42 protein-coding genes are annotated in these 45215 nt (G+C 74.1%); 27 read left to right on the forward strand and 15 right to left on the reverse strand.

Going from position 1 to position 45215, the window contains the following annotated elements; all coding sequences use genetic code 11:
* Positions 1-142 precede the first annotated feature (142 nt).
* A complete protein-coding gene (locus tag AC07AL_RS32540) occupies positions 143-814 on the reverse strand; it encodes a Tat pathway signal sequence domain protein (protein ID WP_363584783.1) in 672 nt (223 codons plus the stop codon).
* Positions 815-1201: 387 nt separating this feature from the next.
* On the opposite strand from AC07AL_RS32540, the gene AC07AL_RS32545 reads away from it, so the two are divergent.
* The 3 genes from AC07AL_RS32545 to AC07AL_RS32555 all read left to right on the forward strand — a co-directional run bounded on the left by AC07AL_RS32545 (position 1202) and on the right by AC07AL_RS32555 (position 3286).
* Positions 1202-1954, forward strand: a complete 753-nt coding sequence (locus tag AC07AL_RS32545; RefSeq protein ID WP_363584785.1) for a TetR/AcrR family transcriptional regulator — start codon at positions 1202-1204, stop codon at positions 1952-1954.
* Between the two features lie 142 nt (positions 1955-2096).
* Positions 2097-2753 carry a DUF6230 family protein gene (locus AC07AL_RS32550; protein WP_363584787.1) on the forward strand — a complete coding sequence of 219 codons (657 nt, stop codon included), beginning with the start codon at positions 2097-2099 and terminating at the stop codon, positions 2751-2753.
* Between the two features lie 2 nt (positions 2754-2755).
* On the forward strand, positions 2756-3286 hold the full coding sequence (locus AC07AL_RS32555) for a DUF6114 domain-containing protein (protein ID WP_244293257.1): 531 nt from the start codon (positions 2756-2758) through the stop codon (positions 3284-3286).
* A gap of 97 nt (positions 3287-3383) precedes the next feature.
* Here AC07AL_RS32555 and AC07AL_RS32560 read toward each other — a convergent pair whose 3' ends face one another.
* Positions 3384-4478, reverse strand: a complete 1095-nt coding sequence (locus AC07AL_RS32560) for an NAD(P)-dependent alcohol dehydrogenase (RefSeq protein ID WP_478319176.1) — start codon at positions 4476-4478, stop codon at positions 3384-3386.
* 158 nt (positions 4479-4636) lie between these two features.
* Between AC07AL_RS32560 and AC07AL_RS32565 the strand changes: the two genes are divergently transcribed.
* Positions 4637-5524, forward strand: a complete 888-nt coding sequence (locus AC07AL_RS32565) for a helix-turn-helix domain-containing protein (RefSeq protein WP_363584791.1) — start codon at positions 4637-4639, stop codon at positions 5522-5524.
* 178 nt (positions 5525-5702) lie between these two features.
* On the forward strand, positions 5703-6944 hold the full coding sequence (locus tag AC07AL_RS32570) for a globin domain-containing protein (protein ID WP_400843402.1): 1242 nt from the start codon (positions 5703-5705) through the stop codon (positions 6942-6944).
* A 60-nt stretch (positions 6945-7004) separates the two neighbouring features.
* On the opposite strand, the gene AC07AL_RS32575 is transcribed toward AC07AL_RS32570, so the two are convergent.
* Positions 7005-8411 carry a selenium-binding protein SBP56-related protein gene (locus AC07AL_RS32575; RefSeq protein WP_363584795.1) on the reverse strand — a complete coding sequence of 469 codons (1407 nt, stop codon included), beginning with the start codon at positions 8409-8411 and terminating at the stop codon, positions 7005-7007.
* 247 nt (positions 8412-8658) lie between these two features.
* On the opposite strand from AC07AL_RS32575, the gene AC07AL_RS32580 reads away from it, so the two are divergent.
* The 6 genes from AC07AL_RS32580 to AC07AL_RS32605 all read left to right on the forward strand — a co-directional run bounded on the left by AC07AL_RS32580 (position 8659) and on the right by AC07AL_RS32605 (position 14085).
* The gene (locus tag AC07AL_RS32580; RefSeq protein ID WP_478319177.1) at positions 8659-9660 is read left to right on the forward strand and encodes an alpha/beta hydrolase; all 1002 of its coding nucleotides are present in this window, start codon (positions 8659-8661) and stop codon (positions 9658-9660) included.
* An 83-nt stretch (positions 9661-9743) separates the two neighbouring features.
* Positions 9744-10538: a spermidine synthase gene (locus AC07AL_RS32585; protein WP_478319201.1), complete on the forward strand. Its 795-nt coding sequence runs from the start codon at positions 9744-9746 to the stop codon at positions 10536-10538.
* A gap of 155 nt (positions 10539-10693) precedes the next feature.
* Entirely contained in the window at positions 10694-11506 is an 813-nt protein-coding gene (locus AC07AL_RS32590) for a class I SAM-dependent methyltransferase (protein WP_363584799.1), read from the forward strand.
* 202 nt (positions 11507-11708) lie between these two features.
* Positions 11709-12374 carry a DedA family protein gene (locus tag AC07AL_RS32595; RefSeq protein ID WP_363584801.1) on the forward strand — a complete coding sequence of 222 codons (666 nt, stop codon included), beginning with the start codon at positions 11709-11711 and terminating at the stop codon, positions 12372-12374.
* Between the two features lie 108 nt (positions 12375-12482).
* A complete protein-coding gene (locus AC07AL_RS32600) occupies positions 12483-13151 on the forward strand; it encodes an O-methyltransferase (RefSeq protein WP_363629861.1) in 669 nt (222 codons plus the stop codon).
* Between the two features lie 34 nt (positions 13152-13185).
* Positions 13186-14085 carry a Gfo/Idh/MocA family protein gene (locus AC07AL_RS32605; RefSeq protein WP_363629863.1) on the forward strand — a complete coding sequence of 300 codons (900 nt, stop codon included), beginning with the start codon at positions 13186-13188 and terminating at the stop codon, positions 14083-14085.
* A gap of 16 nt (positions 14086-14101) precedes the next feature.
* Here the strand turns inward: AC07AL_RS32605 and AC07AL_RS32610 are convergent, their stop codons facing one another.
* Positions 14102-15211: a hypothetical protein gene (locus AC07AL_RS32610; RefSeq protein WP_363629865.1), complete on the reverse strand. Its 1110-nt coding sequence runs from the start codon at positions 15209-15211 to the stop codon at positions 14102-14104.
* 286 nt (positions 15212-15497) lie between these two features.
* Here AC07AL_RS32610 and AC07AL_RS32615 point away from each other — a divergent pair, with 286 nt between their 5' ends.
* The 3 genes from AC07AL_RS32615 (at position 15498) to AC07AL_RS32625 (ending at position 19165) form a co-directional block, all read left to right on the forward strand.
* Complete coding sequence (locus AC07AL_RS32615; protein ID WP_478319179.1) at positions 15498-16526, forward strand: phosphotransferase family protein; 1029 nt, start codon at positions 15498-15500, stop codon at positions 16524-16526.
* Between the two features lie 3 nt (positions 16527-16529).
* The gene (locus AC07AL_RS32620; protein ID WP_363584811.1) at positions 16530-17741 is read left to right on the forward strand and encodes an acyl-CoA dehydrogenase family protein; all 1212 of its coding nucleotides are present in this window, start codon (positions 16530-16532) and stop codon (positions 17739-17741) included.
* A 137-nt stretch (positions 17742-17878) separates the two neighbouring features.
* Positions 17879-19165, forward strand: a complete 1287-nt coding sequence (locus tag AC07AL_RS32625; protein ID WP_478319182.1) for an alpha/beta hydrolase family protein — start codon at positions 17879-17881, stop codon at positions 19163-19165.
* 46 nt (positions 19166-19211) lie between these two features.
* Here the strand turns inward: AC07AL_RS32625 and AC07AL_RS32630 are convergent, their stop codons facing one another.
* The 3 genes from AC07AL_RS32630 to AC07AL_RS32640 form a co-directional block, all read right to left on the reverse strand.
* Entirely contained in the window at positions 19212-20183 is a 972-nt protein-coding gene (locus AC07AL_RS32630) for an NADPH:quinone oxidoreductase family protein (protein ID WP_478319183.1), read from the reverse strand.
* Entirely contained in the window at positions 20180-20938 is a 759-nt protein-coding gene (locus tag AC07AL_RS32635; protein ID WP_363629903.1) for an SDR family oxidoreductase, read from the reverse strand. The genes AC07AL_RS32630 and AC07AL_RS32635 overlap by 4 nt, the downstream gene beginning before the upstream one ends.
* A 95-nt stretch (positions 20939-21033) precedes the next feature.
* Entirely contained in the window at positions 21034-21792 is a 759-nt protein-coding gene (locus AC07AL_RS32640) for an SDR family oxidoreductase (RefSeq protein WP_363625491.1), read from the reverse strand.
* A 207-nt stretch (positions 21793-21999) separates the two neighbouring features.
* On the opposite strand from AC07AL_RS32640, the gene AC07AL_RS32645 reads away from it, so the two are divergent.
* The 5 genes from AC07AL_RS32645 to AC07AL_RS32665 all read left to right on the forward strand — a co-directional run bounded on the left by AC07AL_RS32645 (position 22000) and on the right by AC07AL_RS32665 (position 28453).
* Positions 22000-22629 carry a TetR/AcrR family transcriptional regulator gene (locus AC07AL_RS32645; RefSeq protein ID WP_478319185.1) on the forward strand — a complete coding sequence of 210 codons (630 nt, stop codon included), beginning with the start codon at positions 22000-22002 and terminating at the stop codon, positions 22627-22629.
* Positions 22630-22727: 98 nt separating this feature from the next.
* Positions 22728-23357 (forward strand): maleylpyruvate isomerase N-terminal domain-containing protein, encoded by a 630-nt coding sequence (locus AC07AL_RS32650; protein WP_363584821.1) that lies wholly within the window; start codon positions 22728-22730, stop codon positions 23355-23357.
* Positions 23358-23590: 233 nt separating this feature from the next.
* The gene (locus AC07AL_RS32655) at positions 23591-24181 is read left to right on the forward strand and encodes a GNAT family N-acetyltransferase (protein ID WP_363584823.1); all 591 of its coding nucleotides are present in this window, start codon (positions 23591-23593) and stop codon (positions 24179-24181) included.
* A 199-nt stretch (positions 24182-24380) separates the two neighbouring features.
* Entirely contained in the window at positions 24381-26108 is a 1728-nt protein-coding gene (locus tag AC07AL_RS32660; RefSeq protein WP_363584825.1) for a glycosyltransferase family 2 protein, read from the forward strand.
* A 197-nt stretch (positions 26109-26305) separates the two neighbouring features.
* Complete coding sequence (locus AC07AL_RS32665; RefSeq protein WP_400802687.1) at positions 26306-28453, forward strand: acyltransferase family protein; 2148 nt, start codon at positions 26306-26308, stop codon at positions 28451-28453.
* A gap of 91 nt (positions 28454-28544) precedes the next feature.
* Here AC07AL_RS32665 and AC07AL_RS32670 read toward each other — a convergent pair whose 3' ends face one another.
* Positions 28545-29177, reverse strand: coding sequence for a hypothetical protein (locus AC07AL_RS32670; RefSeq protein ID WP_478319187.1), 633 nt, complete (start codon positions 29175-29177; stop codon positions 28545-28547).
* Between the two features lie 144 nt (positions 29178-29321).
* Here AC07AL_RS32670 and AC07AL_RS32675 point away from each other — a divergent pair, with 144 nt between their 5' ends.
* From AC07AL_RS32675 to AC07AL_RS32685, 3 genes are read left to right on the forward strand one after another with little or no spacing between them, the layout of a single operon-like run.
* Positions 29322-29552 (forward strand): hypothetical protein, encoded by a 231-nt coding sequence (locus tag AC07AL_RS32675; protein WP_363584831.1) that lies wholly within the window; start codon positions 29322-29324, stop codon positions 29550-29552.
* Between the two features lie 25 nt (positions 29553-29577).
* Positions 29578-30084 (forward strand): hypothetical protein, encoded by a 507-nt coding sequence (locus tag AC07AL_RS32680; RefSeq protein WP_363584832.1) that lies wholly within the window; start codon positions 29578-29580, stop codon positions 30082-30084.
* Positions 30081-30749, forward strand: coding sequence for a class I SAM-dependent methyltransferase (locus AC07AL_RS32685; protein WP_478319189.1), 669 nt, complete (start codon positions 30081-30083; stop codon positions 30747-30749). Before AC07AL_RS32680 ends, AC07AL_RS32685 begins: the two co-directional genes overlap by 4 nt.
* A gap of 43 nt (positions 30750-30792) precedes the next feature.
* On the opposite strand, the gene AC07AL_RS32690 is transcribed toward AC07AL_RS32685, so the two are convergent.
* Entirely contained in the window at positions 30793-31266 is a 474-nt protein-coding gene (locus AC07AL_RS32690) for a MarR family winged helix-turn-helix transcriptional regulator (RefSeq protein WP_363584836.1), read from the reverse strand.
* A gap of 57 nt (positions 31267-31323) precedes the next feature.
* Here AC07AL_RS32690 and AC07AL_RS32695 point away from each other — a divergent pair, with 57 nt between their 5' ends.
* The gene (locus AC07AL_RS32695) at positions 31324-32154 is read left to right on the forward strand and encodes an alpha/beta fold hydrolase (protein ID WP_400802679.1); all 831 of its coding nucleotides are present in this window, start codon (positions 31324-31326) and stop codon (positions 32152-32154) included.
* A gap of 139 nt (positions 32155-32293) precedes the next feature.
* Here AC07AL_RS32695 and AC07AL_RS32700 read toward each other — a convergent pair whose 3' ends face one another.
* The 4 genes from AC07AL_RS32700 to AC07AL_RS32715 form a co-directional block, all read right to left on the reverse strand.
* Complete coding sequence (locus AC07AL_RS32700; RefSeq protein WP_478319191.1) at positions 32294-33382, reverse strand: SDR family oxidoreductase; 1089 nt, start codon at positions 33380-33382, stop codon at positions 32294-32296.
* A 153-nt stretch (positions 33383-33535) separates the two neighbouring features.
* Positions 33536-34129 carry a TetR/AcrR family transcriptional regulator gene (locus AC07AL_RS32705; protein WP_478319193.1) on the reverse strand — a complete coding sequence of 198 codons (594 nt, stop codon included), beginning with the start codon at positions 34127-34129 and terminating at the stop codon, positions 33536-33538.
* 95 nt (positions 34130-34224) lie between these two features.
* Positions 34225-34893, reverse strand: coding sequence for a histidine phosphatase family protein (locus AC07AL_RS32710; RefSeq protein WP_363584844.1), 669 nt, complete (start codon positions 34891-34893; stop codon positions 34225-34227).
* A 104-nt stretch (positions 34894-34997) separates the two neighbouring features.
* Positions 34998-35930: an aldo/keto reductase gene (locus tag AC07AL_RS32715; RefSeq protein WP_363584846.1), complete on the reverse strand. Its 933-nt coding sequence runs from the start codon at positions 35928-35930 to the stop codon at positions 34998-35000.
* Between the two features lie 225 nt (positions 35931-36155).
* Here AC07AL_RS32715 and AC07AL_RS32720 point away from each other — a divergent pair, with 225 nt between their 5' ends.
* Both AC07AL_RS32720 and AC07AL_RS32725 read left to right on the forward strand, forming a co-directional pair.
* Complete coding sequence (locus tag AC07AL_RS32720) at positions 36156-36902, forward strand: rhomboid family intramembrane serine protease (RefSeq protein ID WP_363584848.1); 747 nt, start codon at positions 36156-36158, stop codon at positions 36900-36902.
* A 132-nt stretch (positions 36903-37034) separates the two neighbouring features.
* Complete coding sequence (locus AC07AL_RS32725; RefSeq protein WP_478319194.1) at positions 37035-38003, forward strand: D-2-hydroxyacid dehydrogenase family protein; 969 nt, start codon at positions 37035-37037, stop codon at positions 38001-38003.
* Positions 38004-38108: 105 nt separating this feature from the next.
* Here the strand turns inward: AC07AL_RS32725 and AC07AL_RS32730 are convergent, their stop codons facing one another.
* Entirely contained in the window at positions 38109-39704 is a 1596-nt protein-coding gene (locus AC07AL_RS32730) for an L-lactate permease (RefSeq protein WP_478319196.1), read from the reverse strand.
* Between the two features lie 234 nt (positions 39705-39938).
* Complete coding sequence (locus tag AC07AL_RS32735) at positions 39939-40685, reverse strand: IclR family transcriptional regulator (RefSeq protein ID WP_400329357.1); 747 nt, start codon at positions 40683-40685, stop codon at positions 39939-39941.
* A 98-nt stretch (positions 40686-40783) separates the two neighbouring features.
* Here AC07AL_RS32735 and AC07AL_RS32740 point away from each other — a divergent pair, with 98 nt between their 5' ends.
* Together AC07AL_RS32740 and AC07AL_RS32745 are read left to right on the forward strand one after the other, a co-directional pair.
* Positions 40784-41950, forward strand: coding sequence for a pyridoxal-phosphate-dependent aminotransferase family protein (locus AC07AL_RS32740; protein WP_478319198.1), 1167 nt, complete (start codon positions 40784-40786; stop codon positions 41948-41950).
* A 37-nt stretch (positions 41951-41987) separates the two neighbouring features.
* Positions 41988-45002, forward strand: a complete 3015-nt coding sequence (locus AC07AL_RS32745) for an FAD-binding and (Fe-S)-binding domain-containing protein (protein ID WP_478319199.1) — start codon at positions 41988-41990, stop codon at positions 45000-45002.
* Positions 45003-45215 lie beyond the last annotated feature (213 nt).

A 45215-nucleotide genomic window follows, 5' to 3' on the forward strand; every position in this document is an offset into this window, starting at 1 on the left:
CAACCACCTGGGCGGGTGGTATACCACCCCAGCCCACCGCCCCCCCCCCCCTCCCCCCGCCCCCCGCTCGTCTGTTCCCGCGGGTCGGCCGTCAGTTGACGACGTCTGACCGGACGTCAGTCGGCGAAGGCCCCTCGGGTCGTCAGTTGACGAAGATGAGCGGGCTGCCCGCCACCGAGGTGTCGGTGACCGGGCCGTAGGTGGCGCTGAAGTAGCCGGTCGAGAAGCACAGGCCCGAGCCGGAGACCAGGTTGAACGGCTGGGAGGTGAAGCCGATGGTGTTGCCGGTGTTCGAGGTGGTGCCGGAGATGCCGGTGGTGGTCTGGTAGACGCAGTTGACGCTGCCGAGGATGGTGCTGAGCACGACCGTGGTCTTCATCGCGCCGGCCGCGCCGGGGGTGAGGGCGACCGGGTTGCCGGGGCCGTCGCCGACGGTGTTGGTGAACGGCAGGTTGTTGACGGTGATGCTCTTGACGCCGGTGACGCCGAGGACGTTGGAGGAGCAGGAGCCGAAGGTCTGGGTGTTGAGCTGCTCGACCGCGCTGCCGGGGGCGGCCGGGTTGGCCGTCACGGTGGCGGAGAAGGCCGAGTTGGCACAGCTGATGCCGCTCGTTCCGCTGGCGCTGCTGTAGAAGGTGGCGGTGGTGCCCGAGACCAGACTGGCGGTGAGGACGTCGCCGACGGCGACGTCCGGGCCGCTGCTGCTGCCGGTGGTCAGCACCGCGGAGCCGTCGGCCTGGGCGGGTGCGACGGCGGCGCAGGTGAAGGCGAGGGCGGCGAGGGCCGCGGTACCGAGCGTGCGGCGAAAGCGCATGAGGGTGACCTCTCTCCGTGCGGAGACGGGTGGGGGTGGCCCGCGGTGCGGGTGTGGTGGCGTGCACGGCGGGGGAGGTGCGTGGGCATGGCGTGCCGGGGGCTTCGCGGGGCCGTGGTGCGGTGGGCCCGGCGCCACGGGCCCGCTCGTACGGCACAGCGGTGTGAAGGTGCGGACGTGCGCTGCGAGTGCAGGAGTGCACGTCGGCGGCTGCCACCGCCGCGGGCCTGCGTCCGCTCGTGGTCCCGTGGCCCGGGCTGCTCGCCCGGGGCCGCCGGAGCCCCTGGAGGTCGTCCGGTGGTGACAGGGTCGCCCACCGGTTGGAAACCTGTCAGTGTTGTAAACCCGATGTTGCGTCAATGTCAATACAGGTAACAGGAGTTGGTGATGGAACGGAAACACCTCCGAAGTGCCGACGTGATCCTGCTGCCGGGCGCGCGGGCCGGTCGTGACCCAGCCCGGTCCATCAAGCGCGGCCCGAGCCGGCTGCCCCCGGGCGTGGTGGCCGCGACCCAGCGCGAGCGGCTGCTCGACGGGCTGGTCCAGACGGTGGCCGCGCGCGGCTACCAGCACGCCACGGTCAGCGACATCTGCCGCGCGGCCGGGGTGACCAGGCCGGTCTTCTACGAGCTGTTCAGCGGCAAGGAGGACGCCTTCCTGGCCGCGCACCGGCACGGCACCGGGGTGGTTCTCCGACGGATGGCGGCGGCCTTCGCGGCGGAGTCCGACTGGTGCGCCGGGATCCGGCAGGCGCTCGGCGCGATGCTCCATCTGCTGGCGGGGACACCGGCTTTCGCGACCATGGCGGTGATCGAGATCGAGGCGGTCGGACCGGCCGGCCGCCGCGAGCGGGACCAACTCCTCACCCGGTTCCGGGCGTTCTTCGCCGAGGTGCCCCAACCGCTGGGCGGTGTGCGGGTTGTGGAGCTGGTGGATGCCGTGGTGGGCGGGGTCTACAGCGCGCTCTACCGGCGGATCGACTCCGGTCGGACGGTTCAACTTCCGGAACTCCTGCCGGTGTTGAGCATGTTCTGTCTCGCGCCCTTCCTCGGCCCGGCGCAGGCGGCCGTCCGGCTCGGGTTGCCGATCGGTGAAGATCCTTCGTGCACCCGTATTGACCCGGCCACTACCGGGCAGTAGCTTCCCAGTTACTCAAAGCGCGGCCTGACCGTGCCCGCCCCGCTGCCGAGGGGCGGGCGGCCCGGTCGGGCCGTGGAACGCTGTCCGCGCCAGGGCACCGTGCCAGTGCCTGCACATCCCACCCACCCAACAGGGAGCACACATGGCCATGTCCGAGGACGCCGCCGCCGCGGCCGAGACCCCGGAGACGCCGACCGGCACCAGGAGAGGGCGGGTACGGCTCAAGCGCAGCGCCTGGATGGCCGTTCCGGCCGTCGCGGCGGGCGCCGTCCTGATGGCCCTCACCGCCCAGGGCGTACTCGCCGCCCAGTTCTCCATCAGCGGCATGCCGTTCACGATCACCGCGGACAAGCTCGACGGCAAGGGCTTCGCCCAGTTCGGCAGCCTGGACTCGATGATCCCCGACAGCCCCAACCAGGGCTCCACCGGCGGTCAGGTGCTGGTCGCGGTCTCGGCGATCAAGAAGGCCGAGATCACCAACCTGTGCCAGAGCGTGGACCTCGGTGGCGTCAACCTGGTGATCCACGCCGGCGACGCCGGCACCCCCGTCTCCGCCACCGACCTCACCACCGACTCCGACATGCTGTCCGGTGACGCGGAGTTCACCAACATCGAGATCGGCGGCGACGCCAGCACCTACACCAAGGCCGGCAACGCGGGCAAGGGCAACCCGGGCGTCTTCGGGCAGCAGGCCGACACCGTCGTGCTGACGCACCTCAAGCAGCACAACTACGCGAGCACCGCCGTCGGGTTCAAACTGCCCAACCTGCGGCTGAGCTTCAGCTCCCAGGGCTGCTGACCATGACGGAGTCCGTACCGGAGCCGGCCGGTTCCGGCGAGGGCGTCGCGGAGGGGGCCGTGGGGACGGCTCCCGCCCCCGCTCCCGCCACCACCCGACCGGTCAAACGCGACTGGCGGGGCCAGCGGCCGTTCTGGGGCGGGCTGCTGGTGCTGTTCGGCGGCGCCGAGATCCTGTTCACCCTGCGTGCCCCGCTGCCCGTCGTCCTGCACATCGGGATGCAGGGGCTGGCGGGCTACCTGGTGCCGGCGGTGATGGTGCTGTGCGGCCTGCTGATCCTGTTCAACCCGGCCCAGCGGCTGTTCTACTCCGTCCTCGCCGTGCTCGCCGCGCTGGCGAGCTGGCTCACCTCCAACCTGGGCGGCTTCGTGATCGGGATGCTGCTCGGACTGGTGGGCGCCTGCCTCACCTTCGGCTGGCTGCCCGATCAGCCGCTGCGCCGGGGGCGGCAGCGGCGGGAGGACCGGCGCCAGGAACGCCGGTCGTCCCGAGCGGGCACGGCCGGGGCCGGGGCCGACCCGGCCGGGGTCTAGCCCGAGGCGCCCCGACGGCGCCCGCCCCCTGGTGATGGGAGAGCACCAGGGGGCGGGGCGTCGGGGCACGGGGGAGTGCGGGGTCGGGCCGTGACGGTCAGATCGTCGCGGCGTCGATCACGAAGCGGAACCGGACGTCGCCGGCCAGCACCCGCTGGTAGGCCTCGTTGACCTGCTCGGCGCGGATCAGCTCGATCTCCGCAGTGATGCCGTGCTCGCCGCAGAAGTCCAGCATCTCCTGGGTGGCCGGCAGCCCGCCGATCATCGAACCGGCCAGCGAACGGCGGCCGGAGAGCAGCGCGTGCGCGTTCACCGTGACCGGCTTCTCCGGCGCGCCGACCTGCACCATGGTGCCGTCGGTGCGCAGCAGGCCGAGGTAGGCGCTCAGGTCGAGGTCGGCGGAGACCGTGTTGACGATCAGGTCGAAGGTGCCCGCGAGCTCGGTGAAGGTGGCCGGGTCGGAGGTGGCCCGGTAGTGGTCGGCGCCGAGCTTCAGCCCGTCCTCGCGCTTGCGCAGCGACTGGCTGAGCACGGTGACCTCCGCGCCCATGGCGTGGGCGAGCTTCACGCCCATGTGGCCGAGCCCGCCGAGGCCCACGATCGCGACCTTCCTGCCCGGCCGGGCGCCCCAGTGCGCGAGCGGCGAGTACAGCGTGATGCCGGCGCACAGCAGCGGCGCGGCGGCGTCCAGCGGCAGGTTGTCGGGGATGCGCAGCGCGTACGCCTCGTCGACGACCAGCTTCGAGGAGTAGCCGCCGTAGGTCGGCAGGCCGTCGTGGCCGACGCTGTTGTAGGTGAAGACGGTGCCGCCCTGGCCGGTGCAGTACTGCTGGAGGCCGGCCCGGCAGTTGTCGCACTCCCGGCAGGAGTCGACGATGCAGCCGACTCCGACCCGGTCGCCGGCCTGCCAGCGGGTGACGCCCGGGCCGACCTCGGTGACCACGCCCGCGATCTCGTGGCCCGGGACCATCGGGAAGATGCCGGTGCCCCAGTCCTCGCCGACCTGGTGGATGTCGGAGTGGCAGATGCCGCAGAACTTGATGTCGATCACGATGTCGTGCTCGCCCACCGCCCTGCGGGTGACGGTGGTCTTCTCCAGCGGGGAGTCGGGCCGCGCCGCGGCGTAGGCGGCGACCGTGCGGGTGGTGCCCTCGGTGGTGCTCGTCGTCGTTGCGTTCGTCGAGTTCGTCATGCTTCCAGCCTGCGTCGGTGCGGCGCGACCAGCCAGACCAGAGCCTTTCGTACGTACGCCACGCCTAGGGACCCCGGACGTACGACCACGGAACGTACGCACGGCGGTATCACCCTTCCCCCCGCCCCCGCCGCCCGGATCCCCCGCATACTGCAGACATGGACCAGCGCACCGAACTCAGCGAGTTCCTCCGATCCCGCCGCGCCCGGCTGCGGCCCGAGGACGTGGGCCTGCCGGACAGCACCACCCGGCGGCGGGTGCCCGGCCTGCGCCGCGAGGAGCTGGCCCTGCTCGCCGGAGTCAGCACCGCCTACTACACCCGGCTCGAACAGGGCCACGGCGAGAGCGTCTCCGCCGCCGTCCTGGACGCCATCGCCCGCGTGCTGCGGCTCAGCCCCGCCGAGCGCGAGCACCTCGGCCGGCTCACCAGGCCCGCCCGCCGTCGCCCCGGCCGGGCCGCCGCCCGCCCGCAGCGGGTCCGGCCCGCGCTCCAGCAGCTCCTAGACGCGATGGACTGCGTGCCCGCGTACGTCCTCGGCAGGCGCCTGGACATCATCGGCTGGAACCGGCTCGGCACCGCCCTGCTCGGCGACTTCGCCGCGATGCCGCCCGAGCAGCGCAACATGGCCTGGCAGCTCTTCCTCGAACCGGCCTCCCGCGAGCTCTACGAGGACTGGGACGGCAAGGCCACCGACGTCGTCGGCATGCTGCGGCTGGACGCCGGACGGGATCCGGACGACCCCAGGCTCGCCTCGCTGATCGGCGAACTCTCCCTCAAGAGCGCCGACTTCCGCCGCCTCTGGGCCACCCACAGCATCCAGGACAAGGGCCACGGCACCAAGCGGCTGCACCACCCGGTGGTCGGCCGGCTCAACCTCCAGTACGAGACGCTGCGCCCGGCCGGGGACGTCGACCAGGTGCTCGTCACCTACCACGCCGAGCCCGGCTCCAGCTCCGCCGAATCCCTGCGCCTGCTGGCCAGTTGGGCGGCCACCGAGTTCCACCCCGAGCCCGCCGAGGCGACCCCGGCCGATCCCGCCCGGTAGCGACGCGGGGCCTCCCTGCCCGGCCTTCCCGTCGGGCCTCCCCGTCGGGCCCTCCCGCGAGGCCTCCCCGCCGGGCCCTCCCGCCGGGTCTTCCCGTCAAGGGGTCGATGGTCCCGGGTCCGATCGGGGCCATCGGCCCTTCTCGCCGGTAACCGGGCGGCGATTGACTGGACGGGTCATGGACACCACCACCAGCGGAAACACCACCAGCGGCACCACCGCCGAGTACGACCGGCTGATCGCCCGCCACCACGCGATGCGGCTACGCCGCCAACTCCTCACCCCGACCTCGCCGTTCGGTCCAGATCCGGCCGGCGTCGGCGTCGGCGCGTACGGCGGCGCCGCCGACCAACGGCTGATCCGGCGCGACCTCGGCCTGCTCGAACCGCTCTCCGAACTGATCGATCACCTCTACGCGGTGATGTTCCGCCGCCGCCCCTACCTGCGTCCGCTCTTCCCCGCCTCGATGGAGTTCCAGCAGGCCCACCTGGAGCGGATCCTCCGCCACCTGGTGGACCACCTCCACCACCCGGCCGAACTGGCCTCGACCCTGCGCCAACTCGGGCGCGACCACCGCAAACTGGGCGTCCGGCCGGTCCACTACGAGGCCTTCGAGGAGGCCCTGTGCGCGGCGATCCGGCACCGGGCGGCCGCCCGGTGGACCGAGGAGATGGAAGCGGCCTGGGTCCGGATGCTGCGCTTCGCCGTCGCGGCGATGACGGCCGGCGCCGACTCCGCGCTCACCGAACCCCCGTACTGGCACGCCGTGGTGACCGGCCACGAGCGCCGCCGCCCCGACCTCGCCGTCCTGCGCGTGCGCACCGGCGAGCCCTACCCGTACCGGGCCGGACAGTACGGCACGGTCGAGCACCCGACGCTCCCGCACACCTGGCGGCAGTACTCGATGGGCTGCGCGCCGCGCACCGACAACGAGTTGGAGTTCCACGTCCGGCGCACCGGGCCGGACGGGGTCAGCGCGGCCCTCGTCGAACGCACCGCCGTCGGCGACCGGCTGCGCCTCGGCCCGCCGCGCGGCGGGCTGCTGCCCGAGGACGACACCCGCGACCTGCTGCTGGTCGCCGGCGGCACCGGCCTGGCCCCGATGAAGGCCATCGTCGAGCAGCAGGCCGCCCGGCGCCCGCGCGGCCGCCGCGTCCACCTGTTCGTCGGTGCCCGGGACCGCGGCGACCTCTACGACTGGTCCGCGCTCTCCGAACTCGGCCTGCACAAGCCCTGGCTGGCGCTCACCCCGGTCACCGCAGGCCGGCTCGCCGACGCCGTCGCGGGCACCGGGGACTGGCGCGAGCACCTCGCCTGCGTCAGCGGCCCGGCCGGCATGGTCGCCTCCGTCCGCTCCGAACTGCTCGCCGCCGGGCTGCCCCTGGCCCAGGTCCGCTACGACCAGGCGCTCGCCCGCTAGCCGTACGGCCTACCGGTAGTGGTACGTCCTACCGGTAGGCCGTACGGGCCGCTGGACGTCCTACCGGTAGCAGTAGGAGTCCGAGGAGGCGTCGCCGCCCGCGAGGTGGGTCTGGTGCACCCGTAGACCCCGGAAGTCGGCGCCGTGCGGGAAGAAGCGCTCGTCGACGCTCAACCCGCCCGCCTCGGTGTCGGCGTCCAGCTTGACGATCCACGGCTCGATGCCGTCCGGGTAGAACTGGTCGTCCCAGGCGCCGTAGAGGGAGTTGGTGAGGTAGAGCCGGCGCCCGTCCCGGCTGATCTCGACCATCTGCGGGGCGCCGCTCAGTGGGCGTCCCGGCGCGGCCGGGTGCGGGGTGCGGGCGACGACCCCGCCCAGCCGCACCGAGTCGGCGAGTCTGGGGTGGAACGGATCCGACACGTCGTACTGGAACAGTTCGCCGGTGCCCCACGCGGACACGTACAGCCAGCGGTCGTCCACCGACAGGTTGATGTCCGTGATCAGTGGCGGCACCGCGCCGAACGGTTGCAGCGCGGGCGGCAGGTCCTCCGTCTTGGCGGGTTCGGCGGGGATCTCGATCACCTTGCGCGCGGTGAACGCCGGGCCCTCCCGGTACCAGAGCCAGACCGAGGCGGACAGGTCCTCGACGTTGGTCACCACCCCGGCGAAGCCCCACTCCGCCTGCGGATCGTGCGCCGGGCGCAGCTCCAGCACCATCTGGTACTGGTCGCCGAGGTCGACCCGTTGCAGGTGCCGCCCCGAGTCCAGCTCCCAGAAGTGCAGCGCGTGCCCGTACTTGCGGCCCAGCAGCAGCTCCGGGACGACCCCGCCCTCCACCATCCAGGGCGTGCCCCACTCGCTGGTCACCCCCACGTTCGTCCCCAGGTGCCACCAGACGTCGTACGCGAAGTGCTGCGGCCCGCGCTCCGTCTCCCAGGCGCGCAGCACCTCGAAGGTGGTGTGGTCCAGCAGCGCCACCCCGCCGGGCCCGTCGTTCCCGTCCCCGCTGCCCAGGCAGGACAGGAACACCCCGTCCGGCCCGCAGTGCAGGGTGTGCGGGCGCGAGTAGCCGGCCTTGGCGGCGAGTTCCGCCGCCTCGACGGTCTTGACGAGGCGCGGCCGGACGGGGTCGGGCCGGGTGTCCATCACGTGCAGCCGCGAGGAGCGCAGGCCCGGGAGGAGGAGGTAGCGCCGCTCGGGGTTCTCGTGGCAGGCGTGCGCCAGTGCGCTGGAGCAGGCGTTCCAGCCGAAGTGGTGCAACTCGTCGCCCAGTGTCGGAAGTTCGGCGAAGTTGAGGACCTTCCCGTAGCTCGCCGAGGCCGGATCGGTGTCCACGGTGAGCAGTGCGTCCGGCCGCTCCCCGGCCCGGTCGAACCCGGCGACGTACGCCAGCGTCTCCGGTGGCGCGGCGATCGCCTCGGCGGCCGAACGGTACAGCGACGGATCGGTGTGGCCGGCCTGCGGCATGTGTTCTCCTCAACTCGCCTGCGTGACAACCGGAGTTGGATCTGTCCGGGTAGCGTTCCACATGACCACCGGCGCACAGCAGGCGCACGGGGAGCGATCAGGAGGCGCGGACGGCCGGGTCACACCGGTGCCCGACAGACCGGTGCCCGACAGGCAGCCCCGGGCTACCGGCCGGTATTGTCGGGGTCCTGGATCAAGAACACCTGCGACGGACGGCAGGTCGAGGATGAGGACGGGTGCGGCGCAGATGGAGTTTCGGGAAGACATCCTGGGTGCCCCCTACGAGACGGCCGAGCTGACGCTGCGGCCGGACACCGAGGGGGAGGTCTGCGCGACGCTGGTGCGCCGTCTGGTGCCGGGGGCGGAGCGGGCCGTGCTGTACATCCACGGGTACAACGACTACTTCTTCCAGACCAACCTCGCCGACCACTTCGCCGCGCTCGGGTTCTCCTTCTACGCCCTGGACCTGCGCAAGTACGGCCGCTCCCTGCGCCCGCACCAGTCGCCGAACTTCGTGCGCGACCTCGCCGAGTACGACGAGGAGATCGACGAGGCGGTGCGGATCATCCGCGAGGTGGACGGGCACCGGAGGCTGCTGCTGAACGGGCACTCCACCGGCGGGCTGATCGGCGCGCTGTGGGCGGGGCGGCGCTCGGGGCGCGGCCTGGTGGAGGGGCTGTTCCTGAACAGCCCGTTCCTGTCGATGCCGGCCGCGCCCGCCGTGCGGACCGTCGGCGGCCCGGCCGTCACCGCGATCGGCCGACTGGCGCCCACCCGCGTGCTGCCGTCGACGCTCAACCCGCACTACACGCACAGCCTGCACAAGGACCACCGGGGTGAGTGGGACTTCGACCTCGCCCTCAAGCCCGCCGAGGGCTTCCCGCTGTACGCGGGCTGGCTGGCCGCCATCCACCAGGGCCACCGGCAGCTGCGGCACGGGCTCGGGATCGACGTGCCGGTGCTGCTGATGGCGTCGACCAAGTCGATCGCGACCACCAAGTGGCACAACGCCCTGCACCACGCGGACGCCGTGCTGCGCGCCGACGACATCGCCGGCCAGGGCCCGCGACTGGGCCGGCACGTCACCATCGTCCGGATCGAGGGCGGCATGCACGACCTGGTGCTCTCGGGCGAGGCCGCCCGCACCCAGGCCTTCGCCGAACTGGACCGCTGGCTCGCCGCCTACCTCGACGTCCGACTGGCGGACGTCCGGCCGGTGGACGCCCAGGCCGTGGGGGAGAGCGCGTGACGGACGAGCCGGTGACGGACGAGCCGGTGACAGACGAGCCGGTGCCGGTCGGGCGCCACACCGACCTCGGCTTCGCCAAGCTCATGCCGGACCTCGACCGGGACGGCGGCTGGCTGCTCACCCTGGACGGCACCCCGCAGTCCTACGTCGACCTCGCCGACCCGACCCACCTGGAGTTCGAGTACACCCGGCGGCTCGGCCACCTCGCCGACGCCCTCGCCCCCGCCGGGCAGCCGCTGGACGTGCTGCACCTCGGCGGCGGCGCGCTCACCCTGCCCCGCTACCTCGCCGCCACCCGCCCCGGCTCGCGCCAGCGGGTGGTCGAGGTGGACGGGCCGCTGCTCGACCTGGTCGCCGAGCACCTGCCCTGGCAGGGGCCCGGCGCGGACATCACCGCGACCGTCGGCGACGCCCGCGCCGCCCTCGCCGAGACCCCGCCCGGCAGCCGGGACCTGGTCATCGCGGACGTCTTCCACGGCTCGCGCACCCCCGCCCACCTCACCTCGGTGGAGTTCCTGCGGCTGGCCGCCGCCGCCCTGCGCCCCGGCGGCTGCTACGCCGCCAACCTGGCCGACGGCCCGCCGCTGGCCTTCGCCCGGGCCCAGGCCGCGACGGTCGGCGCGGTGTTCCCGTACACCTGCCTGGTCGCCGAGGCCCCGGTGCTGCGCGGCCGCCGGTACGGCAACATCCTGCTCGCCGGTTCGACGGCGCCGCTCCCGGTCGCCGAGCTCACCCGGCTGCTGGCCGGCGACATCTTCCCGGCCCGCCTCACCGACGGCGCCGACCTGGCCGCCCTGGTCGGCCGCACCGCCCCGGTCACGGACGCCGACGCCACCGACTCCCCGCCCCCGCCGGACGGCGCGTTCAGCATCGGCTGAGCGGCGCGGCGGCCCGAGCGTCCCCGCGTCCGGGGTGTCAGAATCGGCGGGTTCGGGCCGGAGCGTGGAGCACGTCGGAGCGTGGAGCACGCCGAGCGCGGAACACGTCCGGCGCGGAGCAGGTCCAGCGCGGAGCACATCCGAAGGAGTGAGCGATGAACGGCGGGGAGCGGCCGGAGTTGGCGGAGGTGCCGGAGACGGCGTTGTGGACGCTGTGGCACCGCGCGGTGGAGGCGCGTCGGCCGGACACGGTGCTGGAGGACCCGAAGGCGGTCGAGCTGGTCGATCGGATCGACTTCCCGTTCGCGGAGCGCTTCGGGGAGGGCGCGCTGGTCAGCCAGTTGCAGGCGCTGCGGGCGGCCTGCTTCGACCGTGAGGTGGCGGACTTCCTGACCCGCTGCCCGCGCGGCACCGTGGTCGGTCTCGGGGACGGCCTGGAGACCCAGGCGTGGCGGGTCGACAACGGCCGGGCGGACTGGCTGTCGGTGGACCTGCCGGAGACGGCCGCGCTGCGGGAGCGGCTGCTGCCGCCGGACGAGCGGCGCCGGATCCTCGCCTGCCCGGTCACCGACCCGGGCTGGATGGACGAGGTGGATCCGGCCCACGGGGTGATGATCTGCGCCGAGGGCCTGCTGATGTACCTGCGGCCGGAGGAGGTGCGGGCACTGATCGCGGCCTGCGCCGAGCGGTTCCCCGGCGGGTCGATGGTGCTGGACGCGGTGCCGCGCTGGTTCAGCGCCCGGACCGTCCAGGGCAAGCTGCGGACCCGGCACTACCAGGCCCCGCCGATGCCGTTCGGCATGGACGCGGACGAGCGCGGCAAGCTGGCCACCGCGCACCCGGCGGTGACCGACGTGCGCGAGGTGTACCCGGAGGGCGGGCGGGGCCTGCTCCGCGCCCTGCTGCCGCTCGTGCGCCGGGTGAACGCGCGGCCGTCCGTGGTCGCACTTCGCTTTGCCGGATCTTGAAGAACGGCTGGTCACGCGGGAACCATGGGGCACCACCGCACGTCGTAACCACGGGTGATCGGCCGGGGGGACAGGCCGCCCGGCACGTTAGGCTGCCCTTATGGGGAAGCGGCCGCGTTGCCGCCATCGGACAACTGCCGGAACCGGCGTGCGGCACCGCTGAGGGCCGCGCCGGCTCCGACCTGCCACGGAGGTACTGGCCTTGCACATCGACGCCTGGATCGAGAGCGTCCCACCGACCGCGGTGTACGCCCTGGTCGGCCTGATCATCGGGCTGGAGTCGCTGGGCATCCCACTGCCCGGCGAGATCGCGCTGGTCACGGCCACCCTGATGGCGGTCAAGGGTGTGGTGAGCCCGGAGTGGATCGCGGTGGTCGCGATCCTCGGGGCGATCATCGGCGACTCGATCGGCTACTCGATCGGCCGCAAGGGCGGCAAGCCGCTGTTCGAGAAGCTCGGACGGAAGTTCCCCAAGCACTTCGGGCCGTCCCACCTGGCGACCGCCGAGCGCTCCTTCCAGAAGTGGGGGATGTGGGCGGTCTTCTTCGGCCGCTTCATCGCCCTGCTGCGCATCTTCGCCGGGCCGCTCGCCGGCGCGCTGAAGATGCCGTACTGGAAGTTCCTGATCGCCAACGTGCTGGGCGGCATCGTCTGGGCCGGCGGCACGACACTGCTGGTCTACAAGGTCGGCAAGAGCATCGAGCCCTGGCTGTCCCGGTTCTCCTGGGCGGGCCTGGCCGCGGCGGTGCTGATCGGCGGCGCCTCGGCCTGGTTCATGAAGCGCCGGGCCGCCAAGACCCACGCCAAGATCGAGGCGGAGGAGGCGGCCGCCGCGGCGACCGCCGCCAAGGCGCCCGTCGCGGAGTGAGCGGAGTAAGCGGAGTGACGAGGCGTCTGCACTGAGCACGGCGGGGCTGTCGGGCCCCCGGAGTAGCATCGGCGGGTACCTGCCGATCATGCACAACTGGAGGGCCCGATGACCCAGTCGACGTGGGATGCCGTGGACGCGTACTTCTCCGAGCAGCTGGTGGGGCACGACCCGGCGCTGGACGCCGCGGCCGCCGCCGCCGACGCGGCCGGGCTGCCGAAGATCGCCGTCGCCCCCAACCAGGGCAAGCTGCTGCACCTGCTGGCGCTGACCCAGGGCGCGCGGCGGATCCTGGAGGTCGGCACGCTCGGCGGGTACAGCGCGATCTGGCTCGCCCGGGCGCTGCCCGCGGACGGCACCCTGATCACCCTGGAGATCGACCCGAAGCACGCCGAGGTCGCCCGGGGAAACATCGCGCGCGCAGGGCTGGAGAAGGTCGCCGAGGTGCGGCTCGGCCGGGCCGCCGACTCGCTGGCCGCGCTGGTGGAGCAGGGCGTGGAGCCCTTCGACCTGGTCTTCATCGACGCGGACAAGCCCAGCAACCCCGAGTACTTCCGGCGGGCGCTCCAGCTGACCAGGCCGGGCTCGCTGATCATCGTCGACAACGTGGTGCGCGGCGGCGCCGTCGCCGACGCGGACAGCACCGACCCGGCGGTGGTCGGCACCCGGGCCCTGCACGACCTGATCGCCGCCGAGCCGAGGGTCACCGCCACGTCGGTGCAGACGGTCGGCAGCAAGGGCTACGACGGCTTCACGCTGGCCCGCGTACAGGGCTGAACCTTTTCAAGTACCACGGAGGAACGGAGACATCGTGCGGATCGGACTGTTGGGCGCCGGCCCCTGGGCGGAGCGGGTGCACGCACCCGTCCTCGCCGAGCACCCCGGGCTGGAGTTCACCGGCGTCTGGGCCCGCCGGCCCGAGGCGGCCACGGCCCTCGGCGGGGCGTACGGCGTCCCCGGGTACGCGGACCTCGACCAGTTGCTCGCCGAGGTGGACGCGGTCTCGATCGCGCTGCCGCCGACCGTGCAGGCGGGCCTCGCGGTTCGGGCCGCCGAGGCGGGCTGCCACCTGCTGCTGGACAAGCCGATCGCGCTGACCGTGCCGGACGCGCAGGCCGTGGCCGAGGCCGTCCGGGCTCACGGGGTCGCCTCCGTGGTCTTCTTCACCGTCCGCTTCGGCGGGGAGCAGATCCCGTGGATCGAGCAGCAGGCGGCGCTGGGCGGCTGGTTCACCGGCCGCTCGGACTGGCTCGGCTCGGTGTTCGCCCCCGGCAGCACCAGCCCGTACGCGGCCTCGCCGTGGCGCGAGGAGAAGGGCGCGCTGTGGGACGTCGGCCCGCACGCGCTGTCGGTGCTGCTGCCGGTGCTCGGCGACGCGACGCAGGTCACGGCGGTGGCCGGCCCGTTGGACACCGTCCACCTGGTGCTGCGGCACGCCGACGGCGCCTCCAGCACCCTGGCGCTGAGCCTGACCGCGCCGGTCGGCGCCGGTGGCGCCGGCCTGGAACTGCGCGGCGAGCACGGCATCGCCCACCTGCCCGAGCGCGGCGAGGGCCCGGCCGCCGCCCTGCACCGCGCCCTGGACGCCCTCCAGGCCTCGGCCGCCACCGGCCAACCGCACCCCTGCGACGCGGAGTTCGGCCTGCGCGTGGTCGAAATCCTGGCCGGCGCCGACCACTCCCTGGCCACGGGCGCACCGGTCGCGGTCTGACGCCCGTCGACGGAGGTCAGACCGGCGGCAGGGTGGGGTTGGTCGGGCCCGGGCGGCGGTCGGTGGGGCGGGCCGGAGGGATGACGGGGGCGTGGAAGTCGCGCGGCCCGGTCCACAGGGCGGGGACGGCGTCGCCTCGGCGGGCGAGTTCGTAGGCCAGCGCCTCGTAGTTGACGCGCCAGCCGTGGAAGTGCTGCCAGGCCTCGTCGACCGGGCGCTCGCGGGGGAAACCGGCGGACGTGATCATGGCGACGGCGCCGATGTACTCGGTGTAGGTCAGGCGGATCGGGACGTCCGGGTCCGGGTCCGGGTCGAAGTCGATCCGCACGGAGCGGCCGATGTCGCGCAGCGCGGTGAAGCCCGCGCGCAGCACCAGGCGGGCCTCGGGCGGGGCCGAGCGCGGGCAGAGCGACAGGTGGAGGGCGGCCGCGTCCAGCACCGCGATCAGGCCGACCACCCAGCTGCGGTTCGGCTGCGGGGAGCGGAACGACAGCAGCACCGGGTAGTTGGAGTGGCTCTCGCCGATGTCGGCGGCCAGCCGCTCCCAGTCCCGGTAGAGCTGGGGGAGCGCGGTCTCGGTGTCGACGAGGGACTGCCGGGCCAGCAGCTCCGGGCCCCAGGCGGGCTCGCCGGCCCGGGACTGGAGCAGGGTCACCTCGGTCTCCCGCCGCTGGTAGGCGGCGTAGAGGGTGGGCAGGTAGGCGATCTGGAGGGCGATCACCAGCGGCCCGCTGGCGGCGGCCATGAAGTCGATCGCCGAGAGTTGCAGGCGCTCGCCGCTGGCGTAACCGAGGGTGAAGAGGCTGGACCCGGCCTCCCGGATGGCCACCGACCAGCTGAGCTCGGACGTGCCGTGCAGCAGCAGGGTGTAGGCGAGCAGCATGCCGCTGAGCCACACCCCGAGCATGCCGAGCAGGATCAGCGGTGCCAGCCAGGTCAGGGCCCGGTCCTGCGCGTAGTAGCCGCGGAACGGAGTCGCGTAGAGCCGGAGCACGGTCCGCAGCACCCGCCAGAGGCGCTGCACCAGCGCCGAGTACAGCCCGCGCGGGACGACCAGCGTGCGCAGGATGCTGCCGACGATGAGCAGGAGCAGCAGGGCGCCGGCCAGGGTGTGGATCATCCTCATGGCGCCATTGTGGCGGTCCGGCGGAGCAGTTGCGGCGCGGGGCGCTGGGTTATGGGGTGGCGGAGGCCAGGTGCCGCTGGAATGCCTCGGCGGCGATGGTGCAGAAGCGCCTGATCCGGTTCGAGGAGCCGGGCGCGCGGATGTGTTCGTGGCGCTCGTGGTCCCAGAGGCCCCAGGGCGCTTTCCAGGGCTCGTGGCGTGCGGGGCGGCATTGACAGCGAGTGGCGTCCGGCTGAATGCTAAGCAAGCGCTTAGTCAATGACGCCCCGCCCCGAGGAGCCGCCCGATGCCCGAGACCCCCGCCGAGCCGCCCGGGCTGGACCTCGCCCGCCTCCGCGCCCACCTGGACCGCGAGCTGCCCGGGCTTGTCCAGGGCCCGCTGCGGGCCGACCTCATCGAGGGGGGCCGCTCCAACCTCACCTACGTCCTCACCGACGGCACCGACCGCTGGGTGCTGCGCCGCCCGCCGCTCGGACACGTCCTGGCCACCGCGCACGACATGGGCCGCGAGTACCGCGTCATGACCGCGCTGCGCGACACCGACGTGCCCGTCCCGCGCACCCTGCTGCTCGATCCCGGCACGGAGGTGCTCGGCGCCCCCTGGTACCTGATGGAGTTCGTCCCCGGCCTCGCGCACCGGGCCCGTGCCCCGTTCGCCGCCCTCGGCGAGCAGCGGGTCCACGCCCTCGGCCGACGGCTGGTCGACACCCTCGCCGCCCTGCACCGGATCGACCCGGCCGACGTCGGCCTCGTGGACTTCGGCCGCCCCGACGGCTACCTGGAGCGCCAACTGAGGCGCTGGTCCACCCAGTTGGCGAACTCCCGCAGCCGCGAACTGCCCGACGTGGAGCGGTTGCACGCCCTGCTCGCCGAGCGGCGGCCGATCTCCCCGGCGCCCGCCCTGGTGCACGGCGACTACCGGCTGGACAACGTGCTGGTCGGCGACGGTGACGCGATCACCGCCGTGCTGGACTGGGAGATGTCCACCCTCGGCGACCCGCTCACCGATGTCGGCCTGCTGGTGATGTACACCGAGGTCGCCGGCGTCGGCGGCGGCATCATCCCCTCCGCCGCGACCGCCCCCGGCTTCCCAAAGCCGGACGAACTGGTCGCGTACTACGCAGAGTTGACCGGCCGCCAGGCCGCCGACCTGGACTGGTACGTCGCCTTCGCCTCCTTCAAGCTCGCCGTCGTCGCCGAGGGCATCCACTACCGCTACCAGCAGGGCCGCACCCTCGGCGCGGGCTTCGAGCGGGCCGGCGAGATGGCCCCGATCCTCGCCCGGTACGGCCTGAGCACCCTCAAGGAGCACTGACCGATGGACTTCGCCTACGACGCCCGCACCGACGAACTCCGCGAGCAGCTGCTGGCCTTCATGGACCAGCACGTGCACCCGGCGGAGGCGGCCCTCGCGCAGCAGCTCGCCGACCCGGCCCGCGAGGCCTGGAGCATCCCGCCCGTGGTCGCCGAACTCCAGGCCGAGGCGCGCAAACAGGGCCTGTGGAACCTCTTCCTCCCCGGGGAGGGCGGCGCCGGCCTGACCAACCTCCAGTACGCGCCGCTCGCCGAAATCACCGGCCGCAGCCCGCACTTGGCTCCGCCCGCGCTCAACTGCGCGGCCCCCGACACCGGCAACATGGAACTGCTCGCCCAGTTCGGCACCGCCGAGCAGCGCGAGCGCTGGCTTCGCCCGCTGCTGGACGCCGAGATCCGCTCCGCCTTCGCGATGACCGAGCCCGAGGTCGCCTCCTCGGACGCCACCAACATCGCCACCCGGATCGAGCGCGACGGCGACGAGTACGTCGTCAACGGCCGCAAGTGGTACATCACCGGGGCGATGAACCCGCAGTGCCGGATCCTCATCGTGATGGGCAAGACCGACCCGGCCGCCGAACCGCACCGCCGGCAGAGCATGGTGCTCGTCCCGCGCGACACCCCCGGCGTCACCGTCAGGCGCGGCATGACGGTCTTCGGCTACGACGACGCGGACCACGGCGGCCACGCCGAGGTGTTGTTCGAGGACGTCCGCGTCCCGGTCGGGAACCTGATCGGGGAGGAGGGTGCGGGCTTCGCCATCGCCCAGGCCCGGCTCGGACCCGGCCGGATCCACCACTGCATGCGCGCGATCGGCATCGCCGAGCGCGCCCTGGAGTTGATGTGCCGCCGGGTGAACGGGCGGGTCGCCTTCGGCCGGCCGCTCGCCGAGCAGGGCGTGGTGCAGGACTGGATCGCCGAATCCCGGGTCAGGATCGAGCAGTTGAGGTTGCTCGTACTCAAGACCGCCTGGCTGATGGACACCGTCGGCAACCGGGGCGCGCACACCGAGATCCAGGCGATCAAGATCGCCACCCCGCGCACCGTCGAGTGGATCCTCGACAAGGCCGTCCAGGCGCACGGCGCCGCGGGCGTCAGCCAGGACACCCCGCTCGCGCAGCTCTGGGCCGGCAACCGCACCCTGCGGCTGGCCGACGGCCCGGACGAGGTGCACAAGCGCTCGCTGGCCCGGCGGGAGCTGCGGCGGCACCCGTAGGGGTGTCATACCGGAGTACTCAGGGGCGGGTTGGCTCCTGGGTATGACGGCCGCGGCCCGCCCCCGCCCGTACTGTCCTGATCAGCAGGCCGGCAGATCAGCAGGCCGGCAGGTCGACGGGGACGAGGAGAGACATCATGGGCGGGCGGGGACGGGCCGCGGCGGCGGTACTGCTGGCGGCGACGGCGGTGCTCGGAGTGGTCGGCGCCCCCGGGGCGGTGGCGGCAGCACCGGCGCCCGGGGCGGACGGCGGCGAGCGGCAGGCCCGGGCCTGGCTGCCGGAGCCCACCGGGCCGTACCCGATCGGCACCACCGCGCTGCACCTGACCGACACCGGGCGGGAGGACCCCTGGAAGCCCGGGCAGCGCCGCGAGCTGATGATCAGCCTCTGGTACCCGACCGCCCGCCCGGCCACCGGCGCCGACCGCGCCCGGTACATGGCGCCCGCCGCCGGCGAACACTTCGGCACCGAGGGCAGCATCGGCCAGGCGAACTACGGCGCCACGCCCGGCCGCACCGACTGGGCGGGCATCCGCACCCACGCCCGGACCGACGCCCCCGCCCTGCCCGGCGGCCCGCGTCCGGTGGTGCTGTACTCGGCCGGCCTCGGCGACCCGCGCACCTGGGGCACCGGGCTGGTCGAGGACCTGGCCTCGCGCGGCTACGTCGTGGTCACGCTGGACCACACCTACGAGGCCTCCGAAGTCGCCTTCCCCGACGGGGAGCTGGCCACCTCCGTGTTCCCCGCGCTGGTCGGACAGCCCGGCCTGGACATCGGCGCGGTGCTGCGCGAGTCGATGCGGACCAGGGTCGACGACACCCGCTTCGTACTGGACGAACTCGGCGGCCTGCGCCTGGACCCACGGCTGCCGGCCGGTCTCGCCGCCTCGCTGGACCTCGACCGGATCGGCATGGTCGGCCACTCGGCGGGCGGCTTCACCGCCCTCCAGACCATGCACGACGACCCGCGCATCGCGGCCGGCGTCAACCTGGACGGCCAACTGCACTTCCCCGGCCCCGACGGTCACACCGGGGTGTACCTGCCCAGCGTCGCCCAGGACGGCCTGGACCGCCCGTTCCTGCTGATGGGCACCCGCAACGAGGACTCCGGGGACCACCACCGGCAGCCCGGCTGGGACGCCCTCTGGCAGCACAGCACCGGCTGGCACGCCGACGTCACGCTGAACGGCTCCCGGCACGGCTCCTACACCGACGCGCAGTCCCTGCTGCCCCAGCTCGCCCGGCAGGGCGCGATCACCCCGGAGCGGCTGAGCGCCGACGTCGGCGACATCCGCCCCGACCGGGCGGTGCTCGCCACCCGCTCCTACGTCGCGTCCTTCCTCGACCGCTGGCTGCGCGGACACGACGACCACCTGCTGGACGGGCCCTCGGCGCGCTTCCCGGAGATGGAGTACGCGCGGTAGGGCAACATCCGCCGACCACCGCACCGCGCTCCCGTCGAGCCTGCCGTCAGTCCCCGAGGACGGCGATCCGGCCGGTGCTGCGCCCGTCGGCGACGAGCTGGACGGCGTCGGCGGCCCCGGTGAGCGGCACCCGGGCGCTCACCAGGGGGCGGACCACCCCTTGGGCGGCGAGCCGGGTCAGTTCGTCGTGGGCGGCGCGGACGGCCTGCGGGTCGTGGGTGTTGTAGAGGCCCCAGTGCAGGCCGAGGATGGCGTAGTTCTTCACCAGCGCGTGGTTGAGCGCCGGTGCCGGGATCCGGCCGGCGGCGAAGCCGACCACCACGATCCGGCCCTCGAAGGCGACGCACTTGGCGGAGCCGGTGTAGGCGTCCCCGCCGACCGGGTCGAAGACCACGTCCGCGCCGCGCCCGCCGGTGAACTCCTTGACGGCGGCGACGAAGTCCCCGGCCGTCCGGTCCACCACCAGGTCGGCGCCGAGCGCCCGGGCCGCCTGCGCCTTGGCGGGGCCGCCGACCACGGCGACCACCCGGGCCCCGGCGGCCCGGCCCAGCTGGACCGCCGCGCTGCCCACGCCGCCCGCCGCCGCGTGCACCAGCAGCGTCTCGCCGGCCGCCAGCCGGGCCCGGCGGTGCAGGGCGAACCACGCGGTCTGGTAGCCGATGTGCAGCGCGGCCGCCTCGGCGTCGTCCAGCGCCCCGGGCGCGGGGAAGGCGGAGGCCGCGTCCAGCAGCGCGTACTCGGCGAAGGCGCCGTGCGGCAGCACCGGGTTGCCGATCAGCCGCTCGCCCCGCCGCGCGCCGTCCGCCACCTCGCCGCACAGCTCCACGCCGGGCGTGAACGGCAGCGGCGGGCGGACCTGGTACTGGCCGCGCACCATCAGCGCGTCCGGGAAGTTGACCGCCGCGGCCCGCACCCGGACCAGCAGCTGCCCCGGCCCGGCCACCGGCCGCGGCACATCCTCGGCCAGCCGCATCACCTCGCCCGGCTCGCCGAGCCGCTCCACCTGCCAGGCCCTCACAGCGCCTCGCTCCTCTCCAGCCCCTGCTGGAGCCGGTTCATCCCGTTGATCCAGCGGTCCGGTTCGGTGGCCCGGACCCGGTAGTACTCGGCGACCTCGGGGTGCGGCAGGATCAGGAAGCGGCCCTCGCGCAGCCCGGCCAGCGCCGCGTCGGCGACGTCCTCCGGGTCCAGCGCGGTGGGCGCGAGCAGTGCCTCGCCGACCGCACCGGTCGAGGCGAGCATGTCGGTGCGCACGCCCTGCGGGCAGAGCGCGTGCACCCGGACGCCGCGGTGGCGGTACGTCGCGGAGAGCCATTCGGCGAAGGCGAGCGCGCCGTGCTTCGTGACCGCGTACGGGGCCGATCCCAACATGGTGAGCAGCCCGGCGGCGGAGACCGTGGCGAGGAAGCGACCGCCGCCGCGCTCCAGCCAGCGGGGGAGCAGCAGGTCGGCGGCCCGGACGTGGGCGAGGACGTTGACCTCCCAGGCGCTCGCCCAGGCCGCGGCGGGCGCGTCGGCCCCGCCGACCGGGGCGACGCCCGCGTTGGCGCACCACACGTCGATCTCGCCGAGCGCGGCCCGGGCCTGCCCGACCAGGGCGGCCAGCCCCTCGGGGGAGGCGGCGTCCCCGGGGGCGGCGGTGCCGCCGCAGTCCCCGGCGACGGCGCGGGCGGCGCCGGCGTCCAGGTCGTTGACCACCACCCGGGCGCCGGCCGCGGCGAAGGCCCGGGCCAGGGCGGCGCCGATGCCGCGCCCGCCGCCGGTCACGACCACGCCCTGGCCGGCGAAGTCCGTCGCCGGAGCGTCCGTGTCCGCTGTGTCCGTTGCCGGGGCCTCCTGGCCCTCTGCCTCCGCGTCCGCCGCGCCGCTCACAGGCCGCCGCCGAGGGTGACGCCGCCGTCGACGACCAGGGTCTGGCCGGTGATCCAGGCGGCGTCCGCGGAGAGCAGGAAGGCGACCGCGCCCGCGACGTCCTCGGGCACGCCGAGCCGGCCGAGCGGGTAGGCGGCGGCGACCTGCTCCTCCCGGCCCTCGTACAGGGCCTCGGCGAACCTGGTCTTGACCACGGCGGGGGCGACGGCGTTGACCCGGATGCCCTGGCCGCCCAGCTCGGCGGCGAGTTCGGTGGTGAGCCGGATCAGTGCGGCCTTGCTGACCCCGTACATGCCGATCCCGAGCGAGGAGCGGATGCCCGCGACGGAGGCCACGTTGACCACCGAGCCGCCGTGCTCGCCCATCCAGGCGGCGTGCGCGCGGCGGGTCCAGGCCAGCGGGGCCAGCACGTTGACGGCGAGGATCTTGGCGGCGGCGGCCTCGTCGGTGTCGAGGACCGGGCCGTAGAGAGGGTTGATGCCGGTGTTGTTGACCAGGTGGTCGAGCCGGCCGAAGGCCTCCAGGGTGCGGGCGACGGCCTCCTCCTGGTGGACCGGGTCGTCGGTCTTCCCGGCGACGGCGATGGCGTTCTCCGGCCCGCCCAGGTCGTGGACGGCCTCGGCGAGCGGCTCGGGGTTGCGGGCGGTCAGGCAGACCTTGGCGCCGCGGGCGACCAGCTCGCGTGCGATGCCGAGGCCGATGCCCCGGCTCGATCCGGTGACGACGGCCACCCGGCCCTTGAAGGAGTGCGCCACGGAGGGTCCTGCCTTTCGCACGGAACGTTCGACGGGGGTGCCGGGTGGACGGAGACGCCGGTTCGGCGGGGGTGCCTGGTCGGCGGGTGTGCCGGCCCATCGGCTGACTAAGCGCTTGCTCAGCATGGTGTCGGTGCGGGAGCCTGTCAACAGTCCGTCGACCGGGCGGCGGGAATGTGTGTACGAGTTCTCTGGGAGGATGGCGCCATGACCAGCACGCCCATCGCCGACCTCTGGCGCACCCTGCCCGGCGGCGCCGACTCCCGCCCCGAGGCGGCGTACCGGCTGCTCCAGGCGGCCGTCGAATCCTTCGCGGAGCGCGGTTTCCACGCCACCACCACCCGGGACATCGCCACCGCCGCCGGGATGAGCCCGGCGGCGCTGTACATCCACTACCAGTCCAAGGCCGCGCTGCTGGCGGAGATCAGCCAGGCCGGGCACGCGGCCACGCTGGAGCTGGTCCGGGCGGCGGCGTCCGGCGAGGGCGGCCCGGTGGACCGGATGCGCCGGCTGGTCGAGCAGTTCACCGCCTGGCACGCCCGGGCCCGTACGGTCGGCCGGGTGGTCAACTACGAACTGCACGCGCTGCCCGAGGACGCCTACGCGGTGGTCGCGGCGCTGCGGCTGGACATCGAGCGCGAGGTCAGCGCGCTGATCGAGGCGGGCGTGAGGGCCGGTGTCTTCCAGGTGTCCGAGGTTCGGACGGCGGCCCGCGCGGTCACCTCGCTGGGCATCGACGTCTCCCGCTGGTTCACCGACCGCTCCACCGAGACGCCGGATGAACTCGGTGGTCGCTACGGCGAGTTGGTGCTGCGGATGCTCGGCGCCCGGATCTGATCCGCCGGGCCGACCGGCCAGTCCTCGACTTTCCGGACGTCCTCGGCCGGCGGCCGGTAGGATGACAACTCAGTTGCCATGTGTTCCGAGGAGGACCGATGACGCGTCAGACCGACGATGTTCCCGCCCTGCTGACCGAGGCCTGGGCCTCCTGGGCGGAACGCGGCGCGGCCCTGGACGAGGCGTCGTGGGGGCTCGCCACCCGGTTGCCCGGCTGGACCGTCCGGGATCTGTACGCGCACGTGGCGCCGGTGCCGGAGATGTTCGCCGGGCTGCGCGGGGCCCTGGTGGACGGCCCAGCCGAGGTGACCGCCGGGGTCGGCATCCTGCGGGCCTACAACCGGCCGGGCGGGATCGCGCACACCGCCGCCGAGCAGGTCGCCGAGACGGCGAAGCAGACCGCCGCGGCGGCCGAACCGGCCGAGCTGGTCGCCCGGTTCGGGGCCGAGGGCCCGGCGGCCCTGGCCGGCATCGCCGACCTGGCGCCCACCGCCGCGGTGGCCCACCCGCTGCTCGGCTCGGTGACGGTCGGCGCGCTCGGCGAGGTGGCGCTGATGGAGGCGACCGTCCACCTGCTCGACCTGATCGCGGCGATCGGCGGCCCGCCGCCGTCCGACGGCGCCCTGCACTTCACCCGCGCCCTGCTCGCTGAGGTCGCCGACCCGGTGGCCTTCATCGAGGCGGCGGCCGGTCGAGGCACCACGGCGGTCCTGCCCGTCATCCGCTGACGCCGGGGCGCGGCGCGTAGGCCGCGACGGCGGAGCTGTGCCCGGGGTGGACGGCGGCCGGGCCCGCGCCCCGCCGGCCGGGCCTGTGGGGGCCGTCGCCGCAGGTCCCGGGTCTCGGGGCCGGTTCGCGGGCTGTGGCACGATGCCCGCAGGCCGGTCACCAGGGACGGCCCGCGCCACGCCGCAGGCACGAGCGGCGGGCGGTTCCACCGCACGCAGAATGAGGACCCGCCATGTCCGAGACCATCCCCAGCCACGCCCGGCCCACCGGGCAGCCCGCCTTCCGCCCCGCCACCCTCGCCGACGTACCGGCGCTGGTCGAGCTGGTCGAGTCCGCCTACCGCGGCGACGCCAGCCGGGCCGGCTGGACCACCGAGGCGGACCTGCTGGAGGGCCAGCGCACCGACGCCGAGGGCGTCGCCGAGGTCATCGGCCGCTCCGACGGGGTGCTGCTGGTCGCCGAGCGGGACGGCCAGTTGGTCGCCTGCTGCCAGCTGGAGCACCGCGGGGACCGTGCGTACTTCGGCATGTTCTCGGTGCGCCCCGGGCTCCAGGGCGGCGGCCTCGGCCGGGCCGTGCTCGCCGAGGCCGAGCGGCTGGCCGGCGAGGAGTGGGGCGTGGGCGAGCTGGAGATGACCGTGATCGAGCAGCGCGCCGACCTGATCGCGTGGTACGAGCGGCGCGGCTTCCGCCGGACCGGGGTCTTCACCCCGTTCCCGTACGGCGACGAGCGTTTCGGTGTCCCGCTGCGCCCTGATCTGCGGTTCGAGAAGCTGACGAAGGAGCTGACGAAGGCGCTGAACGGGTCGCTGGAGGAGGCCTGACCGACGGGGTGCGGGCCGGCGGTGCTCGGGGTCGAATCCATGATCGCTTGACGGTTCGTCGGTACGTGATGCCATGTCAAGTCACTGACCAGGGGCGATGCGGAGATGTCATACCTCGTTCATGATTGGTCTAGGCCAATGTGAGAGGCTGAGGGCGAACGGCCACGTTCCGTCCCATGCCCAGGGGGGCCACTTCCGCATGCCCGTACTCCATGGCACCGCCATGCCCGCGCCCGAGGCCGGCCCGCGCCGGATCCCCGCGGACCCCGACCTCCGCCTGCCCAGCCCGCCCGACGACGAGGAGCTCTACTGGTACTTCGGCCCGCAGCGCCGCTGGGTGCTGCTCTGCGCCACCCTCTCCTACGCGGGAGCCACCGCCACCCTCGGCCTGTTCGCCCTCAGCCGGCCGCTGCTCTGGCCCTTCCTGGTGCTCACCGTGCTCAACGCGGCCACCTGGCTGCTCTCGCTCACCGACGGCCAGCGCGCCCGCCGCTACACCCGCGACTCGCACGACCTGCTGATGCGCGCCTGGCAGCCCGCCCGCCACCCGAGCGTCGACCTGCTGCTGCCGACCGCCGGCGAGCCGCTGGCCGTCCTGGAGAACGCCTACCGCCACACCGCCGCCGTCCAGTGGGCCGGCGCGCTGACCGTCATCGTCCTCGACGACGCCGCCCGCCCCGAGGTGCGCGAACTCGCCGAGTCCTACGGCTTCCAGTACCGGGCCCGCCCCGACCGCGGCCGGTTCAAGAAGGCCGGCAACCTCAACCACGGCCTGGCCGAGGGCAACGGCGAGATCGTCGCCGTCCTGGACGCCGACTTCTGCCCCCGCCCCGACTTCCTGCACCACCTGGTGCCCTACCTCGACAACCCCGAGGTCGGCATCGTGCAGAGCCCGCAGTGCTTCGACACGGACGCCGACATGTCCTGGCTCGAACGCGCCGCGGGAGCCACCCAGGAGATCTTCTACCGCTGGATCCAGCCCTCCCGGGACGCGCAGGACGGCACCGTCTGCTGCGGCACCAACGCCCTCTACCGCCGCGCCGCACTCATGCGCGTCGGCGGCTTCGCCGAGATCGACCACAGCGAGGACCTCTACACCGGCCTCTCGCTCGCCCGCGCCGGGTGGACCACCCGGTACGTGCCCGCCCTGGTCGCCAAGGGCATGTCGCCCACCGGCCTCCCGGCCTTCATCAGCCAGCAGTACCGCTGGTGCCTCGGCTCCCTGGCGCTCGTCCGCGACCCGGACTTCCGCCGCGGACCGCTCCCTCGCTCCGCCCGGCTCTGCTTCTGGAACGGCATCCTCGGCTACGTCACCAGCGCGGTGAACGTCTTCGCCGTCCCGCTGCCGGCCCTGATCATGCTGTTCTTCGCCCCCGGTGAGATCCAGCCGTGGCAGGTGCTGCCGTTCCTGCCGCCGATCTGGGTCTCGCTCGTCCTGCTGCCCGCGATGTCCCGCACCCGCTGGCGCTTCGAGGTCACCCGGGTCCAACTCCTCGGCGGACTCTGCCACGTGGTCGCCATCGCGCACGCGCTGCGCCGCCGCAGTGCCGACTGGGTGCCCACCGGCGCCGTGTCGGGCGGCAGTTCACTGGCCAAGGCGGTCGCCCGGATCGGCGTCGGCTGGCTGGGGTTCGTCGTCCTCGCGGGCATCGCCGGACTCGTGCGCGCGGCCGTGCTGTACGGCTGGCAGCCCTACTGGGCGCTCACCGCGCTGCTCGCGCTCACCGCGTACACCATGATCCCGCTGATCCGGTCCCTGTGGCCGCTCCTGCGCGGTGGCAACGGGGCCGCCGTCGGAGAGGTCGCCCCGCCCGTGCGGCGCCGGTCCGACCTGGGATTCGGCCACGCGGAGGCCGTCGCCGTCACCGCCGTGCTGCTGCTCTGCGGGCTGCTGGCCTCCGGCTGGGCCGATCCGCTGATCTTCTGACGATCCGTCAACTCCGCTCGTCGATTCCGCTCCATCAACTCCTGACGTCAAAGTCGATGTCTGACGACCCATCAACTTCGTTCGGATCCACCGCGTTTCCCAGTGCGTCGCCCCACCGGCGCGGATGCGCCGCCCGGCCGCCCCATCGGCCCGGCGGTCCCGACCACCCGCTGCCTGCCCCTGCGAGGAGCACCGCCGTGTCAACGGCCGTACCACCACCGTCGTCGTCCCCTTCCTCCCCTGCCGCCACCGCCTCGGCCGAGCTGCTGCCCGGCGTCGTCCGAATGGACCGGCAGGCCGCGCCCGAGCGGCGCCCCTCCGCAGAAGCCGTCGCACCGCCGCAGGCCCAGCGGCGCACCGGCTTCCGCCCCGACATCGAGGGCCTGCGCGGCGTCGCCGTCCTCTCCGTCCTCGCCTACCACGCCGCCGTTCCCGGCTTCGCCGGCGGCTACGTCGGCGTCGACGTCTTCTTCGTCATCTCCGGCTTCCTCATCACCGGACTGCTGCTCGGCCGCCCGATCGGCCTGTGGGACTTCGCCGCCCGCCGCGCCCGCCGCATCCTGCCCGCCGCCGCCACCGTCCTGGTCGCCACCGCCGTCGCCGGTGGCGCGCTGCTCGACCCGCTGCGCGGCACCGACCTCGCCCGCGACCTGATGGCCTCCGCCGGACAGTTCGTCAACTGGCGCTTCGTCGGCCAGCAGACCGACTACCTGGCCGCCGAACACGCCCCGAGCCCGCTCCAGCACTTCTGGTCGCTCGGCGTGGAGAACCAGTTCTACCTGCTGTGGGGCGTTCTGCTGCTCGGCCTCGCCCGCTTCCTGCACGGCCGCCGCCGCACCGTCGCGATCACCCTGGCCACCACGGCCATCGGCGCGGTCTCGTTGCTGCTGTGCGTCCGGTGGACGGCGACCTCGGCGCCGCTCGCCTACTTCTCCACCGGCAGCCGGCTCTGGGAGTTCGCGGCCGGCGCGTGCGCGGCGCTGCTCGCCGGCGCGCTGGCCGGCCGCACGCAGCGGCGCGGAACGGCCTGGTCGCTGCGACTGCTCGGCTGGGCCGGCGCCGCCGCCGTCCTCGCGTCGATCCTGCTCTACGACCGGAACACCCCCTTCCCCGGCACCGCCGCGCTGGTGCCCGTCCTCGGCGCCGCCGCCGTCCTGCTCGCCGGCCCCGCCCACCGCGCGCTCGGCGCCACCGACGCCGGGCGCCTCCTCGACAGCCGCCCGCTGCGCGCCGCCGGACGCCTGTCGTACGCCTGGTACCTCTGGCACTGGCCGGTGCTGACCATCGCCCAGGCCCGCTACGGCGCCCTGCCCTGGACCACCCTGGCCGCCCTCGCCGCAGCCAGCGCGCTGCCCGCCTGGCTCACCATGCGGCTCGTCGAACAGCCGCTGCGCTACGGCAGCAGCCCGGCGCCGCGCCGGGGCCTCGCGGTCGGCGCAAGTGCCCTCGTCATCCCGCTGATCGCCGCCCTCACCCTCGGCGGCGGCACGGTCCGCGCCCTCGGCGGCACCGCCGACACCCCCTCCGCCGCCCCGGCCGGGGCCCCGACCGGCCCCACCCTGCTCGCCCCCGGCGCGCGGGTGCTCGGCCTGACCCCCTCGCTGGCCCGCGCCCGGGAGGACTTCCCGCCCGGCAAGGGCTGCGAGATCCCGCTGAACGCCGACAGCAGCCCGCGCTGCCTGTTCGGCGCCGAGGACAGCCCCGACCGGATCGTGCTGCTCGGCGACTCGCACGCCGGCCAGTGGATATCCTCCGCACTCGCGATGGCCGAGCAGCGGCACTGGGCCCTGGAGGTCCTGGTCAAGCCCGGCTGCCCGCTCGCCACCCTCACCGTGCGCAACAACGTCCTCGGCCGCACCTTCGAGGAGTGCGACCGCTGGCGCGAGAACACCCTCACCCGGCTCACTTCCGGGCCCAGGCCGCGCCTCGTCCTGATGGCCGGCCTCAACCGCTACGGCAGCCAGGAGGAACGCACCCAGGGCTGGACCCGCACCCTGGACCGCCTCGCCGCCGTCGGCGCCCCGCTCGCCTACCTCGGCGACACCCCGATGCCCGGCAAGGACATCCCGACCTGCCTCGCCGCATCCGACGGCCGCTCGGACGCCTGCTTCTTCCCGCGCGACACCGCCTTCGAGCCGGACCCGATGCTCGACGGCGGCCTCGCCGCCCGCTACGGCGTCCGCACCCTGGACCTGGGCCCGCTGCTGTGCCCCGGCAGCGGACCGGACTGCCCGGCGGTGCTGGAAGGCGTGGTGCTGTACCGCGACACCGGCCACATCACCGACACCCTGGCCCGCGTCCTGGCGCCGCGCCTGGACAAGGGAATCCTGGAGGCGGCCGGGTAGCGCGGCTCCACCGCCTGGGGCGCCCCGCCGGATCGGTCCGGCGGGGCGCCCTCGTCGTGCGGGTGCGGGTGCGGCCGCCGCAGGCGTTTTTTCAGCCGTAGATGCTGTGGCAGAGGCGGGCCTGCTCCGAGCCCGCGGGCCAGCGGCCGACGCGTTCGGCCTGGTCGCAGATGCCGCCCGCGCCGAGGGTGGGCAGCGCCGTGCCGGGGGCCGGAGCCGCCGGGGTGGCGCCGGCGGGGGCGGTGCCGTGGGCCGACGGCGAGGGGTGCGCGGTGCGGCCGGGCTTCGGGTGCGCGGTCGCCGCGTGCTGAGCGTCGGCCGGCTCGTCCTCGTTCGGCGCGGCCGCCGCCGTGGCCGTGGCGGCCGTGGCCAGGGCCGGTCCGGCGCCCTGTGGCGTGGGCGGCGGCAGCGGGGACGGCGCGGGCGTGGTGGGGAGCGGGGAGAACGCGGGCGGGTCCGGCGCCGCGGGGTCGGACGCGGAGGGGGAGGCGTGCGGCAGGGCCACCACGTCCAGCTCGTCTCCCGACCCCGGCCCGCACATCGCCAGGACGGCGGCGAGGACGGCGACGGTCCCGACGGTCGCGGCGGCCCACACCTTCCGCGACCGCCGCGACGCCGGTGCGGGCGCCGGAACGGGGGCCGGCGCGAACCCGGTGGGTACCGGGGGTGGCTGCCACGCGTCCTGCGGCCACTGCCACTGTCCTCCGGTGGGCTGCCCAGTCATCTTGTCGTCCTTCCAGCGCCGAACCCCCCACCGAATCCCCCGTCATGCCTTCCCCGTGCTCAACGAGCGCGCCGACGCCGGGACATGACCCGGAAGAGGGGTCTGGAGGGGCGCCGATTGCCGCCGCGCCACATGCTGGGGGGCATGGAGACCAACAGCACGTCCAAGCACCTGGTCGAGGTGGCCGACTTCCGGACCGACAGCCGCTACCGCCTGGTCCACTTCGAGGGCCACGGCTGGGAGCCGCTCGCCCCCGAGGAGTTCGAGCCCCGGATCCGCCAGCTCTTCCCGGACCTCGACCCGCGAGATCCGGTCCGCGTCCACTGGGCGGATCGCCCCTGGGAGTGGCCCCTCTGGCACCCCGGCGAGGCGTGAGCCGCGCTTTCGTTACGCTGTCCGGGTGAGCGTGGATCATTTCTGGCGCCGCCTGCCCGGCCAGGAGGTCGACACCTGCTCGCCGGCGGAACTCGGCGAGCTCGTCCCCGACCGGCAGGACGTCCGCTACGACCAGCTGGCCTCCGCCGGGCTCCTCCTGGGCGTGCGGAGCACCGCCCGGCTGATGGAACTGGCCCTCACCGAGAACGGCCTGCACCCCGACCCGGCCGCCCGCCTGCCCGTGTACGGCGGCGAGCGCCGTGAACCCGACGCCGCGCAGACCGATCCGCTGGTGCTGAGCCCCGCGCAGGTCGCGGCCGCCTTCACCTTCCTGCGCGACTCGGCGCTCGGGGAACTCGTGCGCCAGCAGGACACCGTGCTGGCCCGGACGGTCGCGCGCCTCGGGTACCCGACGCCGTGGTCCGAGACCTGGGCGTCCCGGGTGGTCGCCGACCTGCGGGAGCTGCGGGACTTCTTCGCCCACGCGGCGGCGGCCGGTGACGCGGTGGTCGTCCGGGACCGGAAGGCATGATCGGGGTGGACGAGTTGGGCGGGGTGGAGGACGTGAAAGGGGTGGGCGGGGTGGAGGACGTGAAAGGGGTGGACGGGCTTTCGAGCACCGCCGGTTACGCCGAGGCGGCGGAGGAACTCGCCGTCCAGTACGAGAGCGTGACCTTCGCCGAGGTCCACGCGGACCTGCTGCACAGCTACCCGCCCCCGCCCGCCGCCGTCCTCGACGTGGGGGCCGGCACCGGGCGCGACGCGGCCGCCCTCGCCGCCCTCGGCCATCCGGTGGTGGCCGTCGAGCCGACCGCCGAACTCCGTTCCGTCGCCGAGCGGTTGCACGCGGGCTCCGGCGTGCGCTGGGTCGCCGACGCGCTGCCTGAGCTGCCGCGGCTGAGCGCCGGCGCCGAACGCTTCGACCTGGTCCTGCTGACCGCCGTCTGGATGCATCTCGCCCCCGCCGAGCGGCCGTTGGCGATGGCCGCCCTCGGTCGGCTGCTGGCCCCGGGCGGGCGCCTCGCCCTGACCCTGCGCCACGGCCCCGTCCCGCCGGGCCGCCGGATGTTCGACGTCCCGCCCGAGGAGACCGTCGCGCTCGCCGCCGCCCGGGGCCTGCGACTGCTCCACCGCGCCGAACGCGGCGACCTGCACGGCCGGTCCGGCGTCCGCTGGACGAGCCTGGTCTTCGGGTAGGCCGCTCTCCTGCGGTCCGGGCCGCGCCTACGCGGTACGGGGGTCAGTTCACGTCGACGTTGTCGAAGAGTTCGAGCATCTGCGTGAGGACGTGTACGCAGGCGGTCAGGTCGGCGTCGGTCAGCTCGCCGCCGACCTGGCGGAGCAGGGCGTGCTCGCGGGCGCTCGCGGCGGAGACGGCGGCCCTGCCGTGGTCGGTCAGCCGGATCAGCGAGGACCGCTGGTGGGCGGGGTTCGGGGTGATCTCGACCAGGTCCAGGGCTACCGCGTCGTTGACCATGCGTTGCACGAACTGCCTGCTCAGCGCTTGTGCGCGGCCCATCTGAGGGACGGTCATGGGCCCGTGCTCCGCGAGCAGGAGCAGCACGGCGCGCACGCCGACGGACAGCCCCTCGATGGGAGCCGCGAGTTCCACCTTGCGGAGCACCCGCCGGTACAGCGGGCCGACCAGGTCGAACACGTCCATGAGCCGGTGGGCGAGGACGTCGGGCGGGAGCGGGGCATCGGTATCGGTCACCCCGTCATCATGGCACCTGGGTTGCCAATCCTCGCGGGGGATGACAACTTGGTTGTCATGACTGACGCATCTGACGTGTTCTCGTTCGACGACGGCCGCAGCCACCTCGCCTACCGTGACATCGGGTCGGGCCGACCCCTGGTGCTGGTGCACGGCGGCCTGCTCGACCACCGCATGTGGAGCGACCAGATCGCCGCCTTCGCGGCCGACTACCGGGTGATCGCGCCGGACGCCCGCGGCCACGGCGGATCCTCCAACGCGACCGGCCCGTTCCGGCACACCGACGACCTCGCGGCCCTGCTGCGCCACCTCGGCACCGGCCCCGCGATCCTCGTCGGGCTGTCGATGGGCGGCGCCATCGCCGTCGACACCGCGCTCGAACACCCGGACGTGGTCGAGGCGTTGGTCGTCAGCGGCGTCGGCACCAGCGAACCCGAGTTCAAGGACCCGTGGCTCGGCGAGATCGAGGCCGAGGAGGCCCGCGCCATGGCCGCGGGCGACCTCGAAGGCTGGATCACGGCGTTCACCCGGCTCGCGGCCGGCCCGCACCGCACCCTCGACGACGTCGACCCGGACATCGTGCGCACGTTGAAGGACATGACCCGGCGAACCCTCGCCAAGCACACCCCCACCGAACCCGACCACCAGGTGCCCGTCACCGACACCTGGGCGCGGGCGGCGAAGATCGGCGTCCCGGTGCTGGCCATCAACGGCGGCATCGACTCCGACGACCACCTCGGCATGGCCGAACGCCTCGTCCGCAGCGTCGCCGACGGCCGTACGGCGACGGTTGACGGCACCGGCCACTACCCCAACATGGAACGCCCGGACGCCTTCAACGAGCTCCTCGACGACTTCCTCCGGACCCTGCCGGTGCACGAGGGCTGACGGTGGATCCTGCTCACGGGCGCCTTCCGGATGGAGTCTCACCCCAAGGCTGACAGCGGCAGTTCGCCACCGGCTGGCCGGCCGACCGGCCAGCCGGGCCGCTTCGCGCTCGTCATGGACCCGCACGGCGCGCCGTGGTTCACCGGGACGGGGCGCCGAAGTCCTCGGCGACCAGCCGGTCGGCCCAGCGCCGGAGGGCCGGGGCGAGGGGCGGGTGGACGAGGCCGGCGGCGGTGGCGAGGCGGTCGGCGGAGGTGGTGTCGTAGCGGTCCTCGGAGAGGAAGCCGAGGGTCTCCGGGTCGGCGCCGGTGAGGGCGCGGGGGAGGCGGCGGACGATGGCGACGGGGACCAGGCCGCGGGGCGGGCGGACGCCGAGGTGGGCGGCGATGAGCGCGATCAGGTCCGGGAGCACGGGGGTGGCGGGGTCGAGGACGGTGTGGGCCATCAGGGCGGAGCCGTCGGGGGCGGGGGTGGTGGCGCTGTCGTGCGCGGGGACGGCGGCGAGGAAGCGGGCCAGGTGGTCGACGGTGACCACGGGCAGGAAGGTGCGGCGGGTGCCGGGCAGCAGCGGCAGGCGGCCGCGGTGCAACTGGCGGACGAGCTGGGCCAGGCCGAGGTACTGGCCGGCCTCGCCGGTCCGCGAGTGGCCGATGACGCTGCTGGGGTTGACGGTGGTGAGCGGGACGCCGAGTCGGGGTGCGGTGACCCGGACGGCGGCGTCGCCGAGCAGCTTGGAGGCCTCGTACGCGCCGAGGCACGCGTAGGCGGCGGTGGTGGCGCGGGGACTGGGCGGGTACAGCGGCTGCGGGTCGCGGCCGACGCGGTAGCCGGAGAGGTGGACCAGGCGGCGCAGCCGGGGCCGGGTGGCGGACCAGTGGAGGGCGTGCAGGGCGCCGTGGACGTTGGCGGGTTCGGCCTGGGCGCGGGTGAGGCCGAACTGGTAGCGGGCGGCGAGGTTGTGGACGTCGTGGACCTCGGTGAGCCGGGCGTCGTCCTCGGGGGAGAGGCCGAGGCCGGGGCGGGTGAGGTCGGCGGCGACGGTGGTCAGCGCGGTGTCGTCGGCGCCGTGGGTGCGCAGCCAGCGGCGTAGTTCGGTGTCGCGGCCGAGGCCGCGCACGGCGGCGGCCACGGGCTCGCCGCGGGTGAGGAGTTCGAGGACGAGCCAGCGGCCGAGGAAGCCGGTGGCGCCGAGGACGAGGGTGCGGGGCGATGGCGGGAGGGGCGGCATGGGGCAACTCCTGACGCTGGAATCTGTAGACCGGTCTGCATATTTTTCGGGCGCGAGGAAACTTCGGGCACGGGAGATTCGGGCACAAGGGATCGGGAGGGTCGGAAGGGCGGAGCCGCGCACCGGCCGGCGGCGGCTCCGCCCCGCGACGCCCTACGCGGTGCGGGCGGCCGGCTTGGCGCCGAGCAGGTGGCGGACGGCGTGCAGCGCGTGGTCCAGCGGCTCGCGGCTGCGCCGGACCGACGCGAGCAGGACCGCGCCCTCCATCAGCGCCAGTGCCTGCCCGGCCGCCGTCGCGGCCTCGGCCGGCTGGAAGCCCTCGGCCTCCAGCCGGCCGGCCAGCACGCGCTGCCAGCTCTCGTACACCTCCGCGCAGACGGCGCGCAGCGGCTCGTTGGTGCCGGCGACCTCCAGGGCGACGGTCGCGATCGGGCAGCCCTTGGTGTAGTCGGAGCCCGCCAGTCGCTCGGCGAAGACCTCGGTGAGCCGCTCGGTGAGCGCTCCGCTGTCGGCGCCCTCGGCGACCAGCGCGGCGAGCAGGTCCTCGACCTCCTGCCCGGCCTGGAGGAGGGAGGCGGCGACCAGTTGGTCCTTGCCCTCGGGGAAGTGGAAGTAGAGCGAGCCGCGCGGTGCGCCCGTCGCGGCCACGATCTGGTTGAGGCCGGTCCCGAAGTAGCCCTGTGCCTCGATCAGCGTCCGGGTGCCGGCGATCAGCCGGGCCCGGGTTTCCTCACCCTTGACTCCCATGCGGAAAACAATAGACCGGTCTGCATATTCCTGTCGACGGGCCTCAGCGCCTGGCCTCAGTACCGGGCCTCAGTACCGTGTCTCAAAGCCGGGCCTCAGCACCGGGCCTCGGACGGGAAGCCGGTCCAGCACAGTTCGTCGGGCAGGTGGCGCATGTCGTTGTGGAGCAGCACGTAGGAGGGGCGGCCGGGCGTGTAGCGGATGACGGTCAGCGCCGCGTTGCAGGAGTTGAGGCCGAGCCAGCGCCAGGCAGGGGCGCTGAGGGCGTGCCGGACCAGCCAGCCGATCAGGAACGCGTGGGTGACGACCAGTTCGTGCCGGTCCTCGCCGCCCGCCACCGGACCGGTGAACCGCTGGACGGCCCGGCGCGCCAGCTCCGGGCCGCGGGCGCGCTCCTCCGCCGTGGACTGCGCGAGGAAGTCCAGCAGGTAGTCGGCGCTGTCGGCGGGCAGTTCGTGCCGCTCCGGGACGTACGGCACGTAGTCGCCGGCCTCCTCGCAGACCGTCGGGACCGCGCCGGCCTGCCAGCCGCCGCCCAACGGCTCGTTGCCCGGCCGCCCGCCGCCCAACTGCTCGGCGATCAGCCGGGCGCTCTGCGCGGCCCGGGGCAGCGGTCCGTGGTGCACGGCTGCGATGGGGCGGTCCGCCAGCCGCCGTCCGAGCAGGACGGCCTGTCGGCGTCCGTCGGCCGTGAGCCCGCTGCCGTCGGGCGCGGCCTCGCCGTGGCGGGTCAGGTAGAGGTAGCGGGTGGCGGACTCGGCCATGCTCCGGGACTCCTTCGTTCGTGTCGGCGTGCGTGCTCTCGTGCTCGCCGGTGATCCTGGGCTCGTCCCGGATCGACGCCGTCGCGGCCCTGCCCGGTTCCGGATCAGCCCGTGTGCGCCTCCTGGAGCAGTGCCAACTCCTCCGGGGAGAGGCGCAGCGCCCCGGCGGCGATGTTGTCCTCCAGGTGCGCCAGGTCGCCGGTGCCGGGGATGGCCAGGACGTGCGGGCCCTGGTGGAGCGTCCAGGCGAGGCGGACCTGGGCCGGGCCGACCCCGCGCGCCTGCGCCACCGCCCGGACCTGGGCGGGTTCGGCGCCGCCCGTGCCGGACTCCCGCCCGGCTCCGGCGATCGCGTAGAACGGGACGAAGGCGATGCCCTGCTCGCCGCAGAGCCGCAGCACGGCGTCCTGTTCGGGCGAGGCGCCGATGCCGTACGGGTTCTGCACGCACACGACGGGCGCCACGGCCTGTGCCTCGGCGAGCTGGTGCGGGTGGATGTTGGAGAGGCCGAGGTGGCGGATCAGCCCGGCCTGCCGCAACTCGGCGAGGGCGCCGAAGCGTTCGGCGATCGAGTCGGTGCCGACGATCCGCAGGTTCACCAGGTCGAGGTGGTCGCGGCCGAGTTGGCGCAGGTTCTCCTCGACCTGGCCGCGCAGCCGCTCCGGGGTGCGGGCGTGCTCCACCCACTCGCCGTCGAGCCCGCGGCCCGGGCCGACCTTGGTGGCGATCACCAGGTCGTCGGCGTACGGCGCGAGCGCCCGGTTGATCAGCTCGTTGGCGGAGCGCAGTGGGGAGAAGTAGAAGGCGGCGGTGTCGAGGTGGTTGACGCCCAGTTCGACGGCGCGCCGCAGCACCCGGACGGCCTGCTCGCGGTCGCGCGGTACGGCGTCGGGGACGAGCGCCCGGCCGGTCTGCGGCAGGCGCATCGTGCCGAGGCCGATCCGGTGGACGGTGCGGTCGCCGAGCGTCCAACTGCCGGAGGCGGCAGCGGTGACGGCGGCAGCGGTGACGGCGGCGGGGGTGGTGTCGGAGGTCATGCCGTCATGATCGCCACTGCACTGCCCCGACCGCCAGCGATTCGGGAATGTGTGAATCCCCGGGGAATCCACGGGGGCGGAGATGACGGCGGACCTGGCGGGACTGTGACAACCGTCATGCCGAGTCCATGATCACCCTCCCTGGTCCGGGGCCCCGCCCGACCGGGATGATGGGGCGCGTCGACGGGGCGGGAGCGCCCAGGGTCGGGTGAACGGGGGTCGGCGATGTCGCCGCACGAGATCGGGTTGTACGCGAGCGCCGCCGTGGTGGTCAGCGTGGGACTTCAGGCGCTGGTACTGGCCGGCTCCAACGTCGGTCAGGGAGTCGGCTCCGCAGCCGGCCCGGGAGCAGGAGCCCCGGCGGGCGCCGGGCCGGGCGAGGTGCTCGCCGTGGTCCGGGGCGCCCTGGCGCGCCGGCCCCGGGCCACCCTCACACTGTTCGCGGTGATGGCGGTGATGGCCGTGCTCCAGTACGCGGTGCCCGCCCTGGTCGAGGATCTGATGCGGCAGCCGGGAGCGCTGTCCGACGGGCAGTGGTGGCGGGCCGGGACGGCCCTGCTGGTGCAGTCCTCCGGGATCACGCAGATCGCGATGAACCTGCCGGCCCTGCTCGTGGTCGGCGCCGTCGCCGAGTCGGTCCTCGGGTGGTGGCGGACCCTGGCCGTCTTCCTCGTCAGCGGCGTCCTCGCCCACGTGGTGAGCCTGGCCGGCTGGTCGCCGCGCGGCGGCGGCGACTCCGTGGCCGTCTGCGGCCTGCTCGGCGCCCTGGCCGTCACCTGCCTGCTGCGCGGGAACACCCTGGGCCTCACTTTCAAGGGCACCTGGTACCTGCTGCTCATCCCCGCGGCCGGTCTGTTCCTGTGCGCGCTGCGGAACAACCACGGCGCCGGTCTGGTGGCGGGCTGCCTGCTCGGCCTGGCGCTCGCCGCCGGGACGAGGGCCAGGCCGACCGGGCAGCCCGCCGTGGCGTGACGGGGCTTGGCCATCGCGCGCCTCCCCGTGCTCCGGTGCCGGTGGTCCACCCCCGGGGCCAAGCTCGCAGACCCGCGGCTCGGACCGGGCCTGGCACGCCGGGCGCCGGTCAGCGTCTGGGAGAGTGCGGGCATGACACTTCGGACCCTTCGCTGCGCCGTCCTCGACGACTTCCAGGGCGTCGCCACCAGCATCGTCGACTGGTCGCCGGTCTCCGAGCGGGTGGCGGTGACCGCCTTCTCCGAGCACTTCGGGTCGGAGGACGAACTCGCCGCGGCGCTGGCCGACTTCGACTTCGTCGTGACCCTGCGCGAGCGGGTGCCGTTCCCGGCCTCGCTGTTCGCCCGGCTGCCGAGGCTCAGGCTGCTGGTCGCCTCGGGCATGCGGAACTCGGTGATCGACTACGCGGCCGCCGAGGCGCACGGCGTGACGGTCTGCGGGACGGCCAGCTCCTCCACCCCGCCGGTCGAGCTGACCTGGGCGCTGCTGCTCGGCCTGGCCCGCGGCATCGTGCCGGAGAGCACGGCGCTGCGCGAGGGCGGTCCCTGGCAGAGCACCGTCGGCGCCGACCTGCACGGGCGGGTGCTCGGGCTGCTGGGCCTGGGGAGGATCGGCGGCCTGGTCGCCCGGGTCGGACTGGCCTTCGGCATGGACGTGCTGGCCTGGAGCCAGAACCTCACGGACGAGCGGGCCGCCGAGGTCGGCGTGCGCCGGGCCGCCGGCAAGGAGGAGCTGTTGAGCGGCGCCGACTTCGTCTCGATCCACCTCGCCCTGGGCGAGCGCACCCGGGGGCTGCTCGGCGAGGCCGAACTCGCGCTGATGAAGCCCGAGGCGTACCTGGTGAACACCTCCCGGGCGGCGATCGTCGACCAGGACGCGCTGCTGGCCGCGCTCACCGGGGGCCGGATCGCGGGCGCCGCCGTGGACGTCTTCGACGTCGAGCCGCTGCCCGCCGAGCACCCGCTGCGCACCGCGCCCCGGCTGCTGGCCACCCCGCACCTGGGGTACGTGTCGCGCGACAACTACCGCCGCTACTACGGCGAGGCGGTCGAGGACATCGCGGCCTACCTGGCCGGCGAGCCGATCCGCCGACTGGGCTGACCCCCGGCCTGGGCTGACCCCGGGCTGGGCTGACCCCTGGCCTGGGCCGATCCGCCGAGCCGGGCCACCGCGCCGACCGGCCCGGTCGGCGCGGCGGCGACTCGTTCACGGCACCATCCAGCCGAGGACCGGGGTGGACTGGAGCCAGGCGAGGAGGCAGAGGACGGCCAGGACGGCCAGGCTCCAGCCGATGATCTTGCGGAGGACCTCCCCCTCCCGCCCGTACGTCCCGACCGCGCTGGCGGCGATGACCAGGTTCTGCATCGCGACGGCCTTGCCCTGGACGCCGCCGGTGCTGGTGGTCGCGGCGGCCAGGAGGGGGGACAGTCCGATGTGCTGGGCGGCGGAGACCTGCATCGCACCGAAGAGCGCGTTGGAGGAGGTGTCGGATCCGGTGAGGGCCACGCCGAACCAGCCGGTGAAGCCGGAGAACAGGGCGAAGGCACCGCCGAGGCCCGCCAGCCAGGTGCCGATGGAGACGGCCATCCCGGAGAGGTTCATCAGGTAGGAGAGGGCGAGGACGCAGGCGATGGTCAGGGCCGCCCAGCGGATCTGGTGCAGCGCGTCCAGGTAACAGCGCAGTGCCCGCCGTACCGGCACCCGCAGGATGAGCGCGGTCAGGACGCCGGTGGCGAGGAGCAGGGTCCCGGCCGCGCCGAGCCAGCCGAAGTCGAAGGTGGTGACCGCCACGGGTCGGCCGCTCGGGCTGGTCACGTGGAGGCCGGGCCAGGGGAAGGCGACGTCCTGGTCCTTCACGAAGCCGGCGACGGGCCCGCCGTAGGACACCAGGGCGAACAGCGCGGTGATGATCGCGTACGGGAGGAAGGCCAGCAGGGTGTCCCGGCGGGGGGCGCGCTCCACGCGGGGCCCCGTTTCGGCGGCGGGGCCGTGCCGTCGCGCCCGGATCCTGAGCAGCACGATGACCGAGGCGAGCGAGGTGAGCGAGGCCACCAGGTCGGTGAGTTGGTAGGTGAGGTAGTTCGAGCAGAGGAACTGGCCGACGGCGAAGCCGGTTCCGGCGGCCAGGGCCACCGGCCACACCTCCCGGAGCCCCCGGCGTCCGTCGAGGAGGAGCAGCAGGACGAACGGCACCAGGGCCGCGATGACGGCGGACTGGCGGCCGACCATGGCGCCGAGGTCGGCCCCGGGGAGGGAGGTGACCTTGGCCAGGGTCTGGATCGGGTTGCCCACCGAACCGAAGGCCGCCGGCGCCGTGTTGGCGAAGGCCGCGACGGCGGCGGCCTTCAGGGGGTCCAGTCCCAGGCCGAGCAGGATGAGCGAGGTGACCGCGATGGGGGTGCCGAATCCCGAGAGGGACTCGATCATCGCCCCGAAGCAGAAGGCGATCAGCACGGCCTGGATCCGGACGTCGCCGGAGAGGGACGAGAAGGTCCTTCCGATGACGTCGAAGTGTCCGGAGGCGCGTTGGAGGCGGTTGATCCACACCGCGCCGAGGATGATCCACACGATCGGGAACAGTCCGAAGGCGGCTCCCTCCAGTGCGCCGTCGGCGGCCTGGCCGAGCGGCATGCCGTAGCCGGCGGTGGCGATCAGGAAGGCGGTGGCGAGCCCGGCGAGGGCGGCCCAGTGCGACTTCAGTCGCACCAGGCCGAGCAGGACCAGGAGGACGAGGAGGGGGGTCGCCGCGAGCAGGGCGGCGAGAGCGGGGTGTCCGAGCGGGTCTGGGACTTGGCGATACACGGGTGGGTCTCGCTTTCTCCAGTCGGCGATGACCGCGACGGCGAGAACGCTCGATCCACCCGGGTACGGACGATCGGCGCACGCACGTTTTCGCATCATGGAACCCGAGTTCCATCAGGCGCCAAGCATGGGATGCGCCGATACCGCCGTCAAGGGGGCGGGGTGCGGGCTCCGGATCGGGAGTGCCGATCCTGACGTATAGTCAGAAATGCTTCGGGGAGGCCGAGTTCGCCGTCACCCGCGCGCTCCGAGCACGACGCCGAGCCGCTTCGCCGCCGCGTTGACCAGGGCTCCGTGCTCCGCCCGCGACTCGTCGGTGGCCCGGCTGGCGGGGACGTTGACGCTGATGCTCGCTACCGGCAGCCCGAGGCCCCCGATGACCGCCGCGGCGACCGCCGAGACGTCGGAGCGCCACTCGCCGCTGTTGGTCGCGTAGCCCCGGCGCCGGACCTCCGCCAACTCGTCCAGCAGCCGCCGTGGTTCGACGATCGTCGCGTCGGTGTACCGGGCCAGCCCCTCGGCGAGATAGCTCTCCAGCGCCTCGGCGGGGCTCGCGGCGAGCACCGCCTTGCCGTTGGCGGAGGCGTGGGCGGGCAGGTCCTGCCCGAGCGGAAGGACGATCCGCACCGGCTGGCTGGTCTCCAGCCGCTCCACCAGGATCACCCGGCCGCCCTCCGGCACGGCCAGGTGGACCGTTTCGCCGGTCTGACGGCGCAGTTCCTCCATCACCGGCACGGCGGCGTCGCGCAGGCCCAGTTCACCGGTGGCCTGCCGGCCGACCTGCAGCGCCTTGGCGGTGACCAGCCACCGGGTGGGTGCCCCGCCGGCCTGGCGCAGCCACCCCGCCGTGTGCAGGGTGAGCAGCGCCCGCTGCACGGAGCTCTTCGGTAGGTCCATGGCCCGCGCCAGCTCCGCGACGCCGATCGGCTGGCGCGCGGCGACCTCCTCCAGTACCCGCAGCGCGTTGAGCACGTTCTGCATCCTTGACCCCCTTCGAAGGTGGCGCCTACGCTCCACTATGCCGCTCCACGATACGACGTGCCGTCAGACGGCACAACCCTTAAGGGGGTTCGACGCGTATGTCCTTCCGTACCGGCCGCCACTTCCTCCAGATCCCGGGCCCCACCAACGTCCCCGACCCCGTGCTGCGGGCGATCGCGGCGCCCACGACCGACCACCGGGGGCCCGAGTTCGCGGCACTGACGCTGCGTCTGCTCAAGTCGATCGGGCCGGTGTTCGGCACCTCGGGCCCGGTCGTGATCTACCCCGCCTCGGGGACCGGCGCCTGGGAGGCCGCCCTGGTCAACACCCTCAGCCCCGGCGACCGGGTGCTCTGCTTCGAGACCGGACAGTTCGCCGCGCTCTGGCGGGAGATGGCCCAGGCCCTCGGCCTCCAGGTGGACCTGGTCCCCGGGGACTGGCGCCACGGTGCCGATCCCGAGGTGCTCGCGCAGCGACTCGCCGAGGACGCCGACCGGACGATCAAGGCGGTGTGCGTCGTCCACAACGAGACCTCCACCGGCGTGACCAGCCGGATCGCGGAACTGCGCCGGGCCCTGGACGGGGCGGGCCACCCGGCGCTGCTGCTGGTCGACGCGGTGTCCTCGCTCGGCTGCCTCGACTACCGCCACGACGAGTGGGGCGTCGACGTCACGGTGTCCGGCTCGCAGAAGGGCCTGATGCTGCCGCCCGGGCTGGGGTTCAACGCGGTCAGCCGCAAGGCGCTGGTCGCTTCGCGCACCGCCGGGCTGCCCAAGTCGTTCTGGAGCTGGGCGCCGGTCATCGAGGCGAACCGGAACGGCGCCTTCCCCTACACCCCCGCCATCAACCTGCTCTACGGCCTGGACGAGGCCCTGCGGATCCTCGACGCCGAGGGCCACGACAACGTCCACGCCCGGCACGCCCGGCACGCCGCCGCCACCCGGGCCGCCGTCCACGGCTGGGGCCTGGAGGTCCTGTGCGCGGACGAACGCGAGTACTCCGGCTCGCTCACCGCGGTCCTGCTGCCGGAGGGCCACGACGCCGACCGGTTCCGCGAACTCGTCCTGGAGCGCTTCGACATGTCGCTCGGCGCCGGTCTGGGCAGGCTCGCCGGCCGGGTCTTCCGGATCGGCCACCTCGGCCACCTCAACGACCTGACCCTCATCGGCACCCTCGCCGGGGTGCAGCTGGGCCTGGAACTCGCCGGGGTGCCGATCGACCCGGCCGGCCTCGGTGCGGCGCTCGACGTGCTCCGCCGCCCGTGAACGCCCCGGCACCCCCAGACACAGGAGTCAACCGGACATGACAGCGAGCAGTTCCGACGCCTCGACGGCCGGCCGCGGCCCCGAGCGCGCCGCCCGACCCGAGAGCGGCACCCCTGACGGCGACACCCGCGCGCTGGAGCACCGGCTCCGCCGCGACCTCGACGGCGAGGTCCGCTTCGACGACTACACCCGGCACCTGTACTCCCGGGACGCGAGCATGTACGCGATCACCCCGGTCGGCGTGGTCCTGCCCCGGCACGCCGACGACGTCCAGGCCGCGGTCGCCGCGGCGGCCGAACACGGCGTACCGCTGGTGCCGCGCGGCGCGGGCACCAGCCTGGCGGGGCAGACCGTGGGGCCCGGGCTGGTCCTGGACCTGTCCCGCCACCTGAACCGCATCGTGGAACTGGACCCCGAGGCCCGCACCGCCCTGGTGGAACCCGGCGTCGTCCAGGCCCAACTGAACCGCGCGGCGGCGCCGTCGGGCCTGGTGTTCGGCCCCGACACCTCCACCGCCAACCGGGCCACCATCGGTGGCATGATCGGCAACAACTCGGGCGGCAGCGGGTCGCTGCGCCACGGGATGACCATCGACCACGTCCGGGAGCTCGACGTCGTGCTCTCCGACGCCAGTCGGGCCCACCTCGCCCCGGTCGACGCGGCGGAGCACCGCCGCCGGGCCGCCCTGCCGACCCTCGAAGGCGCCGTCTACCGCGAACTCCCGCGGATCGTCCGGGCCAACGCCCGGGCCATCGCCGAGGGAACACCGGAGTTCTGGCGCCGCTCCGGCGGGTACCGCCTGGAACGGCTCCTCCGCGAGGGCGCTGAGGGCGCGGTGGACGCCCCCTTCGACCTCGCGAAGTTCGTCGTCGGCTCGGAGGGCACCCTCGTCATCGCCACCAGGGCCCTGGTCGACCTGGTGCCCAGGCCCGCGCACACGGTCATCGCCGTCGGCCACTTCACCTCCGTCGCCGGGGCCGTCGACGCGACCGCGGACGCCCTCGCCTGCGAACCCGCCGCGGTGGAGCTGATGGACCGGACGATCCTCGAACTCTCCCGGCGGAAGATCGAGTACGCCTCGCTCGGCGGCATCCTGGCGGGCGATCCCGGGGCGCTGCTGTTCGTCAGCTTCAGCGGGGACGACGAGGGCGAACTGCGCGGCCGGCTCCAGCGGCTCACCGCCCGGTGGGCCCGGCACGGCCACGGCTACCACACCCTGCACGCGGTGACCGCGAAGCAGCAGGAGGCCCTGCTCAAGGTCCGCTCGGCCGGCCTGGGCCTGCTGATGGCCGCCGGCGAGGGCACCCGCCGTCCGCTCGCCTTCGTCGAGGACACCGCCGTCGACCCGGTCCACCTCGTCGACTACACCCGCCGCTTCCAGGAGGTGCTGGACCGGCACGGCCTGTCGGCCGGCTTCTACGGGCACTGCTCGGTCGGCTGCCTGCACATCCGCCCCTTCGTGGACCTGACCGACCCCGCCCAGGTGACGACCATGCGGGCGGTCGCGGAGGAGATCCGGGACCTGGTCACCGAGTACGGCGGCGTCAACTCCAGCGAGCACGGCGACGGCCTGGCCCGCAGCGAGTTCAATCCGCTGCTCTTCGGGCGGGACCTCTACGAGGCGATGCGCGGTACGAAGCGACTCTTCGACCCCCGGAACCTCTTCAATCCCGGCAAGATCGTCGACGCCCCCGCCATGACGGACCACCTGCGGGACCGGGCCCTGCCGCCCGCACCCGAACTGCGCACCCGGCTCGCCTTCGAGGTCCTCGGCGGCATGCGCGGGGCGGCCGACCGGTGCATGAACATCGGGCTGTGCCGCAAGAGCGCCACCGGCACGATGTGCCCCTCCTACATGGCCACCCGGGAGGAGGAGCACTCCACCCGCGGCCGCGCCAACGCCCTGGTGAAGGCGCTCTCCGAGCCGGACCCCCGGCAGGCGCTGGGAGACGAGCGCCTGCACGGGATCCTCGACCTCTGCCTGATGTGCAAGGCGTGCAAGAGCGAGTGCCCGCTCGGCGTCGACATGGCCACGCTCAAGGCCGAGACCCTCTCCCACCACCACGACCTGCACGGGGTGCCGCTCAGATCCCGGGTGTTCGGCGCCATCCGCCTGCTCAACCGGCTCGGCTCGGCCACCGCGCCGCTCTCCAACCTCCCGGGGCGCAGCCGGCTCGTCCGCCGACTGCTGGAACGGAGGTTGGGGATCACCGCTGCCAGGCCGCTGCCGGCCTTCGCGCGGGACAACCTGCTGCGGTGGTTCCGGCAGCACGAGGGCGCGGCCCCGTCGGCCCCCCTCGGTGAGGTGACCTTCCTGGCCGACTCCTTCACCACCTTCACCGAGCCGGCCATCGGCCGCGCCGCCGTCGAACTGCTGGAACTGGCCGGCTGGCGGGTCCGGCTGGCGGCGCAGGGCTGCTGCGGTCGCGCGAGCCTGTCCAAGGGACTGCTGGACGACGCCAAGCGGCAGTCGGCCGACTTCGCCCGGGCCATCGCCGCGACGGCGGCCCCGGACTCACCGGTCACCGGCTGCGAGCCGTCCTGCCTGATGACGCTGCGGGACGAGCACCTGGCCCTGCACCCGGACGACCCGGTGGTCAAGGATCTCGCGGGCCGGGTCCGGCAGGTGGAGGAACTGCTCACCGAGGCGATCGACGCCGGACGCCTCCGCCTGAGCCCCGAGGCCTGGCCGGCCGGTCGCCGACTGCTCTACCACGGCCACTGCCACCAGAAGGCCGAGGTCGGTACGGCCGCCACCATCGCCCTGCTGAACCGGATCCCCGGCGTCGAGGTGGTCGAACTGGACGCCGGCTGCTGCGGGATGGCGGGCTCCTTCGGTTTCGAGAGCGAGCACTACGAGGTGTCCATGACGGTGGGGAACGACCGGCTCTTCCCCGCCGTCAACGCCGAACCCGAGGACACCGTGATCGTCGCCACCGGCGCGTCCTGCCGCCAGCAGATCTTCCACGGGACGGAGCGCCACGCCTGGCACCCCGTCCAACTCGTCCGCGAGGCCCTGCTGACCGGCACCGCCCCCGCCCCGTCCGGCTGAGCGGGGTCCGGGGGCGCGAGGTCCGGGGGCGGGGGGGGGGGGGGGGGGGGGGGGGGGGGGGGGGGGGGGGGGGGGGGGGGGGGGGGGGGGGGGGGGGGGGGGGGGGGGGGGGGGGGGTGGGGGGTGGGGGGGGGGGGGGGGGGGGGGGGGGGGGGGGGGGGGGGGGGGGGGGGGGGGGGGGGGGGGGGGGGGGGGGGGGGGGGGGGGGGGGGG

The organism is Kitasatospora sp. NPDC043949 (assembly GCF_056435365.1).

What these genes read in the sequence shown, in the direction of transcription:
- AC07AL_RS32725 (WP_478319194.1), top strand. Translation starts at nt 37,035, where the DNA reads ATGACACTTCGGACCCTTCGCTGCGCCGTCCTCGACGACTTCCAGGGC.
- AC07AL_RS32650 (WP_363584821.1), top strand. Translation starts at nt 22,728, where the DNA reads ATGACGCGTCAGACCGACGATGTTCCCGCCCTGCTGACCGAGGCCTGG.
- AC07AL_RS32720 (WP_363584848.1), top strand. Translation starts at nt 36,156, where the DNA reads ATGTCGCCGCACGAGATCGGGTTGTACGCGAGCGCCGCCGTGGTGGTC.
- AC07AL_RS32670 (WP_478319187.1), bottom strand. Translation starts at nt 29,177, where the DNA reads ATGACTGGGCAGCCCACCGGAGGACAGTGGCAGTGGCCGCAGGACGCG.
- AC07AL_RS32600 (WP_363629861.1), top strand. Translation starts at nt 12,483, where the DNA reads ATGACCCAGTCGACGTGGGATGCCGTGGACGCGTACTTCTCCGAGCAG.
- AC07AL_RS32575 (WP_363584795.1), bottom strand. Translation starts at nt 8,411, where the DNA reads ATGCCGCAGGCCGGCCACACCGATCCGTCGCTGTACCGTTCGGCCGCC.
- AC07AL_RS32590 (WP_363584799.1), top strand. Translation starts at nt 10,694, where the DNA reads ATGAACGGCGGGGAGCGGCCGGAGTTGGCGGAGGTGCCGGAGACGGCG.
- AC07AL_RS32610 (WP_363629865.1), bottom strand. Translation starts at nt 15,211, where the DNA reads ATGAGGATGATCCACACCCTGGCCGGCGCCCTGCTGCTCCTGCTCATC.
- AC07AL_RS32540 (WP_363584783.1), bottom strand. Translation starts at nt 814, where the DNA reads ATGCGCTTTCGCCGCACGCTCGGTACCGCGGCCCTCGCCGCCCTCGCC.
- AC07AL_RS32580 (WP_478319177.1), top strand. Translation starts at nt 8,659, where the DNA reads ATGGAGTTTCGGGAAGACATCCTGGGTGCCCCCTACGAGACGGCCGAG.
- AC07AL_RS32645 (WP_478319185.1), top strand. Translation starts at nt 22,000, where the DNA reads ATGACCAGCACGCCCATCGCCGACCTCTGGCGCACCCTGCCCGGCGGC.
- AC07AL_RS32675 (WP_363584831.1), top strand. Translation starts at nt 29,322, where the DNA reads ATGGAGACCAACAGCACGTCCAAGCACCTGGTCGAGGTGGCCGACTTC.
- AC07AL_RS32560 (WP_478319176.1), bottom strand. Translation starts at nt 4,478, where the DNA reads ATGACGAACTCGACGAACGCAACGACGACGAGCACCACCGAGGGCACC.
- AC07AL_RS32550 (WP_363584787.1), top strand. Translation starts at nt 2,097, where the DNA reads ATGGCCATGTCCGAGGACGCCGCCGCCGCGGCCGAGACCCCGGAGACG.
- AC07AL_RS32555 (WP_244293257.1), top strand. Translation starts at nt 2,756, where the DNA reads ATGACGGAGTCCGTACCGGAGCCGGCCGGTTCCGGCGAGGGCGTCGCG.
- AC07AL_RS32745 (WP_478319199.1), top strand. Translation starts at nt 41,988, where the DNA reads ATGACAGCGAGCAGTTCCGACGCCTCGACGGCCGGCCGCGGCCCCGAG.
- AC07AL_RS32615 (WP_478319179.1), top strand. Translation starts at nt 15,498, where the DNA reads ATGCCCGAGACCCCCGCCGAGCCGCCCGGGCTGGACCTCGCCCGCCTC.
- AC07AL_RS32655 (WP_363584823.1), top strand. Translation starts at nt 23,591, where the DNA reads ATGTCCGAGACCATCCCCAGCCACGCCCGGCCCACCGGGCAGCCCGCC.
- AC07AL_RS32570 (WP_400843402.1), top strand. Translation starts at nt 5,703, where the DNA reads ATGGACACCACCACCAGCGGAAACACCACCAGCGGCACCACCGCCGAG.
- AC07AL_RS32695 (WP_400802679.1), top strand. Translation starts at nt 31,324, where the DNA reads ATGACTGACGCATCTGACGTGTTCTCGTTCGACGACGGCCGCAGCCAC.
- AC07AL_RS32565 (WP_363584791.1), top strand. Translation starts at nt 4,637, where the DNA reads ATGGACCAGCGCACCGAACTCAGCGAGTTCCTCCGATCCCGCCGCGCC.
- AC07AL_RS32685 (WP_478319189.1), top strand. Translation starts at nt 30,081, where the DNA reads ATGATCGGGGTGGACGAGTTGGGCGGGGTGGAGGACGTGAAAGGGGTG.
- AC07AL_RS32710 (WP_363584844.1), bottom strand. Translation starts at nt 34,893, where the DNA reads ATGGCCGAGTCCGCCACCCGCTACCTCTACCTGACCCGCCACGGCGAG.
- AC07AL_RS32700 (WP_478319191.1), bottom strand. Translation starts at nt 33,382, where the DNA reads ATGCCGCCCCTCCCGCCATCGCCCCGCACCCTCGTCCTCGGCGCCACC.
- AC07AL_RS32660 (WP_363584825.1), top strand. Translation starts at nt 24,381, where the DNA reads ATGCCCGTACTCCATGGCACCGCCATGCCCGCGCCCGAGGCCGGCCCG.
- AC07AL_RS32625 (WP_478319182.1), top strand. Translation starts at nt 17,879, where the DNA reads ATGGGCGGGCGGGGACGGGCCGCGGCGGCGGTACTGCTGGCGGCGACG.
- AC07AL_RS32545 (WP_363584785.1), top strand. Translation starts at nt 1,202, where the DNA reads ATGGAACGGAAACACCTCCGAAGTGCCGACGTGATCCTGCTGCCGGGC.
- AC07AL_RS32740 (WP_478319198.1), top strand. Translation starts at nt 40,784, where the DNA reads ATGTCCTTCCGTACCGGCCGCCACTTCCTCCAGATCCCGGGCCCCACC.
- AC07AL_RS32620 (WP_363584811.1), top strand. Translation starts at nt 16,530, where the DNA reads ATGGACTTCGCCTACGACGCCCGCACCGACGAACTCCGCGAGCAGCTG.
- AC07AL_RS32585 (WP_478319201.1), top strand. Translation starts at nt 9,744, where the DNA reads ATGCCGGACCTCGACCGGGACGGCGGCTGGCTGCTCACCCTGGACGGC.
- AC07AL_RS32705 (WP_478319193.1), bottom strand. Translation starts at nt 34,129, where the DNA reads ATGGGAGTCAAGGGTGAGGAAACCCGGGCCCGGCTGATCGCCGGCACC.
- AC07AL_RS32715 (WP_363584846.1), bottom strand. Translation starts at nt 35,930, where the DNA reads ATGACCTCCGACACCACCCCCGCCGCCGTCACCGCTGCCGCCGTCACC.
- AC07AL_RS32735 (WP_400329357.1), bottom strand. Translation starts at nt 40,685, where the DNA reads ATGCAGAACGTGCTCAACGCGCTGCGGGTACTGGAGGAGGTCGCCGCG.